General features: G+C 74.7%; 49 protein-coding genes and 1 pseudogene (2 of these 50 cut by a window edge). 24 read left to right on the top strand and 26 right to left on the bottom strand.

Annotated elements, in window-relative coordinates; translation table 11 throughout:
- The 5 genes from DER29_RS33130 to folP form a co-directional block, all read right to left on the bottom strand.
- On the bottom strand, nt 1-597 hold the start of the coding sequence (locus DER29_RS33130) for an ABC transporter permease (RefSeq protein WP_121401584.1). 618 nt of this gene lie to the left of the window's left edge; the window shows 597 of its 1,215 coding nt (coding positions 1-597); it begins with the start codon at nt 595-597; its stop codon lies beyond the left edge, outside the window.
- 122 nt (nt 598-719) lie between these two features.
- Complete coding sequence (locus DER29_RS33135) at nt 720-1,262, bottom strand: DUF3180 domain-containing protein (RefSeq protein WP_121401747.1); 543 nt, start codon at nt 1,260-1,262, stop codon at nt 720-722.
- A gap of 19 nt (nt 1,263-1,281) precedes the next feature.
- Nucleotides 1,282-1,809: a 2-amino-4-hydroxy-6-hydroxymethyldihydropteridine diphosphokinase gene (gene folK, locus DER29_RS33140; RefSeq protein WP_121401585.1), complete on the bottom strand. Its 528-nt coding sequence runs from the start codon at nt 1,807-1,809 to the stop codon at nt 1,282-1,284.
- Nucleotides 1,806-2,171 carry a dihydroneopterin aldolase gene (gene folB / locus DER29_RS33145; protein WP_121401586.1) on the bottom strand — a complete coding sequence of 122 codons (366 nt, stop codon included), beginning with the start codon at nt 2,169-2,171 and terminating at the stop codon, nt 1,806-1,808. The genes folK and folB overlap by 4 nt, the downstream gene beginning before the upstream one ends.
- Nucleotides 2,168-3,088, bottom strand: coding sequence for a dihydropteroate synthase (folP, locus tag DER29_RS33150; RefSeq protein WP_121401587.1), 921 nt, complete (start codon nt 3,086-3,088; stop codon nt 2,168-2,170). Before folP ends, folB begins: the two co-directional genes overlap by 4 nt.
- A gap of 343 nt (nt 3,089-3,431) precedes the next feature.
- On the opposite strand from folP, the gene DER29_RS33155 reads away from it, so the two are divergent.
- Genes DER29_RS33155 through DER29_RS33185 form a run of 7 tightly spaced genes read left to right on the top strand, consistent with a single transcriptional unit; the run spans nt 3,432 to nt 11,881 of the window.
- Nucleotides 3,432-3,746: a hypothetical protein gene (locus DER29_RS33155; RefSeq protein WP_121401588.1), complete on the top strand. Its 315-nt coding sequence runs from the start codon at nt 3,432-3,434 to the stop codon at nt 3,744-3,746.
- A gap of 13 nt (nt 3,747-3,759) precedes the next feature.
- Nucleotides 3,760-4,122 carry a hypothetical protein gene (locus tag DER29_RS33160; RefSeq protein ID WP_121401589.1) on the top strand — a complete coding sequence of 121 codons (363 nt, stop codon included), beginning with the start codon at nt 3,760-3,762 and terminating at the stop codon, nt 4,120-4,122.
- A 49-nt stretch (nt 4,123-4,171) separates the two neighbouring features.
- Nucleotides 4,172-7,579 (top strand): ATP-binding protein, encoded by a 3,408-nt coding sequence (locus DER29_RS33165; RefSeq protein WP_121401590.1) that lies wholly within the window; start codon nt 4,172-4,174, stop codon nt 7,577-7,579.
- Nucleotide 7,580: 1 nt separating this feature from the next.
- A complete protein-coding gene (locus DER29_RS33170) occupies nt 7,581-9,545 on the top strand; it encodes an MFS transporter (RefSeq protein WP_121401591.1) in 1,965 nt (654 codons plus the stop codon).
- Nucleotides 9,542-10,099: a hypothetical protein gene (locus tag DER29_RS33175; RefSeq protein WP_121401592.1), complete on the top strand. Its 558-nt coding sequence runs from the start codon at nt 9,542-9,544 to the stop codon at nt 10,097-10,099. Before DER29_RS33170 ends, DER29_RS33175 begins: the two co-directional genes overlap by 4 nt.
- Nucleotides 10,096-11,265 (top strand): M23 family metallopeptidase, encoded by a 1,170-nt coding sequence (locus DER29_RS33180; RefSeq protein WP_121401593.1) that lies wholly within the window; start codon nt 10,096-10,098, stop codon nt 11,263-11,265. Before DER29_RS33175 ends, DER29_RS33180 begins: the two co-directional genes overlap by 4 nt.
- A gap of 13 nt (nt 11,266-11,278) precedes the next feature.
- Nucleotides 11,279-11,881, top strand: a complete 603-nt coding sequence (locus tag DER29_RS33185; RefSeq protein WP_121401594.1) for a hypothetical protein — start codon at nt 11,279-11,281, stop codon at nt 11,879-11,881.
- Nucleotides 11,882-11,884: 3 nt separating this feature from the next.
- On the opposite strand, the gene DER29_RS33190 is transcribed toward DER29_RS33185, so the two are convergent.
- Nucleotides 11,885-12,448, bottom strand: coding sequence for a hypothetical protein (locus DER29_RS33190; RefSeq protein ID WP_121401595.1), 564 nt, complete (start codon nt 12,446-12,448; stop codon nt 11,885-11,887).
- Between the two features lie 195 nt (nt 12,449-12,643).
- On the opposite strand from DER29_RS33190, the gene DER29_RS33195 reads away from it, so the two are divergent.
- Nucleotides 12,644-15,193 (top strand): FtsK/SpoIIIE domain-containing protein, encoded by a 2,550-nt coding sequence (locus DER29_RS33195; RefSeq protein ID WP_121401596.1) that lies wholly within the window; start codon nt 12,644-12,646, stop codon nt 15,191-15,193.
- Nucleotides 15,190-15,945 (top strand): hypothetical protein, encoded by a 756-nt coding sequence (locus DER29_RS33200; RefSeq protein WP_121401598.1) that lies wholly within the window; start codon nt 15,190-15,192, stop codon nt 15,943-15,945. The genes DER29_RS33195 and DER29_RS33200 overlap by 4 nt, the downstream gene beginning before the upstream one ends.
- 65 nt (nt 15,946-16,010) lie before the next feature.
- Here DER29_RS33200 and folE read toward each other — a convergent pair whose 3' ends face one another.
- From folE to DER29_RS34995, 4 genes are all read right to left on the bottom strand, one after another.
- Nucleotides 16,011-16,676 carry a GTP cyclohydrolase I FolE gene (gene folE / locus DER29_RS33205; RefSeq protein ID WP_121401600.1) on the bottom strand — a complete coding sequence of 222 codons (666 nt, stop codon included), beginning with the start codon at nt 16,674-16,676 and terminating at the stop codon, nt 16,011-16,013.
- Nucleotides 16,677-16,714: 38 nt separating this feature from the next.
- Nucleotides 16,715-18,739, bottom strand: a complete 2,025-nt coding sequence (gene ftsH / locus DER29_RS33210) for an ATP-dependent zinc metalloprotease FtsH (protein WP_121401601.1) — start codon at nt 18,737-18,739, stop codon at nt 16,715-16,717.
- A 492-nt stretch (nt 18,740-19,231) separates the two neighbouring features.
- Nucleotides 19,232-19,807, bottom strand: a complete 576-nt coding sequence (gene hpt, locus DER29_RS33215; protein ID WP_121401602.1) for a hypoxanthine phosphoribosyltransferase — start codon at nt 19,805-19,807, stop codon at nt 19,232-19,234.
- A gap of 101 nt (nt 19,808-19,908) precedes the next feature.
- On the bottom strand, nt 19,909-20,046 hold the full coding sequence (locus tag DER29_RS34995; protein WP_199729671.1) for a hypothetical protein: 138 nt from the start codon (nt 20,044-20,046) through the stop codon (nt 19,909-19,911).
- Nucleotides 20,047-20,196: 150 nt separating this feature from the next.
- Between DER29_RS34995 and DER29_RS33225 the strand changes: the two genes are divergently transcribed.
- Nucleotides 20,197-21,153 (top strand): GlxA family transcriptional regulator, encoded by a 957-nt coding sequence (locus DER29_RS33225; protein ID WP_121401606.1) that lies wholly within the window; start codon nt 20,197-20,199, stop codon nt 21,151-21,153.
- Nucleotides 21,154-21,174: 21 nt separating this feature from the next.
- Here DER29_RS33225 and DER29_RS33230 read toward each other — a convergent pair whose 3' ends face one another.
- The 4 genes from DER29_RS33230 to dacB form a co-directional block, all read right to left on the bottom strand.
- A complete protein-coding gene (locus DER29_RS33230; RefSeq protein WP_121401607.1) occupies nt 21,175-22,815 on the bottom strand; it encodes a gamma-glutamyltransferase family protein in 1,641 nt (546 codons plus the stop codon).
- Between the two features lie 68 nt (nt 22,816-22,883).
- Nucleotides 22,884-23,876, bottom strand: coding sequence for a tRNA lysidine(34) synthetase TilS (tilS, locus tag DER29_RS33235; protein WP_121401609.1), 993 nt, complete (start codon nt 23,874-23,876; stop codon nt 22,884-22,886).
- Between the two features lie 10 nt (nt 23,877-23,886).
- Entirely contained in the window at nt 23,887-24,957 is a 1,071-nt protein-coding gene (locus DER29_RS33240) for a zinc-dependent metalloprotease (RefSeq protein ID WP_121401611.1), read from the bottom strand.
- 165 nt (nt 24,958-25,122) lie between these two features.
- Complete coding sequence (dacB, locus tag DER29_RS33245) at nt 25,123-26,550, bottom strand: D-alanyl-D-alanine carboxypeptidase/D-alanyl-D-alanine-endopeptidase (RefSeq protein WP_233600325.1); 1,428 nt, start codon at nt 26,548-26,550, stop codon at nt 25,123-25,125.
- Nucleotides 26,551-27,089: 539 nt separating this feature from the next.
- Here dacB and DER29_RS33250 point away from each other — a divergent pair.
- Entirely contained in the window at nt 27,090-27,596 is a 507-nt protein-coding gene (locus DER29_RS33250) for an inorganic diphosphatase (protein ID WP_121401614.1), read from the top strand.
- 32 nt (nt 27,597-27,628) lie between these two features.
- Here the strand turns inward: DER29_RS33250 and eccD are convergent, their stop codons facing one another.
- Nucleotides 27,629-29,029 (bottom strand): type VII secretion integral membrane protein EccD, encoded by a 1,401-nt coding sequence (eccD, locus tag DER29_RS33255; protein WP_121401616.1) that lies wholly within the window; start codon nt 29,027-29,029, stop codon nt 27,629-27,631.
- 101 nt (nt 29,030-29,130) lie between these two features.
- Here eccD and eccCa point away from each other — a divergent pair, with 101 nt between their 5' ends.
- The 3 genes from eccCa (at nt 29,131) to DER29_RS33270 (ending at nt 35,471) form a co-directional block, all read left to right on the top strand.
- On the top strand, nt 29,131-33,099 hold the full coding sequence (eccCa, locus tag DER29_RS33260) for a type VII secretion protein EccCa (protein ID WP_121401618.1): 3,969 nt from the start codon (nt 29,131-29,133) through the stop codon (nt 33,097-33,099).
- 74 nt (nt 33,100-33,173) lie between these two features.
- On the top strand, nt 33,174-34,580 hold the full coding sequence (gene mycP, locus DER29_RS33265; protein WP_121401619.1) for a type VII secretion-associated serine protease mycosin: 1,407 nt from the start codon (nt 33,174-33,176) through the stop codon (nt 34,578-34,580).
- A gap of 123 nt (nt 34,581-34,703) precedes the next feature.
- Nucleotides 34,704-35,471, top strand: coding sequence for a phosphatase PAP2 family protein (locus tag DER29_RS33270; protein WP_121401621.1), 768 nt, complete (start codon nt 34,704-34,706; stop codon nt 35,469-35,471).
- A 4-nt stretch (nt 35,472-35,475) separates the two neighbouring features.
- On the opposite strand, the gene DER29_RS33275 is transcribed toward DER29_RS33270, so the two are convergent.
- From DER29_RS33275 to DER29_RS33300, 6 genes are all read right to left on the bottom strand, one after another.
- On the bottom strand, nt 35,476-36,654 hold the full coding sequence (locus DER29_RS33275) for a MarP family serine protease (protein WP_121401622.1): 1,179 nt from the start codon (nt 36,652-36,654) through the stop codon (nt 35,476-35,478).
- 63 nt (nt 36,655-36,717) lie between these two features.
- Complete coding sequence (locus DER29_RS33280) at nt 36,718-37,410, bottom strand: CoA pyrophosphatase (RefSeq protein ID WP_121401624.1); 693 nt, start codon at nt 37,408-37,410, stop codon at nt 36,718-36,720.
- Nucleotides 37,407-38,030, bottom strand: a complete 624-nt coding sequence (locus tag DER29_RS33285) for a TlpA disulfide reductase family protein (protein ID WP_121401625.1) — start codon at nt 38,028-38,030, stop codon at nt 37,407-37,409. Before DER29_RS33285 ends, DER29_RS33280 begins: the two co-directional genes overlap by 4 nt.
- Before the next feature lie 44 nt (nt 38,031-38,074).
- Nucleotides 38,075-38,863 (bottom strand): endonuclease III, encoded by a 789-nt coding sequence (gene nth, locus DER29_RS33290; protein WP_121401627.1) that lies wholly within the window; start codon nt 38,861-38,863, stop codon nt 38,075-38,077.
- Nucleotides 38,864-38,924: 61 nt separating this feature from the next.
- Complete coding sequence (locus tag DER29_RS33295; RefSeq protein WP_121401629.1) at nt 38,925-40,088, bottom strand: CapA family protein; 1,164 nt, start codon at nt 40,086-40,088, stop codon at nt 38,925-38,927.
- A gap of 56 nt (nt 40,089-40,144) precedes the next feature.
- Nucleotides 40,145-40,807 (bottom strand): adenosylcobinamide amidohydrolase, encoded by a 663-nt coding sequence (locus DER29_RS33300; protein ID WP_121401631.1) that lies wholly within the window; start codon nt 40,805-40,807, stop codon nt 40,145-40,147.
- Between the two features lie 218 nt (nt 40,808-41,025).
- Here DER29_RS33300 and DER29_RS33305 point away from each other — a divergent pair, with 218 nt between their 5' ends.
- From DER29_RS33305 to DER29_RS33345, 9 genes and pseudogenes are all read left to right on the top strand, one after another.
- Nucleotides 41,026-41,703, top strand: a complete 678-nt coding sequence (locus DER29_RS33305) for a Crp/Fnr family transcriptional regulator (RefSeq protein ID WP_089003062.1) — start codon at nt 41,026-41,028, stop codon at nt 41,701-41,703.
- Nucleotides 41,704-41,774: 71 nt separating this feature from the next.
- Nucleotides 41,775-42,536, top strand: a complete 762-nt coding sequence (locus tag DER29_RS33310) for a metallophosphoesterase (RefSeq protein ID WP_121401632.1) — start codon at nt 41,775-41,777, stop codon at nt 42,534-42,536.
- Nucleotides 42,537-42,709: 173 nt separating this feature from the next.
- The gene (locus DER29_RS33315) at nt 42,710-43,312 is read left to right on the top strand and encodes a TetR/AcrR family transcriptional regulator (RefSeq protein WP_121401634.1); all 603 of its coding nucleotides are present in this window, start codon (nt 42,710-42,712) and stop codon (nt 43,310-43,312) included.
- Nucleotides 43,313-43,362: 50 nt separating this feature from the next.
- Nucleotides 43,363-44,145: pseudogene (locus DER29_RS33320) on the top strand (TIGR03084 family metal-binding protein); the annotation flags it as partial.
- An 86-nt stretch (nt 44,146-44,231) separates the two neighbouring features.
- A complete protein-coding gene (locus DER29_RS33325; protein ID WP_121401637.1) occupies nt 44,232-45,998 on the top strand; it encodes an acyclic terpene utilization AtuA family protein in 1,767 nt (588 codons plus the stop codon).
- Nucleotides 45,995-47,134 carry an acyl-CoA dehydrogenase family protein gene (locus tag DER29_RS33330; RefSeq protein WP_121401639.1) on the top strand — a complete coding sequence of 380 codons (1,140 nt, stop codon included), beginning with the start codon at nt 45,995-45,997 and terminating at the stop codon, nt 47,132-47,134. Before DER29_RS33325 ends, DER29_RS33330 begins: the two co-directional genes overlap by 4 nt.
- A complete protein-coding gene (locus DER29_RS33335; protein ID WP_121401640.1) occupies nt 47,131-48,732 on the top strand; it encodes an acyl-CoA carboxylase subunit beta in 1,602 nt (533 codons plus the stop codon). The genes DER29_RS33330 and DER29_RS33335 overlap by 4 nt, the downstream gene beginning before the upstream one ends.
- A gap of 42 nt (nt 48,733-48,774) precedes the next feature.
- Complete coding sequence (locus DER29_RS33340; RefSeq protein WP_121401642.1) at nt 48,775-50,841, top strand: biotin carboxylase N-terminal domain-containing protein; 2,067 nt, start codon at nt 48,775-48,777, stop codon at nt 50,839-50,841.
- A gap of 16 nt (nt 50,842-50,857) precedes the next feature.
- A complete protein-coding gene (locus DER29_RS33345; protein WP_121401644.1) occupies nt 50,858-52,021 on the top strand; it encodes an acyl-CoA dehydrogenase family protein in 1,164 nt (387 codons plus the stop codon).
- 50 nt (nt 52,022-52,071) lie between these two features.
- On the opposite strand, the gene DER29_RS33350 is transcribed toward DER29_RS33345, so the two are convergent.
- Nucleotides 52,072-53,877 (bottom strand): alpha/beta hydrolase, encoded by a 1,806-nt coding sequence (locus DER29_RS33350; RefSeq protein ID WP_121401645.1) that lies wholly within the window; start codon nt 53,875-53,877, stop codon nt 52,072-52,074.
- A gap of 169 nt (nt 53,878-54,046) precedes the next feature.
- Nucleotides 54,047-54,514, bottom strand: coding sequence for a hypothetical protein (locus DER29_RS33355; RefSeq protein WP_148710169.1), 468 nt, complete (start codon nt 54,512-54,514; stop codon nt 54,047-54,049).
- 100 nt (nt 54,515-54,614) lie between these two features.
- On the opposite strand from DER29_RS33355, the gene DER29_RS33360 reads away from it, so the two are divergent.
- Nucleotides 54,615-54,962, top strand: a complete 348-nt coding sequence (locus DER29_RS33360; RefSeq protein ID WP_121401649.1) for a hypothetical protein — start codon at nt 54,615-54,617, stop codon at nt 54,960-54,962.
- On the opposite strand, the gene DER29_RS33365 is transcribed toward DER29_RS33360, so the two are convergent.
- From DER29_RS33365 to DER29_RS33375, 3 genes are all read right to left on the bottom strand, one after another.
- Entirely contained in the window at nt 54,939-56,456 is a 1,518-nt protein-coding gene (locus tag DER29_RS33365) for a serine/threonine-protein kinase (RefSeq protein WP_121401650.1), read from the bottom strand. The two genes, DER29_RS33360 and DER29_RS33365, sit on opposite strands and share 24 nt — an antisense overlap.
- 30 nt (nt 56,457-56,486) lie before the next feature.
- Nucleotides 56,487-56,957, bottom strand: coding sequence for a hypothetical protein (locus tag DER29_RS33370; protein ID WP_121401652.1), 471 nt, complete (start codon nt 56,955-56,957; stop codon nt 56,487-56,489).
- Nucleotides 56,958-57,084: 127 nt separating this feature from the next.
- Nucleotides 57,085-57,671 carry the 3' end of an adenylate/guanylate cyclase domain-containing protein gene (locus tag DER29_RS33375; RefSeq protein ID WP_121401653.1) on the bottom strand. The gene runs 2,998 nt beyond the window's last position, so only the last 587 of its 3,585 coding nucleotides appear in the window; the start codon falls outside the window, past its right edge; its stop codon occupies nt 57,085-57,087.

The raw sequence follows: 57,671 nt of genomic DNA on the forward strand, positions 1-57,671 counted from the left end.
GAGCACCGCGACGGCCGCGAACCCGACGAACAGGTGCAGCGCCCCGCGCTCCGGGTCGTAGTCGCCCTGCGGCAGGACCGACGCCGAGCGCTGTTCGACGTACACGACCACCCCGGCCGCGCCCGCGAGGGACGCGGCCCAGCCGGGCACGTGCAGCACCACCACGACCAGCGCCAGGGCGAGCCCGCCCAGCGCGGCGACCAGCAGGGCCGGGCCAGCGGCGGCGCTGACGCCCCGGTCGCCCTGCTCGGCGACGTGCAGCGCGGCGGCGACCGCCACGGGACCGACGGCCAGGTTCACGGCGGCGGTACGCAGGGTCAGCCCGGCGGCCAGCCCCAGCAGCCCGAACACGACCGCGTCGAGCAGCAGGGAGCGCAGCCCGTCGCCCCGCAGCGCGGCCGGGTCCTCCCGCCAGAGCAGGTACGCCAGGACGGCCAGCCCGGCCAGGAGCAGCAGCTCCCAGACGACGTGGACGGCGAACCGGTCGCGGCCGGGCTCGCCGTGCGCGGGGTCGTCGAAGACGTTCTCCAGGACGGAGGCGGGGATGCCGGACGAGGGCTCGGGGGACGGCTCACGCCCCGGTTCGTCGTGCCGCATGACGCCGCCTCCCACGTGGCCGCCCGTCCAGCCTGGTCCGACGCGCGGGCGGACCGGGGCGGCGTTGCTCTCCGGTCGGAGGCACCGTACCCGCGCGGGAGGCCGGGCGTAACCCCCCGGAATCAGCGTGGGCCGGGGCGGCCCTCCCGGCCGCCGGGCTCGCGGTCCTCGTCGTCCTCCTGCTCGGGAACCCGGCAGGAGCGCTCCAGCCAGAGCGCCGCCGCCACCAGCGCCAGCCCGGCGAGCAGGCCGGCGCCGGCGATCGGCCGGTCGTCCATCGCGGCGTCGGTGCGCTCCACGAAGAGCCAGCCGGTCAGCCCGGCGTAGAACCCGGTGAAGATCGCGCCGGCCAGCGCGGACGCCTTCGCCAGCACCACGAACCGGGCCACCAGCAGCGGGTTGACCGGCTCGCGGCCAGGCCTGCGCTCGATGCGGCCCCGGGTGTTGACGGCGGCGTACGCCTCCAGCACGGCCAGCGCGGCGAGGGTGACCACCGGCAGCCAGGGCAGCTCCGGCAGGTAGTCGTAGTAGAGGGTGCTGATCAGCAACCAGGCCACCGCAGCGGCGCCGAGGGCGGCCACCACGAGGGTGGAGATCCGGGTGGGGCCCATCCGGGACCGCTCGGGGCCCGTCCCGCCCGGTCGCGGGGACTGCGCCTGTGTCATGCCGGCCGGCTCCACTGGGTCATGCCGTCGACTCTATCGCCAGATCCGGCCGGGGGCGCAGATCCAGCGCGTCGTCGGCCACCGGGGAGGCATTGAGCAGGTCGGTCAGCCAGCCGTGTCCGGGCAGCCGCCCGTACGGCTGGAGGTCGATCCACGGCCGCAGCACGAAGGCCCGCAGGTGGGCCCGGGGGTGCGGCAGGGTCAGCTCGGGGTCGTCGCTGAGCACCGGCTCGTCGCCGTCGGCCCACACGGCGATGATGTCGACGTCCAGGGTGCGCGGCCCGAAACGCCGCTGCGGGTCGCGGGTGCGCCCCGCGGCGCGCTCCGCCGCCCGGGCCCGCTCCAGCCAGTCGTACGGAGTCGCGGCCGGGTCCTCGGCGAGCAGCACGGCGTTCAGGTACGCGGGCTGGTCCGCGTCCCCCCACGGTGGAGTCTCGTAGACGCCGGAGACCAGGAGCACGCTGTCGCCGAACGCCGAGACGGCGCAGCGCAGGTGGGCGAGCCGGTCGCCGAGATTGCTGCCCAGGGAGAGGACGGCGCGGGTCACCGGTCGCGCCGCCGCGTCATCGTCACGGCCACGTCGGTGAAGGCGTGCGGCACGGGCGCCTCCGGCTTGTGCACGGTGACCGTGGCGGCCTCGACCCGGGGATCGGCCAGGCAGACGGCCAGCAGCCGGTCGGCGAGCGTCTCGATCAGGTTGACCGGTTCGCCGGTCACCACCGCGACCAGCCGCTCGGCCAGTTCGCCGTAGTGGACGGTGTCGCCCACCTCGTCGGAGCGGGCCGCCGGGGCGAGGTCCATCTCCAGGACGGCGTCGACCACGAAGTCCTGGCCCTGGACGCGCTCGAAGTCGTACACCCCGTGCCGGCCGTGCGCCCGCAGGCCGGTCAGCTGGATCCGGTCGGTCATCGGTCTCCTCCGTGGTCGGCGGTGCGGTCCGCCCGTCCGGCGCCGGCGTGGGCCGCCCGAGCCCCACCGGTGGGCGTGGGCGCCAGGCGGGGCGCGCCCGTGGCCTGCCAGACGGCGAGGGCGTCCACGGTGGCCCGGACGTCGTGCACGCGTACGCCCCAGGCGCCGGCCGCCACCGCGAGCAGGCTGGTGGCGACGGTGGCCACGTCGCGGCCGTCCGTGGGGCGGGGGGTGCCGTCGGGATCGGCCAGCAGCCGCCCCAGGTACGACTTGCGGCTGGACGCGAAGAGCAGCGGGAAGCCGAGGTCCAGCAGCTCGGACAGGTGCCTGCTCAGCTCCCAGTTGTGCGCGGCCGTCTTGGCGAAGCCCAGCCCCGGGTCGACGACGATGCGGTCGGCGGCGACCCCGGCCCGCAGCGCCTCGTCGACGCGGCGGCCCAGCTCGGCGCGCACCTCGGCGACCACGTCGGCGTAGCGGGCCAGCTCCCCCATCTCGCGGGAGTGGCCCCGCCAGTGCATGAGCACCCAGGGGCAGCCGGCGTCGCGGACCACCCGGGCCATGGCGGGGTCGGCGAGGCCGCCGGAGACGTCGTTGACCACGGACGCGCCGGCGGCGAGGGCCGCCTCGGCGACCCGCGCGCGGGTGGTGTCGATGCTGACGGGCACGCCGGCGGCGGCCAGCTCCCGGATCACGGGGACCACGCGGGCCGTCTCGGTCTCCGCGTCGACCCGGTCGGAGCCCGGCCGGGTGGACTCGCCGCCGACGTCCACCAGGTGGGCGCCGTCGGCCCGCAGCCGCACGCCGTGTCCGACGGCGGCATCGAGGTCGGCGTACCGTCCGCCGTCGGAGAAGGAGTCGGGCGTGACGTTGAGGACGCCCATCACCACCGGGTCCGAGGCCCGTACCAGATCGGTCACGGCTAGACGGTACCGGTCGGCCGGAGCGCCCCGAGCGGGCCGGGTCGAGGGCGATGACATGCGCATTCGAACGGGTGTACGATCGGTCGTCCCGGTCGGATCGGGCAGACTCTTCGCGGCTTGTCGCAAACAGTGGGTGCCCGTACGCTTTGGAACTGCCCGGCATCGAGATGGCGAAGCCTGGAGGGAGGGCCGAAGCGGGAGATTCCGCCCAAAGCTCACCACCCTCCGTGGTGAGTAACGAACGCAGGGTCGCCGACGCTGCGCACAGGGAGCACCGTTCCCGCCAGGCATGCCTACTGCACCACCGCGGCGCCGCCGGCCGCGACTTGGGGAGGTTCCAGTGATCGCCATCGAGCTGATGGAGACGGCGACGTCCGCCGCCGCCCACACGCTCTCCGCCCTGGCGTCGACTCCACTCGCCGAGCCTGCGCCCAAGGGGATCGACACCGAGGGTGTCGTCACGTTCTTCGCCAGCAAGATCGCTCCGATCCTGCTGGCCGTGCTGGGCGTCATCTTCATCGGGCGCGCCAGCCGGGGTGAGATCTCCAAGGTCCTCACCAGCTCGGCGATCGCGATCGTCGGGCTCGCCTTCATCGCCGGAGCCGCCACACTCTTCTTCATCGGCGACTACCTGATCGACCTGATCTTCGAATAGGCGCGGGCACGAGATGCGGCTGCGCACCGACGACGACATCTACCGGGCTCGCCTGGTCTACCTCGGGCCGCCCGGCTACACCCTTCCCGTCCACCTGCCGTACGCCCAGTACGGGCTGTTCATGCTGCTCGTTCCCCTCTACATGTTCATCCACTGGCTGTTCACGTTCCAGGTCGAGCTCTTCCCCGCCTGGGAGATCGCGCTCGCCATCGTGAGCACCTCGTTCATCTTCCGGTACGTCGACCCGGACCGGCCCGCGCGCATGGTGATCCGCACCGCGCTGACCGACTGGCGGCGGACCCGGGAGCCGGCCGCGGAGCAGCGGGACCCCCGCCTGGTCGGCAGTCGGATCAGGATCCGGGAGGAACTGGCATGACCGGTCGCACCCCGACCAGGCAGTCGAACGACGCGGATGAGGCGGTCGCATGAATCGCAGTTCCACGCCGGGTTCCCCGGCAGGGCGTCCGGCCGTCCCGCACGGTAACCGTGCGCGGTCGTTCGACTACCCGGATGATCCAGAGACGGACGAGGTCGCCCTCGATCCGGCCCTGGTGACGACACCCGGGCACGGTGGCGTGGGCGTCTTCCAGGCCCCCCGCCCGGCGCCACGCCGGACGCCGCCGGCCGAGGCGCAACCCGCCGGCACCGGCGACAGCGCCGACATCGACTCGCCCTTCCTCGACCTGTTCGGCGGTACGCGCCCCGGCGCGACCCGGCCGACGGCGCCCCCGCAGCGGGCCGGCGGGCGGGAGCAACCCGCCATCGGGCAGCAGTCGGCGGCCGCCGCACCGGCCGCGCTCCCGCCGGCTCCCACAGCCCCTCTGTCGCCGCCCGCACGGGCGGGCCACGGGGCCGACGTCTACCGGACCGGCCACCCGGCCGACGCGGCCCACCGGGCGTCCCCGGGGGTCACACCGGCCGTCGAACAGCCCCCGGCCGACGCGTACGAGCCGCCCGCCCGACCGGCCAGGTCCCGGGTGCCGCACCAGTCCGGGGACCGGCTGCCCACGCTCCGCCCACCGGCGGAGGCGGAGGACGCGACGGCCGGTATGCCGCCCGTCGCGGCGGCGCCGCCGTCGTCCCACCCGGCACCTCTCCAGCAGCCGGCAGCGCTCGACCCGCCCGCGCCGGGCCCGGCGTCCGAGCCGGCGTCCCGCCGCACCGGGGAGCGCCCGCCGGAGCGGGCCGGCCGGGAGGTGGCGCCGCCGCGGCAACGCTCCGCCGGCCGGCGGAGCCAGCCCACCAAGCCCGCCCGGGTCAAGCCGCCGAAGATCAAGTTCGGGGACCGGGACCCGGCGGACGAGCTGGCCATCACCGAGATCGCCGGCCACCTGACCTTCACCCCCAACACCGTCACCGCCTGGTACTGGCTGCCGGAGGTGCGCTGGGCGTTCCGGCCGGACGCGGAACGGGAGGCGCTGCTCTCGGCGATCTCCGAGCAGTACGCCGGGCTGGCCGGCTTCCGACTGCACCTGCGGCGCACCACCCGGCCCTTCCCGGCCGACGAGTGGGCCCGCACCATCGACGCGCACACCGCTTCGCCGCTGCCCGACGTGCCCGGCACCGCCGGCTGGGGCGACCACCTCGTGGCCGCGCAGCGGCACCTGCTCTCGGTCAACCACGCCGAGGGGCAGACCTACCTCGGCGTCACCTTCGCCCGGCGCTCCCTCGGCGACTCGCTCACCGAGCGGCTGCTGCGCACCTTCGGCCGGGGTGTGGCCGAGGGCGAGCGCCGCAAGCTCGGCCGCACCGTCGAGCAGTTCGACGAGGTGCTGGGCGCGTTCGGCATGCGCGGCCGGCGGGTCACCGCACAGGAACTGGAGTGGCTGCTCTACCGCTCGGTGGCGCTCTGCATGGCGCCGCCCGGGCAGCTCTCCCCGCTCACCGACGGCAAGTGGGAACGCGGCGACCTGCTCGCGCTCACCGAGCAGGTCGAGCGCTACCGCACCCCGTACGGCTCGACCGTCAAGCTGGTCAACCGGATGACCGGCGAGGAACGGCACGTCGCCGTGCTGGCGGTCGGCCGGATGGAGCCGCTGGAGATCCCCGAGCGGCACGAGCCCTGGCTGCACTTCCACGAGCGGCTGCCGTGGCCGATGGAGCTCTCCACCCGCGTCGACATCCTCGGCTCCGGCGACTCCTTCCGTAACCTGGAGCACCGGCTGCGGATGATCCGCTCCCAGCAGCTCGACTACGCGGAACACGGCATCGACGCCCCGCCCGAGCTGGAGCGGCTGGCCAAGCGCGCACTGGTCATCGGCGACGAGATGACCACCGGGCTGCCGGTCGACTCGGCCCGCGCGCACGGCTGGCACCGGATCGCCGTCGGCGGTCGCAACCGCGAGGAGTGCCTGGAGCGGGCCCGCCGGCTGATCCAGCTCTACTCCCGCGAGCTGCGGATCTCGCTGCAGCACCCGAAGAACCAGGACTGGCTGGCCCGCGAGTTCATCCCCGGCGAGCCGATCGCCAACACCGGCTACGTCCGGCGGATGCCGGTCAACCTGCTCGCCGCCGCGCTCCCCCAGGCCGCCTCCACCGTCGGCGACCGGCGCGGCGACCTCATCGGGCGCACCGCCGGCACCTGCCGCCGGCCGGTCTTCCTCGACCTGCACTTCCCGATGGAAGTACGCGAACGCTCCGGGCTCGCCGTCTTCGTCGCCGAACCGGGCGGCGGCAAGTCCACCCTGCTCGGCGCGCTCGGCTACCTCGCGGCCCGACGCGGGGTCCAGGTGACGCTGCTCGACCCGTCCGGCCCGCTCGCCCGGCTCTGCGCCATGCCGGAACTGCGGCCGTACGCGCGGGTGCTGAACCTGACCGGCTCCGAGCACGGCACCCTGGCCCCGTACTCGCTCATCCCGACGCCGCTGCGCAGCGAGTTCGGCACCGGGGCCTCGGGCGACCGGGAGTTCGAGATCGCGGTCTCCAACGCCCGCGCCGAGCGGCGGATGCTGGTGCAGGACATCTGCATGATGCTGGTGCCCCCGCAGGTCGCCCGGGAGGCGTCCACCGCCACCCTCTTCCGGCACGCCGTACGCCAGGTGCCGGCGGAGGAGACCTCCACCCTGGACGACGTGGTCGCCTGCCTCAGCCAGCTCGACGACGACGCCGGCAAGGAACTGGCCAACCTGCTGCTCGACACCGCCGAGATGCCGCTGGCCATGCTCTTCTTCGGCCGACCGCCGGAGGGGCTGCTCGGCGCGGACGCCGCGCTCACCGTGATCACCATGGCCGGGCTGCGACTGCCCGACCTGAAGATCGAGCGGGAATACTGGTCCGCCGAGGAGGCGCTGGCCCTGCCGATGCTGCACACCGCGCACCGGCTCGCCGTACGCCGCTGCTACGGCGGCTCTATGTCGTCGCGGAAGCTCGTCGGCCTGGACGAGGCCCACTTCATGGAGGGGTGGCGCTCCGGGCGGTCGTTCCTGGTCCGGCTCGCGCGCGACTCCCGCAAGTGGAACCTCGCCGCGCTGGTGGCCTCGCAGAACCCGCGGGACATCCTCGGGCTCGACGTGCAGAACCTGGTCTCGACCGTCTTCGTCGGCCGGATCGCCGAGGACGCGGAGATCGCCTCCGAGGCGCTCCGCCTGCTGCGGGTGCCGGTCAACGACGGCTACGAGGCCACCCTGGCCTCCCTCTCCACCGCCGACGCCACCAGTGCGACCCGGCTCGGCTTCCGGGAATTCGTCATGCGGGACGTCGACGGCCGGGTGCAGAAGGTCCGGGTCGACGTTTCGTACGTCGACGGGCTGCTGGACCACCTCGACACCACCCCCGCCGCGATCGCCGCGGCGGCCGGGGTGCTGCCGGCCATCCTGCCGAACATGGAGGCGTGACATGGCGCGGGCCCGGGCACGGTTGGTGGCGTTCCTGCTCGCGGTCGGCGTACTCGCCGGGGCCACGATCGGCTGGCCGGCCGTCGGCGCCATGGCGGCCCCCGCACCGCTGACCGCCCAGGCGAAGGCCGACCTCTGCACCACCCCGGAGTGGCAGGCCGACTTCCGCGCCTGCGTCGCCAAGCTGAAGGAAGTCGCCGACTCCGAGGTCAAGTGCCGTAACGCCCCGACCCCCGGTGCTCCCGACTCCGGGCTCGCCGGTTGGTTCGCGTCACGACCGGAATCGGCCACGAAGCCGGGCCCGAAGGGCTTCTACAGCGACTACGGCTACGCCGGATACAGCTACTCCACGTACGACGTCGACAGCGGTTGCGCGACCGCGGTGCTGCACCCCGACTACAAGTTCACCAATACGGTCGCCAACGGCGAGTTCATGATCGCCACGGCGATCGTGGGCGCCTCGAACGCGTTGCGGGAACGCGCCTGGGACCCACGCTCGATGTGGGGCTGGGCCGACCCGCTGGTGGACCAGGCGACCAAGGCCGTCTACCAGAAGGTGTTCAGCGTCTTCGGCATCGTCACGCTGTGCGTGGTCGGCCTGTATCTGCTCTGGCGCTCCCGCCAGTCCGACATGAGCAACGCGATGACCACGGCAGGCTGGGCCCTGCTGGTGATGGTGGCGGTGACCGCCCTGGCCGCCTGGCCGGTCAAGTCGGCCAACATCGCCGACGGCACCCTCGTCACCACCCTGGGCGTGGTCCACGACGCGGTCGGCCCGGCTACCAAGGACACCCCTCCAAGTCAGTGTGATGACCCGAATCCGGAGGCGTGCAAGGACAACCGTCCGCCCGCCGTGCGGGCCAGTGACACGGCGACGGAGGCCATGCTCTACCGCAACTGGCTGCGGGGCGTGCTCGGCTCGGCGGACAGCGAGACGGCGAAGAAGTACGGTCCGGCTCTCTACGACGCGAAGTCGTTCTCCTGGGAGGAGGCGGCGAAGCTCCGGTCGAACCCGGCCACGCGAGAGGCCACCATCAAGGCCAAGCAGCAGCAGTGGGCGCGGGTCGCGCAGCAGATCGAGACCGAGGACCCGGAGGCGTACGAGTACCTCCAGGGCGTCCGGGACATGGACCGGGTGGGTGCCGGCTTCATCGCGGTACTGGCCGCCGTGCTCTTCGCGATGTTCGACCTGACCGCCTCGCTGCTGGTGCTACTGGGCTTCCTGATCTTCCGCTGGGCGGTGATCGCCGCACCGATCCTCGGCACGGTGGGCCTGATGCGCCCGGCCAGCGCCGGGTTGCGGCGGCTGGCGAACGCGGTGGTCGCCGCCGTCTTCAACATCGCCATCTTCGGCACCGGTGCCGCCATCTATCTCTTCGCGGTCGACCTCATCATGAGCACGCCGACCCTGCCCGGCTGGCTCCAGGTGGTGCTGGTCTGGCTCTGCGGGGTGGTCGGCTGGCTGCTGCTGCGGCCCTACCGGAGGATCACCCAACTCGGCGGCAAGGACAGCAGCGAGGCGGTCAGCTCGGCCGGCTCGTGGCACCGGCGCTTCTTCCGGGACATGCGCACCGCCGCCCGGCTCGACGTCGCTGAGCCCGGCGGCACGGCCGAGCCGGCGATGGGCCGGCGTCGTGCCGTCGTGGCGGAGCAGCGCACCCTCCGGCCCGAGGCCCGGCGGGAGGATCCGGCACACGCCGCCACCCGCGGTGGGCAGGCCGCCAACCCCGGTGGGGAGGAGCGGCAGCGGCCCGACGGCCGCGAGTCGGCCGCCGAAAAGGCGGCGCCGTCCGGGGAACGGGGCACCTCCCGCCCGGCCGTACCCCGCCCCCGGCGGCGGCAGCCGGCCACCTGGACGGAGCCCGACGTGCCGGACGAGAACCCCTCGTTCGTCATCTACCGCCCCGGATCCGCGGAGCGCGAGCCTGACCGGCCCACTCCCCGGATCCGGTCCGAGGCGCGGTGAGTGCGGTGCGGCGGGCGGTCGAATTCCTGGTCACCCGGGTGCTCCGGTCCCGGTTCGGCGTCGCGATCGGCATCGCCGTCCTCGTGTTCGGGATCATCGGAGCTGCGCGGCTGGTGTCCGGGCCCGGCGATCCCACCTCCGGGCTCAGCAACCGCCCCGACCGACCGATCACCACGGTCGACCCGACCGCCGGCGACGACGGGGCGTTCTCCACGGGCGCTCCCCCCTCCCCGGTCACCCGGCCCGGCGACCTCACGCCGGAGCAGACCGCCGAACGCTTCGTCGCCGCCTGGCTCGGCAAGCCGGGCATCACGGCGGAGCGGTGGCAGGAGGGCCTACGTCCGCTGTCGACCCCGGTCCTGACCGACAAGCTGGCCGGCGTCGACCCGTCCGGGGTTCCGGCCGGTCAGGTCGACGGCGACGTCACGCTTCAGCCCCGGGCCGAGAACTTCGTCGAGGTGCTGGTTCCGCTCGACACGGGACGGCTTCGCCTCGAACTGGTGGCGCCCGAGGGGCGGTGGCTGGTGGACGCGGTGGACTGGGAGCAGAAATGAGCGACGGGACGCGGCCCCGCGGTCGGCAGCTCCGACTCGGCGCACTGGCCGCCGCGTTGACGGCGACGCTCGCCCTGCTCTGCTGCACCGGCGGCGCGGGCGCCTTCTTGCTCACGGAACTCGGCGGCGATTCCGCAGACTCCATGACGGCGGTGAGCATGGACTGCAAGGAGGACTACCGGGTCGACGTTCGCGGCAAAATACCCCGGATGTCGGGATACGGGCAGGTCCAGCTACGCAACGCCGCCCGGATCATCAAGGTCGGGCAGGAGATGAAGGTGCCGCCGCGCGGCTGGGTGATCGCCGTGGCAACCGCCATGCAGGAGTCCCGGCTGCGCAACCTGGCGAACCGGACCGTCGGCGAGTCCGAGGATCTGCCCAACGAGGGCGTCGGTGCCGATCACGACTCCGTCGGGCTGTTCCAGCAGAGGGCGAGCTGGGGCACCGTGGCGCAGCGGATGACGCCCGAGTACGCCGCCCGGAAGTTCTACGAGAAGCTGGTCAAGGTGCCCGGCTGGGAGACGATGTCGCTGACCCGGGCCGCGCAGGCCGTGCAGATCAGCGCCTTCCCCGACGCGTACGCCAAGCACGAGGACGTGGCCGCCCGGATCGTCAATGCGCTGGCCGGCGGGGCCGCCCGGATCGCGCTGGTCGACGGAAGGAAGGCGTGCGACCGCGCCGCCGCCGGGCAGATCGCCGCCTCCGGCTGGACGGCTCCCATACCCGGTGGCGTCGGCTCGGGCTTCCAGACCGCGAGCCGCCCCAGGCACAACGGGGTAGACATCGCCGCGCCGAAGGGCACCGACATCCGCGTCGCCGCCACCGGACGCGTCCTGGTGTCCCGCTGCGACCCGGACAATCGCGACCGGCTTACCTGCGACGTCGACGGCTGGCCGAACAAGGGCGGCTGCGGCTGGTTCGTTGACGTCCTGCACGCCGGCGGTTTCATCACTCGCTACTGCCACATGGTCAGCAAGCCCCGCGTCAAGGTCGGCCAACTCGTCGAGGCCGGTACGGTCATCGGCGAGGTGGGCAGCAGCGGCAACTCCTCCGGTCCGCACCTGCACTTCGAGGTGCACGAGGACGGGGACCGGAGCAGCCGGGGCGCCATCGACCCGGTGCCGTTCATGCGATCGCGCGGCGCGCCGCTCAAGGGCGCGGGATGAGACGCTCGCCGTCATGAACGAGCCGCTTCCCGACCCGTTCGCCGACCATCCGGACTGGGCTCCCCGGCCGCCCCGACCGATCGAGATCGTGCCGGCCACCGGCCGCGTCGAACTCCGCGGGCAGCGCGTGCTGGTCGGCCTGCCCGGGTTCGGCTGGCGCGGTGACCTACGCGCCGACGACCGGGTGGTGCAGGGCAGCCGAACATACGTGCCGGTCATCCCCGAGCACGAGTGGTACCGGGCGGAGTCCGACCAGGTGGAGGTCTTCGCGCCGCTGGTCCCGGTCGAGCGGGTCTGGGTGGAGACGGTGGGGGCCCAGCGGCCGGACGCGTCGGCGGATCGCGCGACGGGCGTCCGCCTGGTCTCGCTGGACGCTCCGGCGCATCGCATGCCGACCCCGGTCTTCGAGTCGGACGCCGTCACGGGTCGCCGGGTGGTGCACGTCGTGGACTCCGTCGAACACCGGGATCTGCGTGCCGTCACGGAGACCTACTCCGGCGCGGAAGGCGACATCTGCGTCCGGGTGACGCCGGAGGTGGAGTGGTACCGCTGGGCCTGGCGGGGCCAGTCACCGACCACACTGGAGGTTCCGGTGCATCTGCTCTGGGTTGAGTGATGCTCAGCCAGTCTTACGGCCACTACAGACCCGCCAACCTTCATCTTGTTCCACCACATCGAACACCCAGTCCTCACGCCTGCTGCTGCGGGGCTGGCCGTTGGCTGAGCCGGAGATGGTGAGCGTCGTGGCAACTGATTCGCCCTCGCTCGTCTTGGTTCGGGTGAGCGGCCCCCAACTAACTCTGACAACGACGTCGAAGTTGGCCTCACGCTGCTCGATCTCGCTGCGCAGCCCGGAGACCGCAGCCCGATCGCCGTTTCCCTCGCAGGTGAAGAGGTTGGCGCGGGTGTCGTTGCGGTCCACGAGGAAGGCGCGAAGGTAGTTGTCCACCACCACGTCGGGCGCGCTGCGGTCGGGTGCCGCGGCCCGGTTGTAGAGCACGTATCCGGCGGCCACTCCGCCGAGGCAGAGTGCCACGACGACGCTCGTGACCACGGTGAGCACGGTGCGCAGCCGCCGCCGTGGCCGCTCCGGCACCGGGGCCGGCGAGGGCGGCGCCAGGTGGTCCGAGGGAGGCCGTTGCGCCGGTACGCGGGAGACCTGGGAACCGGCGGGGGGCTGCACTGATTCCACCCTCTGAGGCTAGCGGCTGGACGCGGTAGACCCAATGCCCCAGATCCAGCGGATCGTGACGGACCACTGCCCATCGGTGAGATCCACGACATCCCCGGCGCAGTGCCGCCGCGCATCCCGGACGAGTCGGCCCGGCTGGGTTACGGTCTCTGCGCGGGGAGGGGTTGCCGACCTCGGGCAGAGGGGGTGGACGCGGTGGCCGGTCCGAAGGCACGCACCAACCGCGCCGCCGCACTGCACCGGCGGGCCGCCGCCACCGCGACCGCCGCCGCGAGCGTCCTCGACGACACCCGGCCCGTCCCCGCCGACCAGCGCCGCCAGTACGAGCTGGCCGACCGCCTCCGGTCTGCGGCGGCGGTGCTGGCCCCCGGCTGGGCGGGCTCTCCCCTGGAGACGGTGGCACCGACCACTCCGGCCGGTGAGGGGCCGCCTCCCTTCGTCCGGGTCGGTACGGCGGCACCGCTGGACGACGCCCGGTTCCCCGCACTGGTGCCGTTGCTCGGCACGGGCCACCTCTCGGTGGACGTGGACGCCCGGGATCCCCGGGTGGCGGGGCTGCTGCGGGGCGTACTGCTGCGGCTGTTGGCGGCGACCCCGGCCGGGGCGCTGCTGGTCCGCGCGGTGGACGCGACCGGCACGGCCCTCGCGCCGTTCGCGCCGCTCGCGGACGCGGGCCTGCTGCCGCCCCCGGCGGTGGACGTGGCGGGGCTGCGGGCCGTGCTCACCGAGGCCGAGCAGTGGGTGGCGCCGGGGACGAGCGGGCGACGCCGGCACGACCGGACGCTGCTGCTGGTGATCGCCGCCCTACCCGAGTCGACCGGAGCCACCGACCTGGCCCGCATCGAGGCCCTGGCCGAGCCGGGCCGGGCCGCCGGCCTGCACCTGGTGGTGGCGGGCTGGCCTCCGGCGGGCGACCGGGAGCCGCTGCCGCGGGCGACGACGCTGGCGGTCCGCACCGCGTACGCGCTGCTGGGTGACCCGCCGGGCGGGTCGTTCGCCGGTCCGGGCGCCGAGCCGCCGGGCGGGCTGAACTCGCCGGTCTTCATCGAGGCGGATCCGCCGGCCGAACTCGTCGACGCGGTCTGTTGCCGGCTGGCCGTTCAGGTGGAGGCGGGTTCCCGGCTGGCGCTCACCGACCTGCTGCCGGCGGCCGACGAGGAGCTGTGGACGGCGAGCGGGGTGGGCGGGCTGACCACGACCGTCGGGGATGCCGGTGGCCGCCCCGTGTCGCTCGGCTTCACGGAGCTGACGCCGCACTGGCTGGTCAGCGGCCGTTCGGGCGCGGGCCGGTCCACGTTCCTCACCACCGCGCTGCTCGGCCTGACCGCCCGGTACGGCCCCGACGAGCTGGCTCTCTACCTGGCGGATCTCGCCGACGCCGAATCCTTCGTGGAGTTCCTCCAGACCGAGCGCGACCGGTCGTGGATCCCCCAGGTGCGGGCCGCCGCGATGGCCGCCGACCGGGAGTACGTGCTGAGCCTGCTGGACGAGCTGGTGGCGGAGGTGCGCCGCCGCGAGGAGGCGGGCGGCCGGGCCGGCGGGCAGCGCTTCGCCGAGCTGCGGCAGCACCGGGCCATGCCCCGGATCGTGTGCGTGCTCGACAATCTCCCGCTGCTCTTCGCCGAGCGGGACCGGCTGGCCGCGGACGCCGCCGCCCGGCTGGACGCGCTGGCCCGCACCGGGCGTGCGTACGGGGTGCACCTGGTGCTGGCCGGCGAGGGCGACCTGGGGTTGGGCTCGCGTACGGACCGGGACTCGGTGCTGGGGCAGTTCCCGGTGCGGGTGGCGCTGCCCGGCGGGGGTGCCGTGCTGGAGCCGACGAACGACTCGGCCGCCGGGCTGCCGGTGGGCAGCGCGGTGGTGAACACCGCCGGCGGGCTCGGCGGGCCCCGGGGCGCGATCCGGGGGCACGAGCGGATGGTCCGGTTCCCGGACCCGCAGGACCACCCCGACACGGTGGAGGAGCTGCGGCACCGGCTCTGGTCGGCCCGCCCGGAGGGGGCGTCCCCGCCGGTGGTCTTCGCCGGTTACGCCCGCCCGCTGCTGCGCAACGACCCCCGGCACCGGGCCGCGCTCGCCGGGCAGGCACCCGGTCCCGCCGCCCTGCTGGGCCGGGCGGTGGACGTGCCCCGGACCACCGTCGCGGTGTCGCTCGGGCCGGCCCCGGGGCGGAACCTGGCAGTGCTCGGTCCCGGGCCGGAGGCGGCCCGGCTGCTGGCCACCGCGGCGCGCAGCGCGGCGGCGCACCACGCGCCGGGGGCCACCCGCTTCGTGCTGGCCGCGCCGGACGAGGAGTGCCGGCCGCTGGCCGAGGCGTTGGCGGCCGAGCTGGCCGGGCGGCACCCGGTGGACACGGTGGACGTCGCCGGCCTGCTCGCCGCCGTGGACGACGCCGTGCCGGCCTACCTGGTGGTCTTCGGACTGGACGTGCCGACGCCGGAGCAGCTGCCCCCGGAGCGGCTGCGCGCGCTGCTGCGGGAGGGACCGCCCGCCGGCCGGCACCTGCTGGGCCGCTGGCGGACGGTGCCGTCCTTCGCGGCGCTGCTCGAACCCGAGGGCGAGGTGGACAAGCTGGCCGCCGTGGCCGTGGTGGACCTGCCGGGCGCGCAGCTCGCGTCGGTCTTCGGCCGGCAGGTGCAGTGGCGGCCCCGCCCCGGCCGGGCGGTGCTCTGGGACGGCCCTGGCGAGCAGGGCACCGTGCTGGTCCCGTTCGGCGAGGAGGGGGACCCGGCATGACCGGCAGCGGGGCACGGACCACGACGGGGCACGCCGCGCCGGGGCGGCAGCGTTCCGGCGCCGACCCGACGCCGGAACGCACCGACACGGCCGGACCGGCGGGAAGCGTCGACCCGGTGCGCGCCGCGTGGACCGAGTACCTCGCCGCCGCGCGCCAGCTCGACGGGGTACGCCGTGACGCGGCCACCGCCGCCGGCGAGCAGGCCCGGTCGGTGCAGGCCGCCCGCGAGGAGTTGACCGCCGTACGCACCCGGCTGGCGTCGCAGGAGGCCCGACTGCGCGAGCGGGGCGTACCGCCGATCTCGCTGGTCCCGACGCCGCCGGAGCTGACCGAGGCGGCCCGGGCGATGGCGGGCGGGCCGGCGGCGGTGCTGGCCGCGCTGCGCGCCGCCCGGGGCCGGGCGGACGCCGCGGACGCGACGCTCTCCGCGCGTGGGCTGCCCCGCCTGGCCGCCTGGCCGCCGCGCCTGCGGAACCTGCTGGTGTACGGGCCCCTGGCGCTGCTGGTGCCGGCGGTCCAGCTCGCGTTGTTCGTGGCCATCGGCACCGGGGCGGCCAGCGTGGCCGCGCTGGTCTGCGGGCTGCCGATGCCGGCGGTGGCGTTCGTGGCGGGTTGGATCGGCGTCGGACGGCTCTTTCCGCCGCCGGGGGGCGGCCGGGTGGAGCGCACGGCCCGGCTCGGCGCCCTGGTGTGTCTGGTCCCGGCGGTGCTGGTCAGCGCGGGCCTGCTGCTCGCGATGCTGGCCGGCTGAGCACCACTGCCCAGAGCGACGGCCGGCCGACCCGGGTGTGGGTTCGGCCGGCCGGTCTGTCGCGGTCAGCGGGGGATGATCAGCGCCATCGCCTCGGCGCGCGACTTGGCGTCGCGCTGGAGGGTGCCCCGCACGGCGGACGTGATGGTCTTGGCGCCCGACTTCTGGATGCCGCGCATCGCCATGCACATGTGCTCGCATTCGAGCACCACCACCACGCCGCGCGGCGCGAGCCGCTCCATCAGCAGGTCGGCGATCTGCGAGGTGAGCCGCTCCTGCACCTGCGGCCGGCGGGCGAAGACCTCGACCAGCCGGGCCAGCTTGGACAGGCCGGTGATCCGGCCGTCCGGCCCCGGGATGTAGCCGATGTGGGCGCTGCCCCGGAACGGCAGCAGGTGGTGCTCGCAGAGGCTCATCACGTCGATGTCCCGGACGAGCACCAACTCCTCGTGGTTGGCCTCGAAGGTGGTGCTGAGCACCTGGGCCGGATCGACCCGGAGGCCGGCGAAGAGTTCGGCGTACGCGCGGGCCACCCGGGCCGGGGTCTGCTGGAGCCCGTCGCGGTCCGGGTCCTCCCCGACGGCGATCAGGATCTCGCGGACGGCCTTCTCGATCCGCCCGAGGTCCATGGTCTCCTCGACGGGCCGGCCGGTGAGCTTGCCGCTGATCAGGCGCGCGGCGACGTAGTCGAGGGTGTCGTCGCCGTCCGGCTCGGTCGCGGAGACGGCCAGTTCCCGGTGCTCCCGGGAACTGGCCGTCGGGTCGGTGCTCAGTGCGTACCGTCCGAGTTGTTGGAGTTGTTCGGGCTGCCGCCGCCCACCGTCGCCTGGGCGCCGTCGGCCTGGGCCTGCACCTTCAGCGCGTCCTTCTCCGCCGGCGTGAGCACCGGCGGCTCGGTGGAGGGCTGGCGCTTGCCGAAGCCGTTGTACGGCGCCATCGGCGGCCGCTTGGCCACCCGGGCGCAGATCCGGGCCATGTCGGCGGTGGAGAGGGTCTCCTTCTCCATCAGCTCCAGCACGATGTTGTCCAGGACGTCCCGGTATTCCACCAGGATCTCCCAGGCCTCGTCGTGGGCCAGCTCGATCAGCGCCCGCATCTCGCCGTCGATCTCGGCGGCGACGACGTCGGAGTAGTCCCGCTCGTGGCCCATGTTGCGGCCCAGGAACGGCTCGTCGCCGCTGGTGCCGTACTTGATCGCGCCGAGCTTGGAGCTCATGCCGTACTGCGTGATCATCGCGCGGGCCAGCTGGGTGGCCTTCTCGATGTCGTTGCCGGCGCCGGTGGTCGGCTCGTGGAAGACCAGCTCCTCGGCGGCCCGGCCACCCAGCGCGTACGCCAGGGTGTCGACCATCTCGGCGCGGGTCTGGGTGTACTTGTCCTCGGTGGGCAGGACCAGGGTGTGGCCCAGCGACCGACCGCGGGACAGGATCGTCACCTTGTGCACCGGCGCGGCGTGCGGCAGCGCCCAGGCGACCAGCGCGTGCCCACCCTCGTGGTACGCGGTGATCTTCTTCTCCTGGTCGCTCATCACCCGGGTCCGGCGCTGCGGACCGGCGATCACCCGGTCGATCGACTCCTCCAGGGAGTCGTTGGTGATCGCCCGCTGGTCCTTGCGGGCGGTGAGCAGCGCGGACTCGTTGATCACATTGGCCAGGTCGGCACCGCTGAAGCCGGGGGTGCGCCGCGCCACCGCGTCGAGGTCGACGTCGGGGGTGAACGGCTTGCCCTTGGCGTGCACCCGCAGGATCGCCTTGCGGCCCTCCATGTCGGGGGCGTCCACCGGGATCTGCCGGTCGAAGCGGCCCGGGCGCAGCAGCGCCGGGTCGAGGATGTCCGGCCGGTTGGTGGCGGCGATCAGGATGACCCCGCCCTTGGTGTCGAAGCCGTCCATCTCGACGAGCAGCTGGTTGAGGGTCTGCTCGCGCTCGTCGTGACCGCCGCCCATGCCAGCGCCGCGGTGGCGGCCGACGGCGTCGATCTCGTCGACGAAGACGATGGCGGGCGCGTTCGCCTTGGCCTGCTCGAAGAGGTCGCGGACCCGGCTGGCGCCGACACCGACGAACATCTCCACGAAGTCCGAGCCGGAGATCGAGTAGAAGGGCACCCCTGCCTCGCCGGCGACGGCGCGGGCCAGCAGCGTCTTACCGGTGCCGGGCGGACCGAAGAGCAGGACGCCCTTCGGGATCTTGGCGCCCAGGGCCTGGTACTTCGCCGGGTTCTGCAGGAAGTCCTTGATCTCGTGCAGCTCCTCGACGGCCTCCTCGGCGCCGGCCACGTCCGCGAACGTGGTCTTCGGCGTGTCCTTGGTGATCATCTTCGCCTTGGACTTGCCGAAGTTGAGCACCCGGGAGCCGCCGCCCTGCATCTGCGACATGAAGAAGAGCAGCAGGAGCACCAGCAGGGCGATCGGGAGCAGGTTGACCAGCAGGCTCACCCAGATGCTGTCGGACGACACCTCGACGTTGGCCGGGCCGGTGACCCGGTTGTTCGCCTTGGCCTCGAGGACCTCGTTCCAGACCTCGTCGCCGACCTCGTAGGGGAACTGCGCCTCGATCCGGTCGGTGTCGGTGTCACCGAACTTGGCCTTGTCCTTCAGGTCGAGCCGGAGCGTCTGCTCCTTGTCCTGGAAGACGACCTTGTCGATGCCCCCCTTGTTGAGCTGGTCGAGCGCAATGGAAGTGTCCACCCGGTGGTAGCTGGGACCAGCGGTGAACAGTTGACTGAGCACAACGGCGCCGAGGATGACCAGGATGATCCAGACCACCGGTCGGCGGAAGAAACGCGTACGTTCCATGCTGTTGTCGAGCGCCGAGGCGCCCGCATCCTCCTGATCGACGTCCTGACCGTCTGATGGTGTCGCCGCCTGCGGCGGCGGCCGGAGCCGCCGTGCGGGCCGGCTCGACCCCGAGGCACGAAACTGCCGCGCCGCGGTCATTCGACGGTACACCGTGCACGCGAGGAGTGAGCTTGCGAGCCCCGCAGTCGCGCACAAAGGGAACAGCTGTGCGCGCACCGAGCGAGCTTGCGAACCCCGCGATCGCGCACAATCCGATCATCGTGCGCGCGCGGAACGCGCCTGCGAGCCCAACAATTACGCGTAGGGCGAACCGGGTCAGCCGGCGTGACGGGAGCTCCGCGCCCGGCCTCCCGTCCGCCCGGTCCCGCGGTTCGAGGGGTCGGGCGTGGAGGGTGCCTCCACGCCACCGGCCTCTACCGTAGTCCGATTCGCTGAGAGCCCGCTGAACGTCCGCTCGACCGGTGCCGATGTGACGGGCCCGGCGAGGGCTCAGTTCCGGGCGTACACCTCGGGCTTGAGCACCCCGACGTAGGGCAGCTCGCGGTAGCGCTCGCCGAAGTCGAGGCCGTAGCCGACGACGAACTCGGTCGGGATGTCGAAGCCGACGTACTTCACCGGCACCGGCACCTTGACCGCGTCCGGCTTGCGGAACAGCGCGACCACCTCGACGCTCGCGGCCGAGCGGGACTCCAGGTAGCGCAGCAGCCAGGAGAGGGTGAGGCCCGAGTCGACGATGTCCTCGACCACGACCACGTGCCGGCCGGCGATGTCCCGGTCCAGGTCCTTGAGGATGCGGACCACCCCGGAGGAGGTGGTGCCCTGGCCGTAGGAGGAGATGGCCATGAAGTCCAGCTCGGCGGGCGGTCCGCTGCGTCCCAGCGCCCGGGCGAAGTCGGCCATGAACATCACCGCGCCCTTGAGGACGCAGACCAGCAGGAGCCCGTCATCGACGTCGGCGTAGTCCGCCGAGACCTGCTTGGCGAGTTCCGCGGTCTTCTCGCGGATCTGCGCCTCGGAGATGATCACGTGGTCGATGTCGGCGTCGTACCAGGAGCCGTCAGCCATGGCTCCTAGCCTGCCGTACGCCGGATGGCCTCCGTCGGCGGGGCCGCCCCTTATGGGCGCGGTCCCACCCCGGACGAACCTCGCGAAGGCCACGATCCACCTCAGCAGGCACGCGACCGCCAGCGGCGACCGTCGTCGGACGGCTTCCAGTCGGCCGAGTCCCGGCTGTCGGCGGTGAGGCCGGCGGCCGAGGCCAGGGCGAGGACGACGAAGAAGAAGAGGAAGAGCAGGATCTCCATGGCGGCGCTCGCTTTCGCGTGGTTGGTGTTGTTTTCGCCGCCGGTGCGCACCGGACTGGAACCAGTCTCCGTCGGCCACCACCGCCCGGACAGTGGCAGGAATGCCACTCAACCTCGATTTCCTGCCACCCGTGCGGTTACTCTCGTCACATGCTCAGATCGGTCGCCGTCCTCGCCCTGGACCAGGTCGCCACGTTCGAACTCGGGGTCCTCGCCGAGGTCTTCGGGACCGACCGCACCGCCGACGGGTTCCCCGGCCACCGCTTCCACGTGTGCAGCCCCGACGGGGCCCCGGTCCGCACCTCGTCGGGTTTCCACCTGACCCCGCACGCCGACCTCGGCCCCATGGAGGAGGCCGACCTGGTCGCCGTCCCGGCCCACCACGGCACCGTCGTGCCGGCCACGGTGCTCGCCGCGCTGCGCCGCGCCGCCGACCGGGGGGCGTACGTGTTCAGCGTCTGCTCCGGCGCGTTCGTGCTGGGCGAGGCCGGCCTGCTCGACGGCCGGGAGTGCACCACCCACTGGCGGTACGTCGACGAACTGCAACGCCGCCACCCGACCGCCCGGGTCCGGTGCAACTCGCTCTATGTGCAGGACGACCGGCTGCTCACCAGCGCCGGCACGGCCGCCGGCATCGACGCCTGCCTGCACCTGATCCGCCAGGAGCACGGCTCGGCGACGGCCACCCGGCTGGCCCGCCGGATGGTGGTCCCCCCGCACCGCGACGGCGGGCAGGCGCAGTACATCGAGGCGCCCATCCCCGCGACCCCCGAGGCGCCGACGCTGGAGCCGGTGCTGGAATGGCTGATGGGGCACCTGGACCGCCCGGTCACCGTCGACGAGCTGGCCGCCCGGGCGGAGATGTCCCCGCGCACGTTCGCCCGGCGGTTCCGCGCCGAGACCGGCACCACGCCGCACGACTGGCTGACCAACCAGCGGGTGCTGCTGGCCCGGCGGCTGCTGGAGGAGACCGGGCTCAGCGTCGAGGCCGTCGCCGACCGGGCCGGCTTCGGCGACTCGGCGGCGCTGCGGCACCACTTCACCCGCCGGGTCGGCGCCACCCCGCACACCTACCGGACCACCTTCCGCGACCGGGTGGGGGCCTGAGCCCCCGGGTCGACGGCGAGGTCACCAGCCGAGCATCCCACCGCCCACCCGGGGCTCCGAGCCGACGACGTAGCCGCCCTCCGGCAGCCGCCAGATCGCCTGCCCGTGCCCGAAGACCCCCGGCTCGTCCGCGACGGCGATCTCGTGGCCCCGGGCCCGCAGCTCGGCGACCGCGGCCCGGCCCTCGGCGGTGGCGACCAACTCCGACTCGACCAGCACGGACCGGCCGGCGTGCCAGTACCAGCGCGGCGCGTCCAACGCCGCCTGCGGGTCGAGCCCGCCGTCCAGCGTCGCCGAGACCAGCTGCACGTGCCCCTGCGGCTGCATGTGCCCGCCCATCACCCCGAACGGACCCACCGGCCGGCCGTCGCGGGTCAGGAAGCCGGGAATGATCGTGTGGTAGGGCCGCTTCGCCGGCCCCACCACGTTGGGGTGGGCGGGGTCCAGGCGGAACCCGAGCCCTCGGTTCTGCAAGGCGAAGCCGTGCCCGGGCAGCACCACGCGGGAGCCGAACGCCAGGTAGGTCGACTGGATCAGGCTGACCATCATGCCGCCGGCGTCGGCGGTGCAGAGATAGACCGTGCCGCCGCGCTCCGGGTCGCCTGCGGTCGGCTCCCCGGCCCGCTCGGTGATCAGCGCGCGGCGGGCCGCCGCGTACGCCGGCGAGAGCAGCGCCTGCGTCGGCACCGGCACCCGCTCCGGGTCGGCGACGTGGGCGTGCGCGTCGGCGAAGCCGAGCTTCATCGCCTCGATCTGCCGGTGCAGCCGCTCGGTGAGCGGCAGCCCGGCGAGGTCGGCCCCGTCGAGGATGTGCAGCGCCAGCAGCGCCGCCAGGCCCTGCCCGTTGGGCGGCAGCTCCCAGACCTCGTGGCCCCGGTAGCGGGCGGACACGGGGGTCACCCAGGTCGAGGCGTGCCGGGCCAGGTCGTCGCCGGTGAGCAGGCCGCCGGTGCGGGCCGCGTGCGCGGCCAGCGCCTCCGCGATCCCGCCCCGGTAGAAGTCATCCGCCCCGGTGTCGGCGATCAGCCGCAGGGTCCGCGCCGCGTCCGGGTTGCGCCAGCGTTCCCCGGCCCGGGGCGCCCGGCCGCCGGGCGCGAACACGCGGTCGAACTCGGCGAACTCCGCACCGGTCGGGCCGGGCGCGGCGAGCGCGCGCGACCAGATCCCCGCCACGCCGGGGGAGACCGGGTGACCGTGCTCGGCGTAGCCGATCGCGTCGGCGAAGAGATCCGCGAAGGGCAGCGAGCCGAACCGGTCGTGCAGGTCGCGCCAGCCGGCCGGCGCGCCGGGCACGGTCACCGGCAGCCAGCCTCGGGCGGGCATCGCCGCCCCCACCCGCTGCGCGCCGCCCAGGGAATCGACCGGGGTCGCGCCGCGCCCCCCGGTCGCGCCGAGCACGAGCTCGCGGGTCAGGGCCGCCGGGGACCGGCCGGAGGCGTTGAGGCCGTGCAGCCGCTCGCCGTCCCAGACGATCGCGAACAGGTCGCCGCCGATGTCGTTGGAGGGGGGCTGCACCACGGTCAGGGTGATCGCGGTGGCCAGGGCCGCGTCGACGGCGTTGCCGCCGCGTCGCAGCACGGCCAGGCCGGCCGCCGCGGCCAGCGGCTGGCTCGTCGCCACCGCGCCGTGCGGCGCGAAGAGCGGCTGTCGGGGGTACGCCATGCGCCATGTCTACCGCCTCCCGGCGGATCCCGCGGCCCCGGAACGGGCCCCGTTTCCCGGCGAGTGGATCAGCGGGGGCCGATGGCGGCGAGCCGGCCGTCGCGGCGCAGCACCCGCAGCCCGCCCGGCAGGTGCGCCGCCCCCTGCCCCCGCCAGCCGGTGACCAGCGTGTCCAGCGCGGTCACGTGTCGGTGCGACAGGGCGGCCGGCGGGGCACCCAGCTCCCGGGCCCAGGCGTGCAGCACCCGGCCGCGCACCGCGGGCGGGAGTTCGGCCAGCGCCCGTACCGCGAGCCCGCCGTCGGGATGGCGGACGTCGGCCAGCGCGGCGTCGGCCATCTCGTCGAGGACGGCGTTGTCCGCCGCCACCAGCCGGGCGGTCCGGGCCAGGTTGTCCAGCACCCCCGGCCCGAGCGCGCGGACCAGGGCGGGCAGCAGGTCGGCCCGGACGCGGGCCCGGGCGTACGACGGGTCGGCGTTGTGCGGGTCCTCCCAGGGGTTCAGCCCGAGCACCGCGCACGCCGTGCGGGTCTGCTCCCGGCCGACCTCCAGCAGCGGGCGCAGCAGCGGCACCCCGTCGAGGTCCCGTCGGGCGGGCATCCCGGCCAGCCCGCGCGGGCCGGCGCCCCGGGCGAGCGCGAGCAGCACGGTCTCCGCCTGGTCGTCGCGGGTGTGCCCGGTGAGCAGGGCCGCCGCCCCGAGCCGGTTGGCCACCTCGACGAGCGCCCGGTAGCGGGCCTCGCGGGCGGCCGCCTCGGGCCCGCCCGGTCGCCCGGCCACCTCCACCCGTACCGACTCGACCGGGGCCAGGCCGACCTCGCGGGCCCAGTTCACCACCGCCGCGGCCCGCCGTGCCGAGCCCTCCTGGAGGCCGTGGTCGACCGTCACCAGGCCGGCGGCACGACCCGTCCGGGGCGCCACGAACGCGGTGGCGGCGGCCAGCGCGAGCGAGTCCGCGCCGCCCGAGCAGGCGACCAGCACCGGTCCCCCGGACGGCAGGTCGGCCAGCGCGCGGCGGACCGCGACCCGGATCGCGGCCACCGGCGGGGCGAGCGCGGCCACGGGCGTGCGGTCAGCCGAGGGTCGGGGCCGGGCCGACCGGCCCGTGCACCCGCGCCACCCAGGCGTCCGGGTCTCCCAGCTCCTCCAGCCGGGGCAGGGTGAGCGGCGAAGCGAAGATCTTGTTGAAGCCCGCCATGCCGACCCGGTCCACGACGCCGTGCACGAACTTGCGGCCCTCGGCGTACTGGCGCATCTTGACCTCGATGCCGAGCAGCCGGCGGATGGCCTTCTCCAGCGGGTTCCCGGCCTCCCGGCGCCGGTTGAACGCCGCCCGGATCTGCTCGACGCTCGGGACCACCTGGGGGCCGACGCCGTCCATGACGAACTCGGCGTGCCCCTCCAGCAGGGTCATCAACGCGGTGAGCCGGTCCAGCACGGCCCGCTGCCCCGGAGTCTGGACGATGTCCAGCACGCTGGTGCGGCTCTCCGGGTCCTTCACCGCGTCCGAGAGCGTGGCCACGCCCCGGCGCAGCCGCTCCAGCAGGTGCTCGCCGCCGCTGGACGACGCGTCCACGAAGGCCTGCACCTCGCTGAGGAAGTACGCCCGCATCCACGGCACGGCGGTGAACTGGGTGCGGTGGGTCACCTCGTGCAGGCAGACCCAGAGCCGGAAGTCACGCGGGTCGGCCCCGAGCCTGCGCTCCACCTCGACGATGTTCGGCGCGACCAGCAGCAGCTGCCCCGGGTCGGCGGAGAAGACCTCGTACTGGCCGAGGACCCGGCCGGAGAGGTACGCCAGCACGGTGCCGGCCTGCACGCCGGTGACCCGGGAGCCGATCGCCTCGGTCAGCGCCCCCGGCTGCTTGTCCTTGGTGAGCCGGCCGACCAACGGGGTGATCACCTCGCGCAGGCCGGCGATGTTGGTCGCCGCCCAGTCCCGCCGGTCCACCACCCGCACGGGCGGGTGGGAGACCTGCGAACGCAGCCCTGTGTAGTCCGCGACGTGCCCGGCCGCCTCGTCGGTCAGCCGCCGCAGCTCAACGACCACGTCGGTGGCCTCGGCGTACGACACCCGGGGGCCCGACTTGCTCAGTGCCCCCGCGGTCGCGGCGGCCAGATCCCAGTCCACGAACTGCGCCATGCACCCCACCGTACCCGCGCCGCGACACCCCGGCCCGGGCTCGCGTCCGGCGATCGACGCCGGTCCGCCCGACGGCGGTCCCGTCCGGGGCCGGCGCTGCGCGCCGCCCGAGGCCGGCTCCGCGCGGTGGCGGTGCCGTCCAGTAGTGGTGCCGTGCGGTGGCGGTCAGCGGCAGCCGCAGCCGGCCAGGGCGGCGCCGATCCGGTCCAGCGCTCCCCGGGCGGCCGTCAGCCCGTCGGGGGGCACCGCGTCGGTGAGCACCGCGAAGGTGAGCAGCCGCCCGTCCGCCGTGCTGACCAGGCCGGCGATGGCGTGCACCTTGGTCAACGTCCCGGTCTTGGCCCGGACCACCCCGGCGCCGGCCTTCGTCGCCGCCGTCTCGTAGCGGTCGGCGAGGGTCCCGGACCAGTCGGCGACGGGCAGGCCGCCGAAGATCGCGGCCAGCTCGGGACGGCTGCCGTCGCCGGCGAGCGCGATCAGGTCGGTGAGCAGCGAGGGGCTGATCCGGTTGCTGCGCGACAGGCCGCTGCCGTCGGCGAGGGTGAGTTCGTCGGCCGGCAGGCCCAGCTCCCCGGCCACGGCGTCCATCGCCGCCCCGGCGCCGGCGAACGAGGCGGGCTGGTTGCGGGCCAACGCGACCTGTCGGGCCAGCGCCTCGGCGACGATGTTGTCGCTGTCGCTGATCATGACGTCGACCAGCCGGACCATCGGCAGGGACTCCACCCTGCCCAGCTCCGCGCCGGGCCCCGGGGCGGCGGCGGGGGTCGCGCCGGCAGTGGGGGCGGTGCCGCGGGCGACCGCGCCGGCCGGCACGCCGAGCAGCCGGGCGAAGGCCCGGCCGGCCGCGAGATCCGGTTGGGCCACCCGCTCGGCCCAGTGGTTGCCGGCCGCCTCGTCCTTCTTCGCGCGGGTCACGTCGCTGCGGGCCCCGTCGGTCATCAGCGCCGTGATCGCGCCGCCGTAGCCGCCGGTGGGGATGTCGTCGTCCCAACCCGGCTCAAAGACCGGGCCGGAGTAGAGCGACGAGTCGACGGTCACCTTCGTCGGCTTCGTGCCACCGAGAGCCGCGCGCACCTGGGCGGCGAGGTCGTCCAGGCGGGCCGCGCCCGGGTAGAAGCCCTTCTTGTCGACCGCCAGCGTGGGGTCGCCACCGCCGACGATCACCACCTCTCCGGGGGCCGCGCCGGCGACCGCCCGGGTCGGGATGCGGTACGCCGGACCGCGCGCGGCGAGCACCGTGACGCCGGTGACCAGCTTGGTCACCGAGGCGGGCACCGTGGCGTCGTCCTCGCCCCGGCCGAAGAGCGGCTGGCCGGTGGTCACGTCGGCCACCGAGACGTGCACCCGGTCGCCGAGGGCGGGCACGCCGACGAGCGGGGCGAGCGCGGCGCGTACGCCCTCGGGGGTGGGCATCGGGGCGTTCGCGTCCGTGCCGGCCAGCACCTCGACGGGCGCCGGTTCCGCCACCGTCGCGGCGGCACCGCGACCGGCGGGCTCGTCGCCCAGCCAGTCCGCCACGGGTCCCGGCCGGACCACGGCGATCCCGACGGCGGCCAGCACCAGCACGAGCACCGCGGCCAGCACGACGGGCAGGGCCCGGCGGCGACGGGGGGCCGGCGCGGGCGGCGCGGCGGGGTCCGGGGCGCCGGGGCCGGGTGGCCCGCCGGCGGGCCGGTTCGCGGCGGCGGCCCAGAGATCGGTCGAACCCGACGAGATGTCCTGACCCGTCGGACCGGTCGCGCCGGCCTGACCGCCGGGACCGGGCTGACCGCCGGGACCGGCCGGGACACCGTTGCCCGGGGCGGCGATGCCCGGGGGTGGGCCGGGCGTCAGGTCGCGGTCGCCCGGGGACGCGGGCGGGTGGGGAAGGTGGGCGTCGGGCACCGGGAACCGCCCGGTCGCCCCGCCGGAAGCAGATCGACCGGTACCCGGTCCAGCGTCGGCATCCGGACGGTAGTGTGAATCTTCCCTCCCCACGGCCCCCTCCTCGCCCCCGAAAATCTGCTTGGGTGACACTACTTCGGTCCGAACACTATGCGGCGGCCGGAGCCCGCGGGTGGGCATTCACCCGTGCGGGAGCGGCGTGCCGCTGGTTTCCGTTGGCCAGCGTGGGCAAACGAGGGAGCGTGCAGATGGATTTCGACGTTACGGTTGAGATCCCCAAGGGTCACCGCAACAAGTACGAGGTCGACCACGCGACCGGCCGGATCCGGCTGGACCGTACCCTCTTCACCTCCACGCAGTACCCGGCCGACTACGGCTTCATCGAGGGGACGCTGGGCGAGGACGGCGACCCGCTGGACGCGCTCGTGCTGGTCCCCGAGCCCACCTTCCCGGGCTGCCTGATCCGGTGCCGCACCATCGGCATGTTCCGGATGACGGACGAGAAGGGCGGCGACGACAAGGTCCTCTGCGTGCCCTACGAGGACCCGCGCCAGGAGCACCTGCGCGACATCCACCACCTCGGCGAGTTCGACCGGCTGGAGATCCAGCACTTCTTCGAGGTCTACAAGGACCTGGAGCCCGGCAAGTCGGTCGAGGGCGCCACGTGGGTGGGGCGGATCGAGGCCGAGGCGGAGATCGTGGCGTCGTACCGGCGCGCCCGGGAGGCCGAGGCGCGCGGCGAGTCCGCGCACTGACCCGACCAGACCACCGACGGGCCCGGGGCCGCTCAGCCGAGCAGCCCCCGGGCCCGTTCGTACAGGTCGAGCACCGCGCAGGCGACGGGCACCACCGACACCACCAGGGCGGTGTCGGTCAGGTCCGCGATCCGGCCGACGTACGGGGAGACCGGGCGGCGGGCGTACGTGGTGCCGGCGGCCACCGCCACGAGGGCCAGCGCCAGCCCGCCGACGACCAGTGCGAGGCGGCCGGTCGGGCCGAGGCGCCCGACGAGCACGGCGCCCAGCACGGCGTACCCGGCGAGGCCGGCGGCGACGGTCGGCACCCGGTGACGCAGGGACACGAACAGTCGGGAGCGCAGCAGCAGCACGGCCGCGGCGACCGCCACCAGCAGCCGGCCGGCCGTCCCGCCGGACAGGCACAGCACCACCGCGGCGGCGACCGCCAGCGCGGCGTGCCCGAGCAGCATCCCGGTGAGCATCTCCTCGGTGCGGGCCACCGCCGCGTAGACCCGGTCCCGGTCCGGCAGGTCACGGGCCCCCTCGGCGCCGCCCGGCTCGCCGGTGGGCAGGGTGATCGGGGGCAGCGGCACCTTGCCGAGCCGGATGGCCAGCAGCGGGACCGCCCCCACGGCGAAGACCAGCACGCAGAGCAGGACCGCCGCCGTGCCGGCCGGGCCGAGCAGCAGTCCGCCGAGGGCCGCGAGCGCGCCCACGAACCCGGCGGTGGCGCCCGCCACGAAGACCCGCAGCCGGGTGGCGACGCCGACCAGCCCGAGCACCGACACCAGCAGCAGCGCCACCGACCCGGCGAGCAGCTCGGGCGCGCCGATCCAGCGCAGCCCCGGGACCGGCCCGACCGGGTCGCCGGAGCTGACCGCCAGCGCGCCCGCCGCCGCCGCGTACGGCAGGGCGTAGCCGCCCAGGGTCGCGCCGGCCGGCCCGTCGGCGTGGGCGCGGGACGCCACCACCCCGGCGAGGGTGAGCAGGAGCGCCACCACGGCGGCGGCCGGCCAGGCGGACTCGTGCGCCGGCCCGCCGGCCGTCACGGCGAGCAGCCCGACGGCCAGCGGCACGGCGGCCCCGGCCAGGGCGGCGGCCCGGGTGGCGGCCGGTGACCAGGCCCCGCCGCGCCGCCGGGCGCCGTCGGCGATCGCCTCGACCACGTCGTCGTACTCCAGCTCGGGCCACTGCGCGCGGGCCGGCACGAGGTGCAGCACCTCGCCGTCGCGGACCCCCTGCGGCAGCAGCGCCTGGGCGGTGGTCAGCACCGCGCCGTCGGTGCGCCGCAGCACCCAGCCGCCGTGCCGTTCGCCGTCGTCGGCGAGCCCCTCGCCGGCGTGCCGCAGCACCTCGGGCAGCAGCTCGGCCAGGGGCACCTGCTCGGGCAGCGCGACGTCGACCCGCCGCTGGGGGGCGCTGATGGTGACCCGGGCCAGCCCGATCGTCATCGACTGATCTCCATCTCCGGCGGGGTTTGTGGCTGCGCGGACGACAGGACTTTACCTACCATGAGCCAGGCTCGGGTTACCGAGCGCTGTCAGGAGGTCGAGTGTCCACTGTCGTCATCAAGCGGCCACCCCGCCGACCGGCGCCGGAGATTCCGGTGGGTGAGCTGCCGGTGGACGCGCCGCCGGAGATCCCCGCCGTCACCGGCGGGCGCTGGCAGCAGCTGCTCACGGTGCTGCCGATGCTCGGCGGCACCGTGGCGATGGCGATGATGTTCGGCCGCGGCGGGGGCGCGTACTCCTACGTGGTCGGCGGGATGTTCGGGCTCTCCTCGCTGGCCATGCTGGTGACCTCGTGGGGCAGCGCCTCCGGCACCCCGAAGAAGTCGGAGATGATGGCCGCCCGGCGGGACTACCTGCGGCACCTGACCGTGCTGCGGCGCCGGGTCCGGCAGACCGCCGGGCAGCAGCGCGCCGGGCTCTACTACCGGCACCCGGATCCCGGCCGGCTCTGGTCGACCGTCGACAGCCACCGCGTCTGGGAACGCCGCCCCACCGACCCGGACTTCGCGGTGGTCCGGGTCGCCGTCGGCCCGCAGACCCTCGCCACCCCGCTGGTCCCCCCGGTCACCCGCCCGCTGGAGGAGCTGGAACCGATGACCGCCGGCGCGCTGCGCCGGTTCCTGGACGCGTACTCCGTGGTGCCCGACCTGCCGGTGGCGCTCTCGCTGCGCAGCTTCGCCCGGGTCTTCGTGCGGGCCGCCGGCCCGGCCGACGACGGCGACGGGCCCGCCGCCCAGGCGCTGGCCCGGGCGATGCTCGCCCAGCTCGCGGTCTTCCACGCCCCGGACGAGCTGCTCGTCGCCGTCTGCGCCGGGCCGGAACGGCGGGCCGCCTGGGAGTGGGTCAAGTGGCTGCCGCACGCCCACCATCCCACCCGCACCGATGCGCTCGGCCCGGTCCGGCTGGTCACCAGCGCGGGGGCCGAACTGGAGGGACTGCTGGACGAGGTCCTGGCCAGCCGGTCCCGGTTCAGCCCCGCCGGCCCGGCCACCGACGGCCCGCACGTGGTGGTGGTGCTCGACGGGGGCGACCTGACCGGGGCCACCGACCTGACCGGCGACGGCGGCATCGACGCGGTCACGATCATCGACCTGGACACCCCGCCGCCGCGCCTGCTGGACCGGTTCGCGCTGCTGCTGGAGCTGCGCGGGGGACGGCTGCACTCCCACTCCGCGGAGGGGCACGCCGAGGTCGGTACGGCGGACCGGCTGGACCCGGTCGACGCGGAGGCCGTCGCCCGGCGGCTGGCCCCGCTGCGGCTGGCCACCGCGGCACGCGGCCCGGACGCCCCGCCGGGCGCGGAGCTGGGCCTGCCCGAGCTGCTCGGTCTCGGCGACCCGGAGAGCTTCACCGCCGAGCAGGGGTGGGCGCCCCGGTCCGCCCGGGAGCGGCTGCGGGTGCCGATCGGGGTGGGCACCGACGGCGGCGCCATCGAGCTGGACCTGAAGGAGTCGGCGCAGGACGGGATGGGGCCGCACGGCCTGCTGATCGGGGCGACCGGCTCCGGCAAGTCCGAGCTGCTGCGCACCCTGGTGCTCGGGCTGGCCGCCACGCACAGCTCGGAGCAGCTCAACTTCGTACTGATCGATTTCAAGGGCGGCGCGACCTTCGCCTCGTTCGACCGGCTGCCGCACACCGCCGCGGTGATCACCAACCTGGCCGACGCGCTGCCGCTGGTCGACCGGATGGTCGACGCCATCAACGGCGAGCTGGTCCGCCGCCAGGAGCTGCTGCGCCGGGCCGGCAACTTCGCCAGCCTGCGCGACTACGAGCGGGCCCGCGCCGCCGGCACCCCGCTCGCCCCGCTGCCGTCGCTGCTGCTGATCTGCGACGAGTTCTCCGAGCTGCTCTCGGCCAAGCCCGACTTCATCGACCTGTTCGTGCAGATCGGCCGGCTGGGCCGGTCGCTCGGCGTGCACCTGCTGCTGGCCTCCCAGCGGCTGGAGGAGGGCCGGCTGCGCGGGCTGGACACCCACCTGTCGTACCGGATCGGGCTGCGGACCTTCTCGGCGCTGGAGTCGCGCACGGTGCTCGGGGTGCCGGACGCGCACGAGCTGCCCCGCTCCCCCGGGCACGGCTACCTGCGCTTCGGCACCGAACCGCTGGTGCGCTTCAAGGCCGCGTACGTCTCGGGGGCGCTGCGCCGGCGCGGTGCGGCGCCGGGCGCGGGCGGCACCGGGACCCCGCGCCTGCTCGCCTTCTCCACCCACCTCGTGCCCAAGCCGGAGCCGGTCGGGCCGCCCGCCCTGCCCGCGACGGCCGAAGAGGGCGGCACGGAGAGCCTGCTGGAGCTGATGGCCGACCGGCTCGCCGGGCAGGGGCCGCCCGCCCACCAGGTCTGGCTGCCCCCGCTCGGCCGGGCGCCCGCGCTGGACGAGCTGCTCGGGCCGGTCGGCGTCGACCAGGCGCGCGGTCTCACTTTCGGCAACCCGGAGCTGCACGGCGCGCTCCAGGTGCCGGTCGCGGTGGTCGACAAGCCCTTCGAGCAGCGCCGCGACCTGCTCTGGCTGGCGCTGGACGGCGCCGCCGGCCACGTCGCGGTGGTCGGCGGCCCGCAGAGCGGCAAGTCGACCGCGCTGCGCACGCTGATCTGCGCCCTGGCGCTCACCCACACCCCGGCCGAGGTGCAGGTCTACTGCCTCGACTTCGGCGGCGGCGGGCTGGCCGCGCTGCGCGACCTGCCGCACGTCGGCGGGGTCACCGGCCGCGCCGACCCGACGGCCGTCCGGCGTACGGTCGGCGAGATCGCGACCCTGCTGGTCGACCGGGAACAGCGCTTCGCCGAGCTGGGCGTGGAGTCGATGGCCGCCTGGCGGCAGCGGCGGGCCGCGCTGGCGCACACCGGCCAGCCCGGGGCCGACCCGTTCGGCGACGTGTTCCTCGTGGTGGACGGCTGGGCCACCCTGCGCGGCGAGTACGACGACCTGGAGCCGCTGATCACCGACCTCGCCACCCGAGGACTGTCGTACGGGGTGCACGTGGTGGCGACGGCGGTGCGCTGGCTGGACTTCCGGCCGGCGATCCGGGACCTCTTCGGTTCCCGGCTGGAGCTGCGCCTCGGCGACCCGGCCGACTCGCTGGTGGCCCGCCGGGCGGCGACGAACGTGCCGGAGAAGACCCCCGGCCGGGGCGTCACGGCGGAGAGCCTGCACTTCCTCACCGCGCTGCCGCAGCTCGCCGCCTCCGGCGGGGAGGCCACGGACCTGGTCAAGCGGGCCGCCGAGGGCTGGGTCGGCCCGGTCGCGCCCCCGGTGCGGCTGCTCCCGCCGGTGCTCCCGTACGCCGAACTGGGCCTGACCGCCGCCACCGGCCTGCGCATCCCGGTGGGGATCGCCGAGGCTGACCTGCGCCCGGTCGCGCTGGACTTCGCCACCGAGCCGCACTTCGTCGTCTTCGGCGACGCCGAGTGCGGCAAGTCGTCGTTCCTGCGCGCGCTGGCCACCTCGATCATGACCCGGTTCACCCCCGAGCAGGCCCGGGTCATCCTGGTCGACTACCGCCGCAGCCTGGTGGACCTGACCGAGTCGGCGTCGCCGCACCTGATCGGGTACGGCTCCGCCGCGGTGCACACCACCGACCTGATCGAGTCCGCCGCCGGCTACATGGCGGGGCGGGTGCCCGGGCCCGACGTCACGCCCGCCCAGCTGCGGCAGCGGTCGTGGTGGTCCGGGCCGGAGCTGTTCGTGCTGGTCGACGACTACGACCTGGTCGCCAGCGGGCCGTCCAACCCGCTGCGTGCCCTGGAGGAGCACCTGCCGCACGCCCGGGACGTCGGGCTGCACCTGGTGCTCGCCCGCCGTTCGGGCGGCGCCGGACGGGCCCAGTACGAGCCGCTCGTGCAGCGCCTGCGCGAGCTGTCCACCTCGGGGCTGGTCATGGCTGGCAGCCCCGAGGAGGGGGCGCTGGTCGGCCCGGTCCGGCCCGGTCCGCTGCCCCCGGGGCGGGGCCGGCTGGTCACCCGGCGCGAGGGCGTACGCCTCGTACAGCTGGCCCATCTGCCGCCGCCGTGACCGGTGTCCCGGGAACGCCCCGCAAGGCGGCGAGGAACCGGTAATCTCCGATCGTCATGTTTGCGTCGCGATGAATGCCTGAGGATGTGACGACCGTGCGGCACAGCTGTCCGCCAGCGGCTCGGCGGATCGCCGGACGTACGTTGCTCGGTCTGGCGGCCGCCGTCGTGTCGGTCGCGGGTCCGGCCACGGCAGCCGACGCCGCCCCTCGGCAGCCCGCCGCCCGGCCGGTCCTCCACCCCCCGGCCGCCGCCGTCCCGGTGGCGCTCGCGGCGCCCGACAGCAAGAACCGCCCCGACCAGGTCCGCGACGAGCAGTGGCAGCTCGACGTGTTGCAGGCGAAGACCGCATGGCGCAGCTCGACCGGTAAGGGGGTCACCGTCGCGGTGATCGACTCCGGTGTGGACGCCGCCCATCCCGACCTGGCCGGCCAGGTGCTGCCCGGCCTCGACCTGGTGGCGCCCCGGGGCAAGGCCGGCGACCCCGATCCGGTCGGCCACGGCACCACCGTGGCCGGGCTGATCGCCGGCCGCAACGACGACGCGCGGGGGGCCGTCGGCCTGGCGCCGGACTCCCGGATCCTCCCGGTCCGCGTCCTCGACGCCGAGAACCGCTACGACGACGCCCTGATCGTCGCCAAGGGCGTGCGCTGGGCCGTCGACAACGGCGCCCGCGTGATCAACCTGTCCCTCGGCGGCAGCGGCGACAGCCCCGCCCTGGCGGCGGCGCTCGACTACGCCTTCGCCCGGGACGTCGTCGTGGTCGCCTGCACCGGCAACCTGGGCAACTCGTCCAACGCGAAGGTCTGGTACCCGGCCCGGGAGCCGGGTGTCGTCGCGGTCGCCGGGTCGGAGCGCGACAGCGACAACCTCTGGTCCGGTTCGATCACCGGGCGGGCCACCGTCCTCACCGCCCCCGCTACCGGCCTGGTCGGGGCCCGGCCGGGCGGCTACTGGCGGGTGCAGGGCACCAGCTTCGCGGCGCCGCTGGTCGCCGCCACCGCCGCGCTGGTGCGGGCCCGCTACCCGGAGATGTCCGCCGGCGACGTCGTCAACCGGCTGCTCACCACCGCCCGCGACATCGGCCCCACCGGCCGGGACGACCGTTTCGGGTACGGCATGGTCGACCCGGTCGCCGCGCTGGACGCCGAGGTGAGCCCGGTGGGCCGCAACCCGCTGGACGACCAGTCCTCCCCGGGCGTGGTCGGGTTCGGCCCCGCCCCGGGGTCGACGCAGCCCGACGTCGCGGGGGTCGGCGGCGACCCGCGCGGCTTCACCGTGCCGCGCCAGCAGTCCCGGTGGGCGGCGCAGCCGGCGGGTACGCAGGAGGACGGCACGCCGGAGCAGTTGTGGACCGGGGCCGCGTTCTTCGTCGCCCTGCTGACCGGGGCGGCGTTGATGGTGCGCCGGTTCCGCCAGTGGACCCCGCTGGTCTCGCCCCAACGCGGCACCGGGACGTGGCGTCGCCCGCCGGCGCGCTGAGCCGCCGGCGCTCCCCGTCGTCGCCCTCTCGGAGGAACCGTCATCGCCCCCGCACGGGCGACCGGGCCCGCGGAGGTCCCCGATCGGGTCTGACCGGGCCGCGTCCCGGGTAGAACGACTGTCATGAGCCCGTCCGGCCCGCGTACCCTCGCCGCCCCGCCGCGCTCCTCGTGGCGTGACCGCCGCCTGCACCCGGAGCATGCCCGGGGCCTGCGGCTGACCCTCGCGGCGGCTGCCGCGTTCCTGGTGGCGGTGCCGTTCATGCTGCTGGCCGTCCTGGTCCTCGGAGACTGGTCCCCGCTGCGCCGGCTCGACACGGCGGTCACCCACGCGCTGGTCGGCTACGCCGCCGAGCACCCGGTGTGGGTACGCCTGATGACCCTCTGGACCGACGTGTTCGCCCCGATGCCGCTGCGCGTCGGGGCCCTGGTCCTGGTCCTCTGGCTGGTCCGCCGGGGTGCCCGGCAGCTGGCGGTCTGGGTGGCCGTCACCATGGCGGTCGGCGGCCTGCTCAGCCCGCTGCTCAAGCTGCTCGTCGGTCGGCCCCGGCCGGACCTGCCGGACCCGGTGGCCGAGGCGCCCGGCCTGGCCTTCCCGTCCGGGCACGCGCTCAACGCCGCCCTCGCCGCCGGGGTGCTGCTGGTGGTGTTCCTCCCGCACGCCCGGCCGGCCGGGCGCCGGGTGGTGTGGACGGCCGCCGTGCTGCTCGCCCTGGTGACCGGTTTCAGCCGGGTGGCCCTCGGCGTGCACTGGACCAGCGACGTGCTGGCCGGCTGGCTGCTCGGCGCGGCCGTGGTGGCCGCGACCGCCGCCGCCCTCACCGTCTGGCGGGCCGACCCGCCCGGCCGGCCGGCCCCGCGCGAGGGTCACGGGACGGCGGCGGGAAGCTGACCGGTCAGGTGCAGTCGCCGGTGCCGACGGCGCGGGTGCGCTCGGCGCCGGCGAGGGCGACGGGACGGGCCTCGGCCGCGGTCACCGCGAAGCCGGTGTTCGGGTCGTCGGCCGCCGCCGCGAAGATCACCCCGAGCACCAGCCCGTTCGAGGAGACCAGCGGGCCGCCGGAGTTGCCGCTCTGCACGAGCGCCCGGATGGTGTAGACCTCCCGCGTCACGTTGCCGGCGGAGTAGATGTCCGGCCCCGTGATCCGGTCGACGTCCCGGATCCGCGCCGACTGGGCGTTGTACGGCCCGTCGAGCGGGAAGCCCAGCACGATCGCGTCCGCGCCGCTGCCCGCGTTGCCGGCGGCGAACCGCATCGACGGGCCGGGCAGCCCGGGCACGTGCAGCACGGCCAGGTCTCGGTCGGGGTCGTAGACGACCACCTTGCTGTCGTACCGGTCGCCGTTCAGCTCGACGACGGTGGACCGGGTCCCGGCGACGACGTGGGCGTTGGTCATCACCCGGTCGTCGGCGTAGACGAAGCCGGAGCCCTCGATCCGGCGCGAACAGCTCGGGGCGGAGCCGAGCACCTTGACCACCGAACGCTGGCTGTTGACCACCACCTGGGAGCCGGCGAGCGCCGGGTCGGGCGGGGACACCTGCCGGGCCCGGGTGGGCGCCAGGTCGCCGAAGACGTCGGGGAAGCCGTTGGTGTCGACGGTGTCCCGCAGCGCCGTGGAGAGCTGCTGCGCCTGGTCGGGCAGGACCCGGTCTACCACCGTGAGCAGCGCGCTGTTGCGCACCGAGGAGGCCAGCCAGGGCAGCGACGACGAGCCGAGCGGCACCGCGACGAGCCAGGCGACCAGCAGCACGGCGAAGAGCGAGACGAACGCCCCGCCGACGTCGTCGACCCGCTTGGCGGCGTCGCTGGTGATCGTCTTGCGCAGGTGCGAACCGACCCAGCCGGCGAGCGCCTGGCCGACCACCGCCAGCCCGAAGATCGCCACCAGGGAGATCAACACCCGGGTGCCGCTGTCGACGAACTGCTGGGCCAGCAGCGGCCCCACCTGGAGGCCCACCAGCGCGCCCAGGAAGAAGCCGGAGAACGACAGCACCCCGATGACGAAGCCCTGGCGGTATCCGCTGATCGCGAACACGAGCATGAGCAGCAGCAGTACGAGATCCACGGCGGACACGCGTCAAGCGTACGGGCACCAGGCTCGCGAGATGACCATCGCTTGCGGAAGGTGACCGTCCGGTCAGCGCACCGGGGTCTCGTCGACCGCGTCGGTGCCGGCCGAGGGCGCCGGGGCAGCCCCGGTCGGCGGTAGGTCCACGACCCGGTCGCGGGGCCACGGCCGAGCCCAGCCGCCCATGTCGAGCAGGGCGGCCAGCACCCCGGCGGTGAAGCCCCAGACCAGCATCCCGCGCGCCGAGAAGGCCGGGCCGATCCAGCCGCTCGGGTGGCGGACCCGCATCCGGTTCGCCGGGTCGACCAGCTCGGCGACCGGCAGCCGGGCCACGTGCGCCACCTCGGCCGGCTCCCGGGGGTGCACCGGGTGCGGCGCGTGCCACCAGGCGAGCACGGGGGTGACCACGAAGTCGCTGACCGGGATCCAGAGCTTCGGCAGCTCGGCCAGGACGGTGACGCTGGCCGGGTCGAGGCCGACCTCCTCGTTCGCCTCGCGCAGCGCGGTCGCCCGGGCGTCGGCGTCCTCCGGGTCGGCCGCGCCGCCGGGGAAGGCGGGCTGGCCGGCGTGGTTACGCAGAGTGGCCGCACGCTGGAGGATCAGCACGTCCGGGCCGGCTCCGGGCTCCTCGCCGAGCAGCACCAGCACCGCGCTCTCCCGCCCCCCGCTCTCCGGGGTGACCAGCCGGGTGAAGTCCTCGCTGCGCGCGCTGCCGAGCCGGGTCAGCAGCGGGTCGAACCAGCCCGGCGGACGCCGGCTCATGCCGGCACCGTCACGCCGAGGTGCTGCCGGACCAGCTCGACCAGGCTGGCGTCGTCGAGCGCGCCCGAGGAGTCGACGTGCCGGACGCGGGACTGCCCGTCGACGAAGACGGTCAGGGGAATGCCCTTGCGCAGCAGTTCCTGCTTCACCCTCTCGCCCCGGTCGACCAGCACCGGGAAGCGGACGCCGAGGTCCTCGCCGATGGCCTGGGCGGCCTCGCGGCCGTCCCCGCTGTTGACGCCGACCACCCGGAACTGGCCGGCGGCCCGCTCGCTGAGCCGCTGGAAGGCGGGCAGTTCCTGGCGGCAGGGCGGGCACCAGGAGGCCCAGACGTTGACCACCGCCGGGCCGCGCAGGTCCCGCAGGGCGACCGGGGCGCCGCCGGTGAAGCACTCCAGGGTCAGCTCGGGCAGCACCTGGCCCCCGCCCCCGGAGGGTGGGGCAGGTGCGGCGGACGCGGGCGGCGTACCCAGGGCGGAGCAGTCCTGGAAGGGCGACGGCCGGTTGGCGGCGGCCTTCTGCCGTTCGGTGGGGCCCGGGTCCTTCTCCTCGGTGCCGGCGGTGCAGCCGGCGACGGCCAGCAGCACGGGTACGAGCAGGGCGGCGAGCCGGCGGTTCATCGGTCGCGACCGCGGGGCCCGCGACACCCGTCCACTCCCCGCGCTCACGGTGCCTCCGCCACGACGGCCTGGACCGGCACCAGCTCCGGGTCGACCCCGGCCGCCACCGCCAGGTCCCGGGCCCGGGGGCCCTTGAGCAGCTTCGCGGCCGCCGCCGGCTCGGTCGGTCCGGTGCCGTACGACGGGCAGAGCTTCGCCAGCGTGCACGCGCCGCAGGCCGGCTTGCGGGCGTGGCAGACCCGCCGGCCGTGGAAGATGATCCGGTGCGACAGCATGGTCCAGTCGCGCCGCGGGAAGAGCGCCCCGATCGCGTGCTCGATCTTGACGGGGTCGGTCTCGGCGGTCAGCCGCCAGCGCTGGACCAGCCGCTGGAAGTGGGTGTCGACGGTGATCCCGGGAACGTCGAAGGCGTTGCCGAGGATGACGTTGGCGGTCTTGCGGCCGATGCCGGGCAGCGTCACCAGGTCGGCGAGCTTGCCGGGGACCCGGGCGTCGTACCGCTCCACGAGGGCCTGGCCGAGCTTGATCAGCGAGTCGGTCTTGTTTCGGTAGAAGCCGGTGGGCCGGATCAGCTCCTCCAGCTCCGCCCGGTCCGCTCCCGCGTAGTCGGCGGCGGTCGGGTAGCGGGCGAAGAGCTTCGGGGTGACCTCGTTGACCTTCTTGTCCGTGCACTGCGCGGAGAGGATCGTCGCGACGGCCAGCTCCAGGGGGTTGGAGTGGTCCAGTTCACAGTGCGCGTCGGGGTGGGTCTCGGTCAGTACCCGGCCGATCCGCCGGGCGCGACGGGTGCGCCCGAGGTCGGTCTCGGTGAAGCCGGAGGAACTCGTGGTCACGCCGGCCAGCCTACGTCGCCCGGCCGACGGTCGGCCGGGTCCACGCGCCGTGCCGTCCCGGTCAGCCGCCCTGGGGCGCGCTGATCGTGCCGGAGTCGTCGAACCGGGCGCCGGTCTCCGGGAAGTCGCTCTTGGTCAACTGCTTCACGAGGCCCAGCCCGCGGTCGTCGCGGTCCATGGTCGGCTTGCCGATGGAGTTCATGTACGTCGAGGCGAACGAGCCGCCGGCCCAGCTGCCGTCCGGCTTCAGCGACACCTTCAGCACCCCGCCCCAGCCGAGCCGGCCGGCGTTGCTCAGCGAGTTGCCCCCGCCGGCGAAGTTGCCCAGGCTGTACGCGATCAGCCGGCCCTTGTAGAACTCCATGCCGCGCAGCACGTGCGGGCCGTGCCCGACGATCAGGTCCGCCCCGGCGTCGATCATCGCCTTGGAGAACTTGACCGGGTCGCCCCGGTTCTCGCCGAGGAACATCTCGGTGCCGGGCCGCACCCGCGTCTTCTCGGAGCCCTCGCCGCCCATGTGCACCTGCACGACGACCACGTCGGCCATGCCGGCCGCCTTGGTGATCACCTTCTTCGCCGCGGCGATGTCGGTGAGGCTGTTGGACCAGACGTACGACGAGAAGCCGGCGACCGCGACCTTGACCCCCTTGACGTCGACCACGGTGATCTGGTCAGGCGCCCCGGTGTGCGCGAGGTCGTACTTCTCCAGCGCCTTCTGGGTGTTCTCGTAGCCCTTCGGGCCGAAGTCGTAGCCGTGGTTGTTGGCCTGGTTGAGCAGGTCGAAGCCCGCGTCGCGCAGGTGCGCGGCGTACTCGGGCGGGGCCCGGAACTGGAAGCAGCGGGTCGAGTTCGGGCCGCACTTGCCGGTGCCGGTGTCGACGGTGAGCGGCTCCTCCAGGTTGCCCATCACCAGGTCGGCGGCGAGCGCCTTCTCGACCGAGTCGAAGAAGCCCTTCCCGCCGTTGGGGGGCAGCCGGTTCGGCGCGTTGCCCATGATGATGTCGCCGGTCGCCGAGAGCGAGATCGCCTGCTCGGCGGGCTGCGCGGTGCTCGTGGGCGCGCCCGAGCGGACCGGGGCGCCGGTGTTGCCGCCACCCGTGCCGGGCTGCCAGACCGCGTCGGACCCGGACCCGGGCCCTCCACAGCCGGCGGTGAGCAGGACGGCGAGCAGCGCGCCGAGGGCGAGTGCGGCCCGGCGACGCGGAGGGGAGGCGGCAGCGTACATCGAGCGCGACCTTATCGGCTGTGCAACGCCGAAACGAGGGCCGATCGGACGGAGTCTCAGCCCGCCGGTCGGTCCGACCACGGCACGACGGTGCCCGCCCCGCCCGCCGCCACGGCGGCGTGCACGGCCCGGGCCAGCGGGGCGCCCCAGGTGGAGCGCGGTCCGCCGTACGCCGACTCGGGGCCGTCGACCGGGCAGAGCACGGTGACCGCGTCCGTCGGGGTGCCGGTGCCCGGCACGCCCAGCTCCGCGATCGCCTGCGCCTTCGCCTCGGTGGCCGTGGCGACCGCGTTGACCAGGGCGGCGTCGCCGAGCCGGGCCGGGACGTACACCACGATGTTGACGGTGCCGACCCGCTGGGTCAGCGCCGCCGGGGCGGGCTCCGCCGCCCGGACCGGGGTGCCCAGGCCGACCGTCGCCCAGGCCCGCACGCCGGTGTCCGTCCGGGCGACCACCTCGGCGACGTCCACCCCGGTCAGCAGGCCCACCCCGGGCCCGTGGAGGTCGAGCCGGTCGGCCAGTTCGGCCAGGTGGTCGGCGGGGTCGTCCCGGTCGTACGACATGGGCACGGTCGCGTTGACGACCCAGTGCCGGACGCCGATCCCGCCGCCCAGCGGCGCGGAGCTGACCGCGCGCAGCGGGCGGTCGGCGCGCCAGACCAGCAGCGGTACGTCCCGACCGTCTTCCTGTCGGGCGGTCAGCACGGGTTCACTCAGCACGTGGGTGACCCTACGACCCGGACGTCGGGGGCCGCCCCGGCGCCCGGGCGGGCGCGCGATCCTACTGCTTGATCAGGGCCGGCAGGTTACGCCCAACGATCAAGATTCCAGGGGTGCACCTCTGATTGCTGCTCACGTGCGCCTAGACTGGCGACGCGCGAGGGATCAGCGGACGGCGGACCCGGCCGACGGACGGCACGCGCAGGCGGAGGTGCGCGATGGACGAGGTACTGGCTCGCAGCGGGATCTTCCAGGGCGTCGACCCGGAGGCTGCCGAGGCGCTCGCCAAGGAGATGGAGACGCTCGAGGTCCGTAAGGGCGAGATCGTCTTCAACGAGGGCGAACCCGGCGACAGTCTCTACATCCTGCTGTCCGGCAAGATCAAGGTGGGTCGGCGCGCTGCCGACGGCCGGCAGAACCTGATCGCGGTGATGGGCCCGTCGGACATGGTGGGCGAGCTGTCGCTCTTCGACCCCGGCCCGCGTACGGCGACGGCCACGGCGGTCACCGACACCCGGCTGGTGCGGCTGCGCAAGCAGGCCCTGCGCCCGTGGCTGAACAACCGCCCGGAGATCGCGGAGCAGCTGCTGCGGGTGCTCGCCCGCCGGCTCCGGCGCACGAACGACTCCCTGGCCGACCTGATCTTCACCGACGTGCCCGGCCGCGTCGCCAAGAACCTGCTCCAGATGGCCGGCCGCTTCGGCACCCGCGACGGCGGCGTGCTGCGGGTGACCCACGACCTCACCCAGGAGGAGATCGCCCAGCTCGTCGGCGCCTCCCGGGAGACCGTCAACAAGGCGCTGGCCGACTTCGCCTCGCGCGGGTGGCTGCGCCTGGACGGCAAGAGCATCATCATCCTCGACCCGGAGCGCCTGGCCCGCCGCGCCCGCGTCTGACGCGTACGACCCGGATCTGCCTGGGGCAGAATCGCTGGACACCGTGCCCGCCGGGCGGGCACGGTGAAGCGATGCTGGACCGGGTGGCCGTTCTCTCCGACATCCACGGTGCGCTGCCGGCGCTGGAGGCCGTGCTGGCCGAGCCGGATGTCGCCGCCGCCGACCTGATCGTGCTCACCGGCGACATCGCGGCCGGACCGCAGCCGGTCGAGGTGCTGGACGTGCTCGCCGGCCTCGGCGACCGGGCCTGCTGGGTACGGGGCAACGCGGACCGCGAGCTGGTGCAGGCACGCGCCGGCCGCCCGTCCCCGATCGACGTCTCCAACTGGGCGGCGGAGCAGCTCCGCGACGACCAGGTGGCCCGGTTGGCGGCGCTGCCGCTGACGGTCACCCTGGAGGTCGGCGGCCTCGGTCCGGTGCTGTTCTGCCACGCCACTCCCCGCGACGACGAGGAGGTCGTGCTCGTCGACTCCCGGATGGAACGCTGGGCGGAGGTGCTCGCCGACGTCCCGGCCGAGGTTTCGACGGTGGTCTGCGGGCACACCCACATGCCGTTCACCCGGCTGGCCGACCGACGGCTGATCGTCAACCCGGGCAGCGTCGGGATGCCCTACGGCGGTCCCGGCGCCTACTGGGCACTCCTGGGGCCGGGGGTGCACCTGCGGCGTACCTCCTTCGACGTGGACGCCGCATGCGCCCGAGTGACGGCCGAGTCGGGCTTCCCCGACGCCGCCGAGTGGGCGGACGAGTACCTGCGCTCCCGACACAGCGACGCCACCGCCCTCGCGGTGTTCGCCCCGCGCGACGGCCGCCGAGCAGTGACCGGCGGATGACTGCCGCCCGGGTGGGACGACACCCGTCGTGCCCTGTCGAGCTGCCCCGTCCATAGGACCGGCCGGTTTCCCCTATCGAGCCTGGCCACCAACCTCGACCGGCACGCGACGGTCCGATGCGGCCAGAAAAAGTCAGTCTTGACTGTTTGTTTCGGTGACGGCAGGCTGTCCCCGTGCCCGCATCGACCCGCATCCCTCAGCAGGAACGCAGCCGCGCCACCCAGGCGCGGCTGCTGGAGGCGACAGTCGAGTGCCTGGTCGAGCACGGCTGGTCCGGCACCACCACCACCGTCGTAGCGGCCCGGGCCGGCGTCTCGCGCGGCGCCCAGCTGCACCACTACCCCACCAAGGCCGCGCTGGTCACGGCCGCCGTCGCCCACCTCGCGGAGCGGCGGGCGGAGGAGCTGCGCACCGAGGCCGAGGCGCTGCCGCCCGGCCCGCAGCGGCTCGACCGGGTGATCGACCTGCTCGGCGCGGCCTTCACCGGCCCGCTCTTCGTCGCCGCCCTCGAACTCTGGGTCGCCGCGCGCACCGACCGGGAGCTGCGCGAGGCCCTGGTGCCGCTGGAGGCCCGGGTCGGCCGCGAGATGCACCGGCTCACCGTCGCGCTGCTCGACGTGGACGAACGCCGTCCGGGCGTACGCGAGGCGGTGCAGGCGACCCTCGACCTGCTCCGCGGGCTCGGCGTGGCCAACCTGCTCAACGACGACTCGTCCCGCCGCGCCGCCCTGCTGCACACCTGGAAGCGACAGCTCGCCACCCTGCTCACCCCCTGACCGCCCGCCCTGACCGGCCCACCCTGGCCGCCCAGCCCTCCGGAGGCACCATGGTCGACCTCAAGGACCTGCTCGCGGATCTGGCCGACGAGTCCCAGCAGCTCGACGACCTGGTGACCGGCCCGCCGGCCGACTGGGGGCGCGCCACGCCGTCGCCGGGCTGGAGCGTCGGGCACCAGATCGCCCACCTCGCCTGGACCGACCACGTCGCGCTGCTCGCCGCCACCGACGCCGAGGCGTTCCTCGCCGCCGCGCTCGCCGCCCCCGACCCGGCCCGGCTCGTCGACGCCGGCGCGGAGGAGTTCCTCGCCCCACCGAGCGAGCTGCTCCCCCGCTGGCGTGCCGGCCGGGCGGCGCTCGCCGACGCGTTGTCGCGAGTGCCGGCGGGCGGAAAGCTGCCCTGGTTCGGCACCCGGATGTCGGCCGCCTCGATGGCCACCGCGCGGATCATGGAGACCTGGGCGCACGGTACGGACGTGGCCGACGCGCTCGGCGTGATCCGCCCCGGCACGGCCCGACTGCGGCACGTCGCGCACCTCGGCTTCCGTACCCTCGGCCACAGCTTCGCCGCCCACGGCCGGCCGGTGCCGACGGCGCCGGTGCGGGTCGAACTGGCGGCGCCGGACGGCGACACCTGGACGTACGGCCCGGCCGACGCCGCCGACCGGGTCACCGGCCCCGCGCTCGACTTCTGCCTGCTGGTCACCCAGCGGAGGCACCGCGCGGACCTGGCGCTGGCGGCAGCGGGCCCGGTCGCCGACGCGTGGCTGGACGTCGCGCAGGCCTTCGCCGGCCCACCGGGTCCCGGCCGCCCGCCGACGGCCACCGCGACCGGCACGGCCATCGCAACCGGCACGGCCCCCACGGCCGGCCCGGCCGAGGCGGCCGACACGGCCGGCGTGGCGGGCGGGGTGTCGGCGTGAGCGACGTGCTGCGTGTGGGCAACGCCTCCGGCTTCTACGGTGACCGGTTCACGGCGTGGCGGGAGATGCTCGACGGCGGCGAGCTGGACGTGCTGACCGGCGACTACCTCGCCGAGCTGACCATGCTGATCCTCGGCCGGGACCGGCTGCGCGACCCCTCCCTCGGCTACGCGAAGACCTTCCTCCGCCAGCTGGAGGGCTGCCTCGGCACCGCACTGGACCGGGGCGTACGGCTCGTGACCAACGCCGGCGGGCTGAACCCGGCCGGCCTGGCCGCCGCCATCGGGTCCCTCGCCGACCGGCTCGGCCTGACCGTCCGGGTCGGGTACGTCGAGGGCGACGCCCTCGCCCGCCCGGACGCGCTCACGGCGAACGCCTACCTCGGGGCGTACGGCATCGCCGCCTGCCTGGACGGCGGGGCGGACGTGGTGGTCACCGGCCGGGTGACCGACGCGTCCCTGGTGGTCGGGCCGGCGATCGCCCGGTTCGGCTGGGGCCGCGACGACCTGGACGCGCTGGCCGGGGCGACCGTCGCCGGTCACCTGGTCGAGTGCGGGGCGCAGGTGACCGGGGGCAACTTCAGCTTCTTCACGGAGCTGCCCGACGGCGGGCGGCGTCCCGGCTTCCCGGTCGCCGAGCTGCACCCCGACGGCTCGTGTGTCATCACCAAGCACCCGGGCACCGGCGGCGCGGTCACCGTGGAGACGGTCACCGCCCAGCTGCTCTACGAGGTCGGCGGCCCGGCCTACCTCGGGCCGGACGTGGTGACCCGGCTGGACACGGTGGAGCTGGGCGCCGACGGGCCGGACCGGGTGCGGGTGAGCGGCGTCCGGGGCACGCCTCCGCCGGGCACCCTCAAGGTGGGCGTGAACAACCTCGGCGGTTTCCGCAACTCGATGACCTTCGTCCTGTGCGGGCTCGACATCCCCGCCAAGGCGGCCCTGGTCCGCGGTCAGGTCGAGGCGGCGGTCGGCACGGAGGGGCTGGAGTTCGTCCTGGCCCGCACCGACCACGCGGACGCGGTCGACACCGAGGCGGCGAGCTCGCTGCTGCACGTACACCTGCGGGACGGCGACAAGGCGCGGGCCGGGCGGGCCTTCTCGGCCGCCGCGGTGGAGCTGGCCCTGGCCTCCTATCCCGGCTGCACGCTGACCACGCTGCCCGGCGACGCGACGCCCTACGGGGTGTTCACCGCCGACGCCGTGCCACAGGACGCGGTGCCGCACGTCGCGGTGCTCCCCTCCGGGGAGCGGGTGCCGATTCCGCCGCCGGCGCACACCGCCGGCCCGCCCGACGGGCCGGCGCCCGCCGTCGACCCGACCGACGGGACGACCCCGGCGGCTGACCCGCCGGCCGACCGGCCCACCCGGCGCGCGCCGCTCGGCGAGCTGGTCGGGGCCCGCTCCGGCGACAAGGGCGGCGACGCCAACCTGGGCGTCTGGGCCCGCACGGACGCGACCTGGTCGTGGCTGCGCGGCTGGCTGACCACCGCGCGGCTGCGCGAGCTGCTGCCGGAGACCGCGCCGCTGACCGTTCAGCGGTACGAGCTGCCGAACCTGCGGGCGGTCAACTTCGTCGTCCGGGGCCTGCTCGGGCAGGGGGTGGCGGCCTCCACCCGCTTCGATCCGCAAGCCAAGGCGCTCGGCGAACTGCTCCGCTCCCGGCTCGTCGACCTGCCGGCGGAACTCACGCCCGGCCCGGACTCCCCGCCTGGCGGCCCGGACTCCGCGGCCGGCGGCGCGATGCCCGGGGAAGGCCGATGACCATCGTGGACACGCCGGAGCGCCGGCAACTGCGGGAGCTGACCCGGGCCTTCGTCACCCGGGAGGTGCTGCCGCACCTGGCCGACTGGGAGCGGGCCGGCGAGATCCCCCGGGAACTGCACGCCACCGCCGCCAAGCTCGGCCTGCTCGGCATCGGCTTCCCGGAGGCCGTCGGCGGCAGCGGCGGGGACCTGCTCGACTCGATCATCGTCACCGAGGAGATCATCCGCTCCGGCGGCTCGTCCGGGCTGGTGGCGGCGCTGTTCACCCACGGCATCGCCCTGCCGCACATCGTCGCCTCCGGCGACGCGGAGCTGATCGACCGGTACGTCCGGCCGACGCTGGCCGGCACCATGATCGGCGCGCTGGCGATCACGGAACCGGACGGCGGCTCGGACGTGGCGAGCATCCGCACCCACGCGCGGCGCGACGGCGACCACTACGTGGTCAACGGGTCGAAGACCTACATCACCAGCGGCGTCCGGGCCGACTTCGTGACCACCGCCGTCTGCACCCTGCCGCCGGGCACCGGCGCCCTGACCCTGCTGGTGATCGACAAGGGCACGCCGGGCTTCACGGTCGGGCGCCGGCTGGAGAAGCTCGGCTGGCACTGCTCGGACACCGCCGAGCTGTCCTTCGCCGACGTACGGGTGCCGGTGTCCAACCGGGTCGGCGAGGAGGACACGGCCTTCCTGGCGATCATGCAGAACTTCGCCGCGGAGCGGCTCTCGCTGGCCACCCAGGCGTACGCCATCGCGCAGCGTTCCGTGGAGCTGGCGGTGCGCTGGTGCCGGGACCGGTCCACGTTCGGCCGTCCCCTGGCGAGCCGGCAGCTCGTCCGGCACCGGCTGGCCGAGATGCACACCCGCGCCGAGGCCGCCCGCGCGTACGTGCACCAGGTGGCGGCGCGGGTCGCGGCGGGCGAGCCGGTGGTGACCGAGGTGGCGATGGCGAAGAACGTCGCGGTGGCCGCCTGCGCCGAGGTGGTCGACCAGGCGCTCCAACTGCACGGCGGCTACGGCTACCTGCGCGACGCCGAGGTCGAGCGGCACTACCGCGACGCCCGGATCCTCGGCATCGGCGGCGGCACCACCGAGATCATGAACGAGATCATCGCGAAGGGCATGGGCCTATGACCACCTTGCGCAGCGCGATCGACCCGTCCTCGCCGGGTTACCACGCCAACCGGGAGGCCCTGCTGGAGCGCCTCGCCGAGCTGGACGCCGCCCTCGACCAGGCCCGCGCCGGTGGCGGTGAGAAGTACGTGGCCCGGCACCACGGGCGCGGCAAGCTGCTCCCCCGGGAGCGGATCGAGCTGCTGCTCGACCCGGACAGCCCGTTCCTGGAGCTGTCCCCGGTGGCGGCGTACGGCACCGACTTTCCCGTCGGCGCCAGCGTGGTGACCGGCATCGGCGTCGTCGAGGGCGTCGAGTGCCTGGTCGTCGCGAACGACCCGACGGTACGCGGCGGCGCGGTGAACCCGTGGTCGCTTGCCAAGACCCGTCGGGCGGGCGAGATCGCCCTGGCCAACCGGCTGCCGATGGTGAACCTGGTCGAGTCGGCCGGCGCGGACCTGCCCACCCAGGCGGAGATCTTCATCCCGGGCGGACGGGTGTTCCGCGACCTGACCCGGCTCTCGGCCGCGAAGATCCCCACGGTCAGCGTGGTCTTCGGCAACGCCACCGCCGGGGGCGCGTACGTGCCGGGGATGTCCGACCACGTGATCATGATCCGGGACCGGTCGCAGGTCTACCTGGCCGGGCCGCCGCTGGTGAAGATGGCCACCGGCGAGGTCACCGACGACGAGTCCCTCGGCGGGGCGGCCATGCACGCCACGACGTCCGGGCTCGCGGACTTCCTGGCCGCCGACGAGCGCGACGGCATCCGGTTGGCCCGGCAGTGCGTACGCCGGCTGAACTGGCGCAAGCAGGGCCCGCCGCCGCGCGACCCGTCCCCGCAGCCGCCGAGGTACGACCCGGAGGAGCTGCTCGGCATCGCCAGCGCCGACCTGAAGGTGCCGTTCGACCCGCGCGAGGTGCTGGCCCGGGTGCTCGACGGCAGCGAGTTCGACGAGTTCAAGCCGGCCTACGGCACCGCCCTAGTCGCCGGCTGGGGCGAGCTGCACGGCTATCCCGTCGGGGTGCTGGCCAACGCGCGGGGCGTGCTGTTCAGCGAGGAGGCGCAGAAGGCGACCCAGTTCATCCAGCTCGCGAACGCCGCCGACACCCCGCTGGTCTTCCTCCAGAACACCACCGGCTACATGGTCGGCACCGAGTACGAGCAGCGCGGCATCATCAAGCACGGCGCCCTGATGATCAACGCGGTGTCGAACTCGACCGTGCCGCACCTGACGGTCAACCTCGGCGCCTCCTACGGCGCCGGCAACTACGGCATGTGCGGGCGGGCGTACGAGCCGAGGTTCCTGTTCACCTGGCCGAACGCCAAGTCGGCGGTGATGGGGCCGGCGCAGCTCGCGGGCGTGCTGTCCATCGTGGCCCGGCAGGCCGCCGCCGCCCGGGGCCGGGACTACGACGAGGACTCCGACGCCGCGATGCGGATGATGGTCGAGCAGCAGATCGAGTCGCAGTCCGGCGCGCTCTTCCTCTCCGGCCGGCTCTACGACGACGGGGTGATCGACCCCCGCGACACCCGTACGGTCCTCGGGCTCTGCCTGTCGGCGATCCACAACGCACCAGTCAGGGGCGCCGACGGCTTCGGCGTCTTCCGGATGTGAGGCGGCAATGCGCCCGATGAATGCGATCGAGAGGCGGGACCAGTGATCCGGAAACTGCTCGTGGCGAACCGGGGCGAGATCGCCCGTCGGGTCTTCGCCACCTGCCGCGCGCTGGGCGTCGAGACGGTGGCCGTGCACTCCGACGCCGACGCCGACGCGCCGTTCGTCGCCGAGGCCGACCACGCCGTCCGGCTGCCCGGCAACGCGCCCGCCGAGACGTACCTGCGGATCGATCTGATCCTCGACGCGGCCCGCAGGACAGGAGCGGACGCCGTGCACCCCGGCTACGGCTTCCTCGCCGAGAACGCCGAGTTCGCCGCCGCCGTGACCGACGCCGGGCTGACCTGGGTCGGCCCGCCGGCCAAGGCGATCGCCGCGATGGGCGACAAGATGGCGGCGAAGGCACTGCTCGCCGAGGCGGGCGTGCCGATGCTGCCCACCTGGACCGACGCCGACGAGATCACCGACTTCCCGGTGCTGGTGAAGGCGTCCGCCGGGGGCGGTGGGCGCGGCATGCGCGTCGTCCGGGACGCCGCCGCGCTGGCCGAGGCCGTCGCCTCCGCGCGTCGCGAGGCGGCCGGCGCGTTCGGCGACGGCACGGTCTTCGTCGAGCGGTACGTCGAGCGCGGCCGGCACGTCGAGGTGCAGATCTTCGGCGACACCCACGGGACGGTGGCCGTCCTCGGGGTGCGGGACTGCTCGATCCAGCGCCGCCATCAGAAGATCGTCGAGGAGGCGCCCGGAGTCCTCCCCGCCGAGGTGCGGGAGCGGCTGCACGAGGCGGCGGCGGCTGCCGGCCGGGCGGTCGACTACGTCGGCGCGGGCACGGTCGAGTTCCTGCTCGCGCCCGACGGGGAGATCTACTTCCTGGAGATGAACACCCGCCTCCAGGTCGAGCACCCGGTCACCGAGTTGGTCACCCTCGGGGCCCTGGACCTGGTCCGACTGCAACTGCTGGTGGCCGAGGGCGAGCCCCTGCCGGAACACCTCCACGACCGGGTGGCGGTGCGGGGCTACGCGATCGAGGTGCGGTTGTGCGCCGAGGATCCGGCGCAGGGGTACCGGCCCGCGGCGGGGGTCCTGCACCGGTTCGCGATTCCCGGGGTGGAGCGTGAGTTCGAGAACCTCTCCCGGGCCGGCTTGCGACTCGACTCCGGCGTCGTGGACGGCTCGGTGGTGAGCGTCCACTACGACTCGATGCTCGCCAAGGTGATCGCCTGGGCGCCCACCCGCGCCGAGGCGGCCCGGTCCCTGGCCGGCGCGCTGGCCAGGGCCGAGCTGCATGGGGTGACCACCAACCGGGACCTGCTGGTCCGGGTGCTGCGCAGCCCGGAGTTCGGCGCCGTGGAGATTGACGCCGGCTTCCTGGAGCGGCACGAGGAAGTCTTCGCCCCGCTGCTGCCGGCCGGCCAGCTCCCCCTGGTGGCCCTGGCCGCCGCGCTGGCCACCGCCGCCGCCCGTCGGGCCGATGCGCCGGTGCTCGCCGGGCTCCCGTCGGGCTGGCGCAACGTGCCCGCCTTCCCGCAGGTCACCCGCTACGCGGGGCCGAGCGGCGAGATCGAGGTCCGCTACCGGCTGGACCGCTCGGGCGGCCTCGCCGAGTGGTCGGTCTCGCCGGACGCCGGTTCCGCCGCCCTCTCCGACGGGCCGACCCCGGACGGAGCGGCTTCGGCCAGGCCGACCCCGGACGAGGCGGCCCCGGCAGACGCGCCGCCGCCGGCCGTGACCCTGGTCGGGGCGTACCCCGACCGGGTGGTGCTCGACGTGGACGGGGTGCGGCGCGCGTACCGCGTACACCGGGTGTCCTCGGACCTCTTCGTGGACGGCCCGGACGGGGCGGCGAGCCTGGCCGAGCTGCCGCGCTTCCCCGAGCCCACCGCGGAGCTGGCGGCCGGGTCGCTGGTCGCGCCGCTGCCCGGCGCGGTGACCCGGGTGCACGTCGAGGTCGGGCAGCGGGTGGCGGCCGGCGACCTGCTGCTGACCCTGGAAGCGATGAAGCTGGAACATCCCGTGCTCGCCCCGGCCGACGGCGTGGTCGCCGAGCTTCCGGTCGCGGCCGGCGGGCAGGTCGACACGGGCGCCGTGCTGGCCGTGGTCAACCCCGAGTGATCCTGGAGGCCCCGCGATGAACTTCGACCTCACCCCCGAGCAGGACCAGCTCCGCGACGCCGTGCGCGCCCTGGGCCGCCGGTACGGCCACGACTACTTCGTCAGCAAGGCGAGATCCGGTGAGCACACCACCGAGCTGTGGGACGAGGCCGGCCGGCTGGGCTACCTCGGGGTCAACATCCCCACCGAGTACGGCGGCGGCGGGGGCGGGATCACGGAGCTGGCCATCGTCTGCGAGGAGCTGGCGGCGGCCGGCTGCCCGCTGCTGCTGCTGGTGGTCTCCCCGGCCATCGCGGCCACGGTGATCGCCCGGCACGGCACCGAGGAACAGCGCAAGCGCTACCTGCCCGGCTTCGCCGACGGCTCGCTGAAGGTGGTCTTCGCGATCACCGAACCGGAGGCCGGCTCCAACTTCCACCGACTCGGCACCGTGGCCCGCCGCGACGGCGACGACTGGCTGGTCTCCGGCCGCAAGTGCTACATCTCCGGCGTCGACGAGGCGTCGTACGTGCTGGTGGTGGCAAGGACCGAGGATGCGGTCTCCGGCAAGCTGAAGCCGGCGCTGTTCGTGGTGCCGACCGACGCGTCCGGGCTGACGCGGTCCAAGCTGGACATGGAGATCGTCTCCCCGGAGAACCAGTTCCTGCTCTACCTCGACGACGTGCGGCTGCCCGCCGACGCGCTGGTCGGCGAGTCGCTGGACGCCGGCCTGCCAGCGCTCTTCGCCGGGCTCAACCCGGAACGGATCACGGTCGCCGCCATGGGCGCCGGCACCGGCCGGTACGCCATCGAACGGGCCAGCGAGTACACCGCCACCCGCAAGGTCTGGGGCGGCCGGACCATCGGCTCCCACCAGGGCGTGGCCCACCCGCTCGCGCACGCGGCCGTGCAGGTGGAGCTGGCCCGCCTGATGATCCACAAGGCGGCCACCCTCTACGACGCGGGCCGCGACCTGGAGGCCGGGGTCTCCGGCAACATGGCCAAGTACGCCGCCGGGGAGGCCGCCGCGCTGGCCGTCGACACCGCCGTCCAGGTGCTCGGCGGGGCGGGCATGACCACCGAGTACGGCGTGGCCACGCTGCTCGGCGCGGTGCGCGCCGGCCGGATCGCCCCGGTCAGCCGCGAGATGATCCTCAACTTCGTCGCCCAGCACGTCCTCGGCCAGGACAAGTCCTACTGAGCGGGCCGGGATGCGGCGGGCGCCCGATCGCCCGCCGCACCCCGGGGTCCTCAGCGGACGGTCAGCGTGCCGACCGCCGGCAGCGGGGCGACCACCGGCGGGAGCCGCTTCGGCTCACCCCGCCCAGGGGCGCCCTCGGCGGCCAGCGCGCCCTTCGACGCCTCCGCCCGCCGGGTCGCCCCCGGCTCGGCCGGCAGCTCGGCGAACGGCTGGACGTCGCCCACGCAGACCTTGCCGTTGGCCGGCAGCGCCCCGCGCAGCAGGTACGCGTCGACCGCGCCGGTCACGCAGGCCGACGTCCCGTACGCGGTGTGCCCCCAGCTGTCGCTGCTGAGCAGGCGGCTGTTCGGCAGCAGCCGGGCCGAGCTGACCGCGCCCCGGTAGTTGGTCGCCGGGTCCCAGTAGTTGCCCACCACCAGCACCGGCGCGGCGGTCCGCCGGTTGAACGGCCCGGTGTAGGCGTCTTCGTCCCGCACGGTCCAGGTCTTGCGGGCGCACGGCGAGGTGATCCACGTCCACATTCGACCGAAGTACGGGTCGCGCTTGTCGGCGTTCGCGGCCAGCGCCGGGAACGAGCCGGCGTCCTTCGGGTGGTACGCGTCGGTGCAGTCCACGCCGAGGAAGGTCTCCAACCCGTTCTCGTACGGGAAGTCGTACCGTCGGGCCTGCTCGCGGGCCTTGGCGGCCTGGCGGGTCACGTCGGCCGTCGCCGGGCGGCGGGCGGCCGGCGACGACGCCGGGTCGGTGAGCACCAGCAGTGCGGCGGTGAGGTCGACGACCTCGGCGTAGCCCGTCGGGCCGTAGAGCATGCTGAGGTTGGCGGCGACGAAGTCGGCGTACGTGACGGTGATCGGGCCGAGGTCGGGGTCCTCGATGACCACCGGCTTGGCCCGCAGCCGCTTCGCGACCAGGTCGAACGACGCGACGGGGTCGCCCTCGGCCAGCGCACACGCCTGGGCGCCGGCCCTGTCGCAGCGCACCAGGATCTCCCGCAGCGCCTTGTACGCGCCCTGCGCGCTGCGCATCCGGTCCTCCTGGGACAGGCTGCGCGCCCTGCCCTGGCCGACCCACTCGTTCGGGTTCAGCACGCCGTCGATCACCAGGGCGCGGACCCGGTCCGGGAACATGTTGGCGTAGTACTGGCCGAGGACGCTGCCGTAGCTGAAGCCGAGGAAGGTGAGCTTCCGGTCGCCCACGGCGCGGCGCAGCACGTCCATGTCCCGGGCGACCTCGGCGGTCGACATCGCGCCGCTGAGCGGCCGGCCCGTGGTGGAGCAGCCCCTGCCGACGGCCTTCGAGGAGGCCACGTACGCCTTCTCCTCGGCCTTCGTCCACGGGAACGCCACGTTCAGCCCGGCGTACGCCCGGGTCTGCTCCTTGACGGAGGGGAAGCACCTGACCTGCTGGCTGGCGGCGACGCCGCGCGGGTCGACGCCGACGATGTCGAAGCGGTCGAGCACCTCGTCACCGAGGAAGTACGGCGCGGCGAGCGCGACGTCGGTGCCGGAGCCGCCGGGGCCGCCCGGGTTGACGAAGAGGCTGCCGATCTTCCGCTGCTGGTCGCGGGCCTTGACCCGCAGCACGGCGACCTCGGTCGTGGGGCCGTTCGGCTGGTCGTAGTCGCGGGGCAGCCGGACGGTGGCGCACTCGGCGTAGTCGTAGCAGGCGTACCAGTCCAGTGTGGGCGTGGGCACCCGGTCGACCCGGCGGGCCTCCTGCGGGCTGGTCCGGTCGGAGGTGACCGGACGGTCCCCGCCGGCGGGGGACGGTGCGGCGGCGGCGGGTGCGACCGCGGCGCCGGCGAGGAGGACGCCGGCGATTCCCGCGGCGGCGAGGGACCGGTTTCGTCGTGGCATGTGGACGCCTTCCGGTGGGCGACAGATTGGTCGGGCCGTGGCTCGACCTCCGTCACTCTAGGGATGGCGCGACATGGTTGCAGGCCGGCAAACGGCTGCATATCCGACAATCCGCCGGCCGATGTAACGAATAATTCACCGTCGACGCTTTTCGCCCTTCCGCGCCCGGCTACGCCACGCCGGCCATCCAGGCCGGCGGCGGGGCCTGCCCGTCGTCGGGCGCGTAGTCGTCCACCACCCGCCAGCCGTCGGGGCCCTTGCGCAGCAGCAGGAAGCCGACGATGTCGCTGTGCGGGGCGCCGAGGCCGTAGACCTCGTCCTGGTCGACGAATCCCATCCGGAGGGCGCAGACCGCCGTCGGATCGCGTCTCGCGTTCTTGCAGAGGCCGAGGTAGCGGACCCCCGGCGCGGCCGACAGGTGCCCGGCCATCGCCTCGTCCGGGTTGGCGTACCCGCCGCGACCGGCGGCCGACGACGCGGGGGCCGCCGACGACGGTGTGACGGACGACGGCACCTCCGGCGCGGGGGCGCTCGCGGGGGGCGGCGCGGTCGCCGGCTCCGGCGCCCCGTCCGACCCGCACGCGGCCAGCGCACCCGACACCAGCACGGCGGCGACGATCCGGAAGACGCGGGTCACCGGCACTCCTCTCCCACGCCAGACGGTCTCCGGCGGAGATCATCGCATCCGGTGCCGGCGTCCCGGTTGACAGCGGGCCCCGCTCGGACATCCTGGACGGGTGAGAATTCCGAGGCCCGACGCGCGGGCGAAGGCGGCCGTCGCGGCGCTGACGGCGGCTTCGCTGCTGGTCACGCTGATCGTCTGGGGCCGTCAGGATCTCGTCGGGGTGACCCTGGCGCTGCTCTGCGTCCTGTCGACGATGATCGCGGCGGTGTCGGTGGCGGCGGCCCGGCAGGACGACGGCACGGAACCGGCGGTCACGCCGGGCGGTCCGGGGCAGCCGGTCGGGGGCCTGTACGGCGTCGACGCCGACACGCTGGAGTCGCTGGACCACCGGGAGGCCGTCCGCGCCATGCGGGAGCGCCACCGGGGACGCAGCGGATCAGCGGCCCGTGAGGGTGGGTGAGGCGAGCGCGTCGAGCCCACGCCCGGCCAGGCAGCGGTACGTCCGGTCGGCGTCCGCCCCGGCCGGGGGCAGCACCTCCAGGTTCCAGCCCTCCGCGTAGCTGATCCCGCTGGTGAGCCGGAAGGTGGTCTCGTTGCAGACCCGGCGCACCACCGCGTCCGCGCTGACCTCGTCGTGGCCGGCGCCGACCAGGGTGTCGGGGAGCCTGCCCTCGGCGTAGCTCTCCCAGGTGTGCTGGCCGTCGCAGGGCACCCGGGGCGCCCGGGCCCGCGCGCCGCGCACCTCCATCGGCCCGAAGCACTCCAACTCGTCGGCGCAGCCCGCGCCGGCCGGCAGCCCGGTCGTCAGGGCGCAGGCGGGCAGCACCGCGCTCCTCGCCGCCACGCTCGTCGCCGCCACGCCGGCCGTCGGCGACGGGACCGGGTTGGAGACCGCGCCGGCCAGCCAGGCACCGGCGCCGGCCGAGGCGGCCAGGGCGACCATCCCGGCGCCGCCGAGGAACCAGCGCCGCCGGCGCCGCTGGCTGACGGTGGGCATCGTGGGGTGGAGATCCTCCACCGGCGGTCGCGGGGCGGGCCGGGAGACGTGGTCGACGCCGTACGGGCCGACGGGCCCGGGCCCGCTGACCGGGCCCGGCACGCCCGTGCCGCCCGCCGGGGAGCCGGCCGGACCGAGCGGCAGGCCGACCAGCAGGTCGCGCAGCTCGACGGCCGAGGGACGCTCGCCGGGATCGTTGGACATCCCGACCCGGAGCACGTCGATCATCTCGGCCGGGACCCCGGGCAGACCGGGAACCGGCTGGTGGAACATCTCCAGCACGGTGACCAGGCTGGGGTTGCGCTCGGACTGCCAGCGCGGCGGGCGGCCGTGCATCACCGCGTAGAGGGTGGCGCAGAGGGCGTAGACGTCGACGGCCGGCGACGGCGGGCTGTGGTTGAACATCTCCGGCGGCGCGTAGGCCGGGGTGAGCACCTCCAGGGCGACCGAGGCGTCACGCATCTCGGCCACCACCGCCAGCCCGAAGTCGGCCAGCACCGCCGAGTTGAAGTGCGAGTAGAGGATGTTCGCCGGCTTGACGTCGCGGTGCAGCACGCCGGCCGCGTGCGAGTGGGCGATCGCGTCGGCGATCTTGACCCCGAGGTCGCGCGCCTCGGCCGGCCCGAGCGGCGAGGTCCGCATCCGCTCGGCGTACGAACCGTCGCACAGTTCCATGATCAGGTAGGGGTGCTGGTCGACCGTGACCCCGACGTCGAAGAGGTCGACCACGTGCGGGTGCGACGACATCCGCCCGGCGGCCCGCGCCTCGCGCAGGAAGCGGGCCTGGTCGTGCTCGCTGTCGAGGGTGCGATTCTCCACCTTGACCGCGACCTCGCGCCCCACCGATATCTGGGTCGCCTTGTAGATCGTCGCGTAGCCTCCCCTGGCAAACACGCGCAGATCAGTCAGACCGGGCACAATGGGCATCGGCAGGGCGCCGGGCGGGGTCGCGGTCACAGCTCGAAAATACCCAACCGGACCGACGGCTCAGTGAACCGCATCAGCGGCCGGAACGGCACCGGCGGCGGAATCGCCTCCGCCACCCACCGCCCCCGGACCCGCGCGACGGTCGTCCCACCAGAGCCCGACGGCGGTCGCCACCGCGCCGAGGCCCTCCCAGGCGGCCACCCCGAAGAACCGCCCGGGCGCGATGTCGGCCAGCACCGCGATGCTGAACACCGTGAACGTGACCAGCCGGAACACCACCGTGAAGCGGAAGAACGACCGCCACTCGGTGGCGGTGGCGAGCAGGTAGTAGACCCCCATGTTGAACGAGGCCATCGAGGAGGCGATCAGGAAGGTGCCGGTGTGGTCGCCGGCCGCGCGGGTCGCCGGCACCTCGAGGCCGAGCAGCCGCAGCAGCGCCTCCGGCCAGACCAGCCCAACCGCGCCCATGAGCAGGGCCAGCACGCCGAAGACCGCGATCGTCCATCCGGCGGCCGAACGCGGCAACCTCATCACGGCCCTCCCCAGACCCGACGCGGTCGCACGACCGACCGCCCCTCGGACCTGACACGCTATCGGCCACCCCCGACACACCGCATCCCCAGAACCGCCAGACCTTCCGATCCGGGGCCCGGCGGCACTAGGGGGTGGCGAGGCGCGCCCGCAGCGCGTCGGCGGCGGCGCGCTCGCTGCGCTGCTCGGTCGCGTACGCCAGGCGGACCGCCTCCTCGGCGCTGGCGAGCGCCTCGGCGGACCGGCCGCAGGCCGCGAGCGCCTCGGCGAGCACTCTCGCGGCGACCACCTGGCTGCGCACGTCCTCCGCCGGGGCGGCGACGGCCCGTCGGGCCCAGTCCAGCGCCTGCTCGCACTGGCCGTGGGCGAGCAGCGCCGAAGCGTACCGGGCCATGGTCTGGCGACGGGAGAAGAGCAGCGAGGGCACGGTGGCGGCGGCGGTGGCCACCGGGGCGAGCAGCCCGACGGCGGTCGCGGAGTCACCGGCGGCCAGCCGGGCGGTGGCCAGCAGCACCCGGGGCCCCACCTGGGCGGGCGCCTGCGGGTTGTGCGGCTCGACGGCGGTCAGCACCGACCGGGCGTCCCGCTCGGCCGTGTCGCAGTCACCCAGATCCAGCGCCACGAAGCCGCGCAGCGTGCCGGCCATCCCGGTGAGCAACGGGTGCGACGTCCGCTCCGCGTACGACAGCGCGTCGGTGAGCAGGTCGGCGGCAT

The sequence above is a fragment of the Micromonospora sp. M71_S20 genome (genome assembly GCF_003664255.1).
GTDB lineage: Bacteria > Actinomycetota > Actinomycetes > Mycobacteriales > Micromonosporaceae > Micromonospora.

Excerpts from the sequence above, each read along its gene's own strand:
- DER29_RS33135 (WP_121401747.1), bottom strand. The coding sequence starts at position 1,262 with ATGACACAGGCGCAGTCCCCGCGACCGGGCGGGACGGGCCCCGAGCGG.
- folB (WP_121401586.1), bottom strand. The coding sequence starts at position 2,171 with ATGACCGACCGGATCCAGCTGACCGGCCTGCGGGCGCACGGCCGGCAC.
- DER29_RS33160 (WP_121401589.1), top strand. The coding sequence starts at position 3,760 with ATGCGGCTGCGCACCGACGACGACATCTACCGGGCTCGCCTGGTCTAC.
- DER29_RS33165 (WP_121401590.1), top strand. The coding sequence starts at position 4,172 with ATGAATCGCAGTTCCACGCCGGGTTCCCCGGCAGGGCGTCCGGCCGTC.
- DER29_RS33170 (WP_121401591.1), top strand. The coding sequence starts at position 7,581 with ATGGCGCGGGCCCGGGCACGGTTGGTGGCGTTCCTGCTCGCGGTCGGC.
- DER29_RS33180 (WP_121401593.1), top strand. The coding sequence starts at position 10,096 with ATGAGCGACGGGACGCGGCCCCGCGGTCGGCAGCTCCGACTCGGCGCA.
- DER29_RS33185 (WP_121401594.1), top strand. The coding sequence starts at position 11,279 with ATGAACGAGCCGCTTCCCGACCCGTTCGCCGACCATCCGGACTGGGCT.
- DER29_RS33200 (WP_121401598.1), top strand. The coding sequence starts at position 15,190 with ATGACCGGCAGCGGGGCACGGACCACGACGGGGCACGCCGCGCCGGGG.
- ftsH (WP_121401601.1), bottom strand. The coding sequence starts at position 18,739 with ATGGAACGTACGCGTTTCTTCCGCCGACCGGTGGTCTGGATCATCCTG.
- hpt (WP_121401602.1), bottom strand. The coding sequence starts at position 19,807 with ATGGCTGACGGCTCCTGGTACGACGCCGACATCGACCACGTGATCATC.
- DER29_RS34995 (WP_199729671.1), bottom strand. The coding sequence starts at position 20,046 with ATGGAGATCCTGCTCTTCCTCTTCTTCTTCGTCGTCCTCGCCCTGGCC.
- DER29_RS33225 (WP_121401606.1), top strand. The coding sequence starts at position 20,197 with ATGCTCAGATCGGTCGCCGTCCTCGCCCTGGACCAGGTCGCCACGTTC.
- DER29_RS33230 (WP_121401607.1), bottom strand. The coding sequence starts at position 22,815 with ATGGCGTACCCCCGACAGCCGCTCTTCGCGCCGCACGGCGCGGTGGCG.
- DER29_RS33240 (WP_121401611.1), bottom strand. The coding sequence starts at position 24,957 with ATGGCGCAGTTCGTGGACTGGGATCTGGCCGCCGCGACCGCGGGGGCA.
- DER29_RS33250 (WP_121401614.1), top strand. The coding sequence starts at position 27,090 with ATGGATTTCGACGTTACGGTTGAGATCCCCAAGGGTCACCGCAACAAG.
- eccD (WP_121401616.1), bottom strand. The coding sequence starts at position 29,029 with ATGACGATCGGGCTGGCCCGGGTCACCATCAGCGCCCCCCAGCGGCGG.
- mycP (WP_121401619.1), top strand. The coding sequence starts at position 33,174 with ATGCCTGAGGATGTGACGACCGTGCGGCACAGCTGTCCGCCAGCGGCT.
- DER29_RS33270 (WP_121401621.1), top strand. The coding sequence starts at position 34,704 with ATGAGCCCGTCCGGCCCGCGTACCCTCGCCGCCCCGCCGCGCTCCTCG.
- DER29_RS33280 (WP_121401624.1), bottom strand. The coding sequence starts at position 37,410 with ATGAGCCGGCGTCCGCCGGGCTGGTTCGACCCGCTGCTGACCCGGCTC.
- DER29_RS33285 (WP_121401625.1), bottom strand. The coding sequence starts at position 38,030 with ATGAACCGCCGGCTCGCCGCCCTGCTCGTACCCGTGCTGCTGGCCGTC.
- DER29_RS33295 (WP_121401629.1), bottom strand. The coding sequence starts at position 40,088 with ATGTACGCTGCCGCCTCCCCTCCGCGTCGCCGGGCCGCACTCGCCCTC.
- DER29_RS33305 (WP_089003062.1), top strand. The coding sequence starts at position 41,026 with ATGGACGAGGTACTGGCTCGCAGCGGGATCTTCCAGGGCGTCGACCCG.
- DER29_RS33310 (WP_121401632.1), top strand. The coding sequence starts at position 41,775 with ATGCTGGACCGGGTGGCCGTTCTCTCCGACATCCACGGTGCGCTGCCG.
- DER29_RS33330 (WP_121401639.1), top strand. The coding sequence starts at position 45,995 with ATGACCATCGTGGACACGCCGGAGCGCCGGCAACTGCGGGAGCTGACC.
- DER29_RS33335 (WP_121401640.1), top strand. The coding sequence starts at position 47,131 with ATGACCACCTTGCGCAGCGCGATCGACCCGTCCTCGCCGGGTTACCAC.
- DER29_RS33345 (WP_121401644.1), top strand. The coding sequence starts at position 50,858 with ATGAACTTCGACCTCACCCCCGAGCAGGACCAGCTCCGCGACGCCGTG.
- DER29_RS33350 (WP_121401645.1), bottom strand. The coding sequence starts at position 53,877 with ATGCCACGACGAAACCGGTCCCTCGCCGCCGCGGGAATCGCCGGCGTC.
- DER29_RS33370 (WP_121401652.1), bottom strand. The coding sequence starts at position 56,957 with ATGAGGTTGCCGCGTTCGGCCGCCGGATGGACGATCGCGGTCTTCGGC.